General features: G+C 69.2%; 48 protein-coding genes and 5 pseudogenes (2 of these 53 only partly in view). 30 read left to right on the top strand and 23 right to left on the bottom strand.

From position 1 onward, the window contains the following. On the bottom strand, positions 1–119 hold the 5' end (the start) of the coding sequence (locus ACWDEN_RS22070; protein ID WP_351612982.1) for an Lrp/AsnC family transcriptional regulator. 337 nt of this gene lie to the left of the window's left edge; the window shows 119 of its 456 coding nt (coding positions 1–119); it begins with the start codon at positions 117–119; its stop codon lies off the left edge, out of view. A gap of 123 nt (positions 120–242) precedes the next feature. On the opposite strand from ACWDEN_RS22070, the gene ACWDEN_RS22065 reads away from it, so the two are divergent. Next, entirely contained in the window at positions 243–788 is a 546-nt protein-coding gene (locus tag ACWDEN_RS22065) for an RBBP9/YdeN family alpha/beta hydrolase (RefSeq protein WP_351612929.1), read from the top strand. Here ACWDEN_RS22065 and ACWDEN_RS22060 read toward each other — a convergent pair. Both ACWDEN_RS22060 and ACWDEN_RS22055 read right to left on the bottom strand, forming a co-directional pair. Further along, positions 717–1722, bottom strand: a pseudogene (locus ACWDEN_RS22060) (transposase); the annotation flags it as partial. The gene ACWDEN_RS22065 and the pseudogene ACWDEN_RS22060 sit on opposite strands and share 72 nt — an antisense overlap. A gap of 174 nt (positions 1723–1896) precedes the next feature. Continuing rightward, entirely contained in the window at positions 1897–2751 is an 855-nt protein-coding gene (locus ACWDEN_RS22055) for an alpha/beta hydrolase (protein WP_450859930.1), read from the bottom strand. Between the two features lie 136 nt (positions 2752–2887). Here ACWDEN_RS22055 and ACWDEN_RS22050 point away from each other — a divergent pair, with 136 nt between their 5' ends. From ACWDEN_RS22050 to ACWDEN_RS22040, 3 genes are all read left to right on the top strand, one after another. Further along, entirely contained in the window at positions 2888–3364 is a 477-nt protein-coding gene (locus ACWDEN_RS22050) for a MarR family winged helix-turn-helix transcriptional regulator (RefSeq protein WP_351612927.1), read from the top strand. A 1146-nt stretch (positions 3365–4510) separates the two neighbouring features. Next, positions 4511–4690: a hypothetical protein gene (locus ACWDEN_RS22045; RefSeq protein WP_450859940.1), complete on the top strand. Its 180-nt coding sequence runs from the start codon at positions 4511–4513 to the stop codon at positions 4688–4690. Beyond that, positions 4638–4979, top strand: coding sequence for a winged helix-turn-helix domain-containing protein (locus ACWDEN_RS22040; RefSeq protein ID WP_351612926.1), 342 nt, complete (start codon positions 4638–4640; stop codon positions 4977–4979). Before ACWDEN_RS22045 ends, ACWDEN_RS22040 begins: the two co-directional genes overlap by 53 nt. Before the next feature lie 115 nt (positions 4980–5094). Here ACWDEN_RS22040 and ACWDEN_RS22035 read toward each other — a convergent pair whose 3' ends face one another. Beyond that, positions 5095–5859 carry an MBL fold metallo-hydrolase gene (locus ACWDEN_RS22035; protein WP_351612923.1) on the bottom strand — a complete coding sequence of 255 codons (765 nt, stop codon included), beginning with the start codon at positions 5857–5859 and terminating at the stop codon, positions 5095–5097. Positions 5860–6488: 629 nt separating this feature from the next. Between ACWDEN_RS22035 and ACWDEN_RS22030 the strand changes: the two genes are divergently transcribed. Then, positions 6489–6887: a hypothetical protein gene (locus ACWDEN_RS22030; RefSeq protein WP_450859929.1), complete on the top strand. Its 399-nt coding sequence runs from the start codon at positions 6489–6491 to the stop codon at positions 6885–6887. Between the two features lie 16 nt (positions 6888–6903). On the opposite strand, the gene ACWDEN_RS22025 is transcribed toward ACWDEN_RS22030, so the two are convergent. Beyond that, positions 6904–7860, bottom strand: coding sequence for an alpha/beta fold hydrolase (locus tag ACWDEN_RS22025; RefSeq protein WP_351612917.1), 957 nt, complete (start codon positions 7858–7860; stop codon positions 6904–6906). Positions 7861–8103: 243 nt separating this feature from the next. On the opposite strand from ACWDEN_RS22025, the gene ACWDEN_RS22020 reads away from it, so the two are divergent. Beyond that, positions 8104–8499 carry a nuclear transport factor 2 family protein gene (locus tag ACWDEN_RS22020; protein WP_351612914.1) on the top strand — a complete coding sequence of 132 codons (396 nt, stop codon included), beginning with the start codon at positions 8104–8106 and terminating at the stop codon, positions 8497–8499. 68 nt (positions 8500–8567) lie between these two features. On the opposite strand, the gene ACWDEN_RS22015 is transcribed toward ACWDEN_RS22020, so the two are convergent. Then, positions 8568–8906, bottom strand: coding sequence for a Mu transposase domain-containing protein (locus ACWDEN_RS22015; RefSeq protein WP_450859938.1), 339 nt, complete (start codon positions 8904–8906; stop codon positions 8568–8570). A 149-nt stretch (positions 8907–9055) separates the two neighbouring features. Between ACWDEN_RS22015 and ACWDEN_RS22010 the strand changes: the two genes are divergently transcribed. Further along, positions 9056–9298, top strand: coding sequence for a hypothetical protein (locus ACWDEN_RS22010; RefSeq protein WP_351612912.1), 243 nt, complete (start codon positions 9056–9058; stop codon positions 9296–9298). A gap of 113 nt (positions 9299–9411) precedes the next feature. Further along, positions 9412–9721, top strand: a pseudogene (locus tag ACWDEN_RS22005) (IS5/IS1182 family transposase); the annotation flags it as partial. A 105-nt stretch (positions 9722–9826) separates the two neighbouring features. Here ACWDEN_RS22005 and ACWDEN_RS22000 read toward each other — a convergent pair. The 4 genes from ACWDEN_RS22000 to ACWDEN_RS21985 form a co-directional block, all read right to left on the bottom strand. After that, on the bottom strand, positions 9827–10600 hold the full coding sequence (locus tag ACWDEN_RS22000; RefSeq protein ID WP_450859928.1) for a class I SAM-dependent methyltransferase: 774 nt from the start codon (positions 10598–10600) through the stop codon (positions 9827–9829). A gap of 591 nt (positions 10601–11191) precedes the next feature. Then, complete coding sequence (locus tag ACWDEN_RS21995) at positions 11192–11560, bottom strand: VOC family protein (protein WP_351612906.1); 369 nt, start codon at positions 11558–11560, stop codon at positions 11192–11194. 2126 nt (positions 11561–13686) lie between these two features. Continuing rightward, on the bottom strand, positions 13687–13896 hold the full coding sequence (locus tag ACWDEN_RS21990; protein WP_450859927.1) for a hypothetical protein: 210 nt from the start codon (positions 13894–13896) through the stop codon (positions 13687–13689). 403 nt (positions 13897–14299) lie between these two features. Then, positions 14300–15046, bottom strand: a complete 747-nt coding sequence (locus ACWDEN_RS21985; RefSeq protein ID WP_450859926.1) for a hypothetical protein — start codon at positions 15044–15046, stop codon at positions 14300–14302. Between the two features lie 272 nt (positions 15047–15318). On the opposite strand from ACWDEN_RS21985, the gene ACWDEN_RS21980 reads away from it, so the two are divergent. Together ACWDEN_RS21980 and ACWDEN_RS21975 are read left to right on the top strand one after the other, a co-directional pair. Next, entirely contained in the window at positions 15319–15885 is a 567-nt protein-coding gene (locus ACWDEN_RS21980; protein WP_450859925.1) for a GNAT family N-acetyltransferase, read from the top strand. Positions 15886–16339: 454 nt separating this feature from the next. Next, the gene (locus ACWDEN_RS21975) at positions 16340–17542 is read left to right on the top strand and encodes a serine hydrolase domain-containing protein (protein WP_450859924.1); all 1203 of its coding nucleotides are present in this window, start codon (positions 16340–16342) and stop codon (positions 17540–17542) included. A gap of 364 nt (positions 17543–17906) precedes the next feature. Here the strand turns inward: ACWDEN_RS21975 and ACWDEN_RS21970 are convergent, their stop codons facing one another. The 3 genes and pseudogenes from ACWDEN_RS21970 to ACWDEN_RS21960 all read right to left on the bottom strand — a co-directional run bounded on the left by ACWDEN_RS21970 (position 17907) and on the right by ACWDEN_RS21960 (position 20672). Beyond that, entirely contained in the window at positions 17907–19409 is a 1503-nt protein-coding gene (locus tag ACWDEN_RS21970; protein ID WP_351612894.1) for an ArnT family glycosyltransferase, read from the bottom strand. Positions 19410–19984: 575 nt separating this feature from the next. Then, a pseudogene (locus ACWDEN_RS21965) lies at positions 19985–20080 on the bottom strand (IS5/IS1182 family transposase); the annotation flags it as partial. A gap of 214 nt (positions 20081–20294) precedes the next feature. Beyond that, positions 20295–20672 (bottom strand): winged helix-turn-helix transcriptional regulator, encoded by a 378-nt coding sequence (locus ACWDEN_RS21960; RefSeq protein ID WP_450859923.1) that lies wholly within the window; start codon positions 20670–20672, stop codon positions 20295–20297. Positions 20673–20755: 83 nt separating this feature from the next. On the opposite strand from ACWDEN_RS21960, the gene ACWDEN_RS21955 reads away from it, so the two are divergent. Together ACWDEN_RS21955 and ACWDEN_RS21950 are read left to right on the top strand one after the other, a co-directional pair. After that, positions 20756–21412 (top strand): nitroreductase family protein, encoded by a 657-nt coding sequence (locus ACWDEN_RS21955; protein ID WP_450859922.1) that lies wholly within the window; start codon positions 20756–20758, stop codon positions 21410–21412. An 877-nt stretch (positions 21413–22289) separates the two neighbouring features. Continuing rightward, positions 22290–22403, top strand: a pseudogene (locus ACWDEN_RS21950) (IS21-like element helper ATPase IstB); the annotation flags it as partial. 102 nt (positions 22404–22505) lie between these two features. Here ACWDEN_RS21950 and ACWDEN_RS21945 read toward each other — a convergent pair. Then, positions 22506–23282 carry a class I SAM-dependent methyltransferase gene (locus ACWDEN_RS21945; RefSeq protein WP_351612888.1) on the bottom strand — a complete coding sequence of 259 codons (777 nt, stop codon included), beginning with the start codon at positions 23280–23282 and terminating at the stop codon, positions 22506–22508. 1514 nt (positions 23283–24796) lie between these two features. On the opposite strand from ACWDEN_RS21945, the gene ACWDEN_RS21940 reads away from it, so the two are divergent. Then, positions 24797–25261 (top strand): lamin tail domain-containing protein, encoded by a 465-nt coding sequence (locus ACWDEN_RS21940; protein ID WP_351612885.1) that lies wholly within the window; start codon positions 24797–24799, stop codon positions 25259–25261. Between the two features lie 94 nt (positions 25262–25355). Here ACWDEN_RS21940 and ACWDEN_RS21935 read toward each other — a convergent pair whose 3' ends face one another. Further along, on the bottom strand, positions 25356–25910 hold the full coding sequence (locus ACWDEN_RS21935) for a hypothetical protein (RefSeq protein WP_351612882.1): 555 nt from the start codon (positions 25908–25910) through the stop codon (positions 25356–25358). Positions 25911–26031: 121 nt separating this feature from the next. Here ACWDEN_RS21935 and ACWDEN_RS21930 point away from each other — a divergent pair, with 121 nt between their 5' ends. From ACWDEN_RS21930 to ACWDEN_RS21920, 3 genes and pseudogenes are all read left to right on the top strand, one after another. Next, complete coding sequence (locus ACWDEN_RS21930; protein WP_450859921.1) at positions 26032–26346, top strand: hypothetical protein; 315 nt, start codon at positions 26032–26034, stop codon at positions 26344–26346. A gap of 4 nt (positions 26347–26350) precedes the next feature. Further along, a pseudogene (locus ACWDEN_RS21925) lies at positions 26351–26747 on the top strand (transposase); the annotation flags it as partial. A 290-nt stretch (positions 26748–27037) separates the two neighbouring features. Next, entirely contained in the window at positions 27038–30334 is a 3297-nt protein-coding gene (locus tag ACWDEN_RS21920; protein ID WP_450859920.1) for a tetratricopeptide repeat protein, read from the top strand. Positions 30335–30350: 16 nt separating this feature from the next. On the opposite strand, the gene ACWDEN_RS21915 is transcribed toward ACWDEN_RS21920, so the two are convergent. Further along, on the bottom strand, positions 30351–30635 hold the full coding sequence (locus ACWDEN_RS21915; protein WP_351621289.1) for a hypothetical protein: 285 nt from the start codon (positions 30633–30635) through the stop codon (positions 30351–30353). A gap of 224 nt (positions 30636–30859) precedes the next feature. Between ACWDEN_RS21915 and ACWDEN_RS21910 the strand changes: the two genes are divergently transcribed. Continuing rightward, positions 30860–31528 (top strand): HAD family hydrolase, encoded by a 669-nt coding sequence (locus ACWDEN_RS21910; protein WP_450859919.1) that lies wholly within the window; start codon positions 30860–30862, stop codon positions 31526–31528. Positions 31529–31958: 430 nt separating this feature from the next. Here the strand turns inward: ACWDEN_RS21910 and ACWDEN_RS21905 are convergent, their stop codons facing one another. Further along, entirely contained in the window at positions 31959–33128 is a 1170-nt protein-coding gene (locus ACWDEN_RS21905) for an alpha/beta hydrolase family protein (RefSeq protein WP_450859918.1), read from the bottom strand. Between the two features lie 173 nt (positions 33129–33301). Then, complete coding sequence (locus tag ACWDEN_RS21900) at positions 33302–33493, bottom strand: hypothetical protein (RefSeq protein WP_450859917.1); 192 nt, start codon at positions 33491–33493, stop codon at positions 33302–33304. 925 nt (positions 33494–34418) lie between these two features. On the opposite strand from ACWDEN_RS21900, the gene ACWDEN_RS21895 reads away from it, so the two are divergent. The 3 genes from ACWDEN_RS21895 to ACWDEN_RS21885 all read left to right on the top strand — a co-directional run bounded on the left by ACWDEN_RS21895 (position 34419) and on the right by ACWDEN_RS21885 (position 36970). Further along, the gene (locus ACWDEN_RS21895) at positions 34419–34997 is read left to right on the top strand and encodes a hypothetical protein (RefSeq protein WP_351621301.1); all 579 of its coding nucleotides are present in this window, start codon (positions 34419–34421) and stop codon (positions 34995–34997) included. 133 nt (positions 34998–35130) lie between these two features. Further along, entirely contained in the window at positions 35131–36171 is a 1041-nt protein-coding gene (locus tag ACWDEN_RS21890; RefSeq protein ID WP_450859916.1) for a glycosyl hydrolase family 18 protein, read from the top strand. Between the two features lie 595 nt (positions 36172–36766). Beyond that, positions 36767–36970, top strand: coding sequence for a cold-shock protein (locus ACWDEN_RS21885; protein ID WP_055492756.1), 204 nt, complete (start codon positions 36767–36769; stop codon positions 36968–36970). Between the two features lie 758 nt (positions 36971–37728). Here the strand turns inward: ACWDEN_RS21885 and ACWDEN_RS21880 are convergent. Together ACWDEN_RS21880 and ACWDEN_RS21875 are read right to left on the bottom strand one after the other, a co-directional pair. Continuing rightward, a complete protein-coding gene (locus tag ACWDEN_RS21880; protein WP_351621307.1) occupies positions 37729–38562 on the bottom strand; it encodes a PIG-L family deacetylase in 834 nt (277 codons plus the stop codon). Between the two features lie 688 nt (positions 38563–39250). Further along, entirely contained in the window at positions 39251–39493 is a 243-nt protein-coding gene (locus tag ACWDEN_RS21875; protein WP_351621310.1) for a DUF3761 domain-containing protein, read from the bottom strand. A gap of 719 nt (positions 39494–40212) precedes the next feature. On the opposite strand from ACWDEN_RS21875, the gene ACWDEN_RS21870 reads away from it, so the two are divergent. From ACWDEN_RS21870 to ACWDEN_RS21845, 6 genes are all read left to right on the top strand, one after another. Continuing rightward, positions 40213–42147: a GTPase gene (locus ACWDEN_RS21870; RefSeq protein WP_351621313.1), complete on the top strand. Its 1935-nt coding sequence runs from the start codon at positions 40213–40215 to the stop codon at positions 42145–42147. Positions 42148–42450: 303 nt separating this feature from the next. After that, entirely contained in the window at positions 42451–43038 is a 588-nt protein-coding gene (locus tag ACWDEN_RS21865) for a hypothetical protein (protein WP_351621316.1), read from the top strand. Continuing rightward, entirely contained in the window at positions 43035–43412 is a 378-nt protein-coding gene (locus ACWDEN_RS21860; RefSeq protein ID WP_351621319.1) for a CATRA system-associated protein, read from the top strand. Before ACWDEN_RS21865 ends, ACWDEN_RS21860 begins: the two co-directional genes overlap by 4 nt. 13 nt (positions 43413–43425) lie before the next feature. Next, a complete protein-coding gene (locus tag ACWDEN_RS21855; RefSeq protein ID WP_450859937.1) occupies positions 43426–45078 on the top strand; it encodes a CATRA conflict system CASPASE/TPR repeat-associated protein in 1653 nt (550 codons plus the stop codon). Positions 45079–45094: 16 nt separating this feature from the next. Further along, positions 45095–47557, top strand: a complete 2463-nt coding sequence (locus ACWDEN_RS21850) for a CHAT domain-containing protein (RefSeq protein ID WP_450859915.1) — start codon at positions 45095–45097, stop codon at positions 47555–47557. A 635-nt stretch (positions 47558–48192) separates the two neighbouring features. Further along, on the top strand, positions 48193–50292 hold the full coding sequence (locus ACWDEN_RS21845; RefSeq protein ID WP_450859914.1) for a trypsin-like serine peptidase: 2100 nt from the start codon (positions 48193–48195) through the stop codon (positions 50290–50292). 199 nt (positions 50293–50491) lie between these two features. Here the strand turns inward: ACWDEN_RS21845 and ACWDEN_RS21840 are convergent, their stop codons facing one another. Both ACWDEN_RS21840 and ACWDEN_RS21835 read right to left on the bottom strand, forming a co-directional pair. Further along, positions 50492–50938: a hypothetical protein gene (locus tag ACWDEN_RS21840; RefSeq protein ID WP_351620490.1), complete on the bottom strand. Its 447-nt coding sequence runs from the start codon at positions 50936–50938 to the stop codon at positions 50492–50494. A 771-nt stretch (positions 50939–51709) separates the two neighbouring features. Then, on the bottom strand, positions 51710–52369 hold the full coding sequence (locus ACWDEN_RS21835; protein WP_351620488.1) for an MSMEG_1061 family FMN-dependent PPOX-type flavoprotein: 660 nt from the start codon (positions 52367–52369) through the stop codon (positions 51710–51712). An 834-nt stretch (positions 52370–53203) separates the two neighbouring features. Here ACWDEN_RS21835 and ACWDEN_RS21830 point away from each other — a divergent pair. Next, positions 53204–53476, top strand: coding sequence for an nSTAND1 domain-containing NTPase (locus ACWDEN_RS21830; RefSeq protein ID WP_351620486.1), 273 nt, complete (start codon positions 53204–53206; stop codon positions 53474–53476). Between the two features lie 390 nt (positions 53477–53866). Further along, positions 53867–54481, top strand: a complete 615-nt coding sequence (locus ACWDEN_RS21825; protein ID WP_351620480.1) for a class I SAM-dependent methyltransferase — start codon at positions 53867–53869, stop codon at positions 54479–54481. Between the two features lie 402 nt (positions 54482–54883). Here ACWDEN_RS21825 and ACWDEN_RS21820 read toward each other — a convergent pair whose 3' ends face one another. Next, complete coding sequence (locus tag ACWDEN_RS21820; RefSeq protein ID WP_351620478.1) at positions 54884–55018, bottom strand: hypothetical protein; 135 nt, start codon at positions 55016–55018, stop codon at positions 54884–54886. 682 nt (positions 55019–55700) lie between these two features. Here ACWDEN_RS21820 and ACWDEN_RS21815 point away from each other — a divergent pair. Next, the gene (locus ACWDEN_RS21815) at positions 55701–55826 is read left to right on the top strand and encodes a hypothetical protein (protein ID WP_351620475.1); all 126 of its coding nucleotides are present in this window, start codon (positions 55701–55703) and stop codon (positions 55824–55826) included. A gap of 119 nt (positions 55827–55945) precedes the next feature. Next, positions 55946–57671 carry the 5' portion of an ABC transporter ATP-binding protein gene (locus ACWDEN_RS21810; RefSeq protein ID WP_351620472.1) on the top strand. Its footprint extends 89 nt past the window's final position, so only the first 1726 of its 1815 coding nucleotides appear in the window; it begins with the start codon at positions 55946–55948; the stop codon falls past the right edge of the window.

Below are 57671 nucleotides of genomic sequence, written 5' to 3'. Positions count from 1 at the left end.
CGGGCGCTGGCTGCCGGCTGGGACAGCCCGACCCGCCGTCCGACCTCGGCGCCCGTAAGCCGGCCGTCCGTCTGGAGCAGTTCCAGGATGGCACGGTCGATCTCGTCGAGTGATTCCATCGTTGTCACGCCCGCTTTCTTTGAGATCACTTGCTGAGCCGCAACGCTGCCGCTGATTCATAGACAATCCCTCCAGGGCGAGCCCACGAAGTGTGGGGACCACGACTGGAAAGGCGGTCAGCGATGGTCGCGTACGTCATCATCCCTGGGATCGACGGTTCGGACGACAAGCACTGGCAGAGCCTGTGGGAGAAGCAGTGGGGAGAATCCGCGGTCCGGATCGCACCAGCATCGTGGAGCATGCCGGACCTGCAGGACTGGGTTGCCGCCGTCCAGGCCGCCTACGAGGTCGCTTCCCGACGTGACAGCCAGGTCGCGCTGGTGGCTCACAGCCTCGGCTGCTGGGCGGCCGCTCAGTGGCTGGACCGGGCGCGCCCCGAGGGGATTGCGGCGTTCCTGGTGGCCCCGCCCCATCCTCAGGGCCCGGCGTTCCCCCGTCAGGCCGCATCAACGTTCCTGGACCTGTCCGCTCGCCCCTTGCCGTGCCGGGGCCTGACGGTGGCCAGCGACAACGACCCCTACTGCGACCCGACGACGTCCGCCTCGTACGCGCACGATTGGCAAGCGCAATGGCATCTCATCGGAAGCCACGGCCACATCAATTCCGACAGCGGCCTCGGCGACTGGCAGGCCGGCCTGGAACTCCTTCACGCGCTCGTCGGCCACTGAGATGAGCGGTCCGACGCGGAGGCATTGCCCGGTGGCGATGCCTCGCCAGGCCTTGAGCTTGTTGATCAGGCGCTCGACGGTGTTCCGCTCCTTGTACCGGCCGGCGTCGAGGCTGACGGGCCGACCACCCCGGGAGCCCTTCTTCTTCCGGTTGGCGGCCTGGTCCTTCTTCTCCGGGATGACGGCCTTGATATGGCGTTTGCGCAGGTGGACCCAGTTACCGCGGTATGAGTGGGCCCTATCCCCGGCGATGGAGTCCGGCCGAATACGGGGGCGACCGAGGGGCCCGCGGACCCGTATCCGCTTGAGTACAGGAATGAACTGCGGGCTGTCCGCGGCCTGGCCTGTGGTCAGGACGAACACCAACGGGCGGCATTTCCGGTCGGCGGCGAGGTGGACCTTGCTCGTCTGCCCGCCCCCGGAGCGTCCGAGGAGCGCGGCCTTCAGACGGAGTTTCCGCCGCCGTCGGACGCGCGCCTCGCCCCTCTTCCCACTCGGATCCGGTCCCGGCATCCTGCCCATTTTGTCCTTCGGAGTCGCCCCCTTTTGCCTGGCCTTCTCCTCCTCGGCGGCATTCTCCAGTGCGGTGATGACGTCCTGGCCCAGGTGCATCCGGCAGCGTCATGGTGAGCGCGCGCGGTGGTGGAGCCGACACTGACCAGGTACAGGTCCACCTCACGCCGCTTCGCGGCCTCTGCGATCAGTCAGTCCAGCAGGGCTTCGAAGACGCCTGCGTCACGCCACTGCCGGAAGCGGTTGTGGACGGTCGACCGGGCGATGAACTAGGCCGGCATCTCTCGCCACTGCCCGCGCGTCTTGAACCGCCAGATCACGCCCTCGAACTGCTGTCGCAGCTGCTCGGGGTACGGGCCATATTCGCCGATCGGCCGGTGCACGGCTCGACGAACGCCCATTGGCTGTCGGTCAGTTGCACTCACGTCACGCAAGAAGATCTGACATGGCCGCGTGAGCCACCGCCCACGGAGAACGCACCCCCGGGGTCTTGAACGGCCCTCGAAGCAAGATGGGGCGCCGGTCGCCAGGAATAGCAACGGCGAGCCATGACCCGGGTTTCGGACCGTGGTCCGTCTGCGGCCGTCTGCGGGCTTCAACCTGCCGACGTGTGTGCCGTGCCCCTGGTGCGGATGTGCTGAGTGAGAAAGAGAGCGGCGCGCTCCAGTGCCTCGTCGGCTTCGTCCAGGACGCCGGCGAACGCCTGGAAGACATGTGGAACGTCAGCGGTGATGTCCAGGATGACGTCCACTCCGGCTTCCCTCGCGCGCGTGGCCATGCGTGTGGAGTCGTCCAGGAGCACTTCGTTGGTGCCCGCCTGCAGAAGTATCGGGGGGAAGCCGGTCAGGTCGGCGAGGATGGCGGGGCTGAGCATGGGCTGGTGCGGGTCCTGTCCCGCAAGGTACATGGTCCCGGTGTGTTCCAGGCCCTCACGCGTGAAGAACGGGTCGATGCCCGCCTTGGTGTCCATGCTCTCGCCTGTCCGGGTCATGTCGAGTCCGGGGGAGAACGCCACGATTGCGGCGGGCGTGGGCAGGCCCGCGTCGCGGGCGGCGAGGCAGGTGGTGACGGTGAGGCCGCCACCGGCGGAGTCCCCGGCGAATGCGATCGCCGAAGGGTCTTCGCCGCTGTCGAGAAGTGCGCGATAGGCGCTCAGCCCGTCCTCGATCGCGGCCGGGAACGGATACTGAGGGGCAAGCCGGTAATCCAACGAGAATGCTCTGAACCCTGTTTTGATCACCAGGTTCCCCGTCAGCGACATCGCCGTCTCTGGTGAACCGACCACGTAAGAGCCGCCGTGAAAGTAGAGGATCGTCCCGGCCTTCGGAGTGCCGGCCGGCTCGACGAGCACCGCGGGCCGATCGCCGAGCGTTGCAGTCCGGGTGCGGATCCCGGCCGGGACGATCATTTCCCCCATCATCGCCCTGAATCCGGCGCGGAGCTCCTCCACCGACCGAGGGCCCTCCGGCTGAGGCCGTCGGACCATCGCGTCGATCTCCGCGCGCTGTTGCCTGCTCATTTTCGCCTCCATCGCAAGTGCATGCCGAGGAACTATATGCCTTGGCATGTAGGTTAAGATATATGCCATGGCATCCAAGTCAAGCGGTGGCCGGGTCGACCTCCCGGGCTTCTTCGCCGACCTCGTCCGCTGCGAGACGCGCCTCTACAACGCGCTGAACGACCGTCTTCGCGAGCGGCACGGGATCGTCACCTCGCAGTTCGAGTTCCTGCGCTTCCTGCGCGACCACCCCGGGTCCCGGGTGGCGGACCTCGCCGCTGAGTTCGCCATCGGGATCGGTGCGACCAGTAAGGGCATCGACCGCCTGGAGAAGCAGGCATGGGTCATCCGGCGAACCAATCCATCGGATCGCCGCTCTTCACTGCTGGACCTGACCGATGACGGCCGGCAACTCGTCGAGGCGGCGGAGGCGACCTTCACCGAAACGCTGGCCGAGCTGACCGCAGACACCCTCGGCGGCCCCTCAGGACTGGCCGCCGTGCAGATCCTCTCGGAGCTCCGCTCCCTCCTCGAACGCGACCAGATCGGCCTGCCTACAGGCTGACCGGCATGCGCATTCAGTGCGACTGTCCGTTGGCCGCGTGATCAGCGTTTGTTACGAGGGTGAATCCCCTGGATTCATCGCGACTCGATACGCACCCTAGCTCTGTCCCGACATGAGCAGACGGTAGCCGCAGTCCATGGACGCCCGGTCCAGTAGGTCAGCGTGGCTGCGGCCCCAGGTTCCCGAGCTGAGGTCTGCGCGCAGTCTGGCGATCGCTGGTTCGACCACGGACGGCGGAAGTTGGGCGAAGGTGGAGCCGGCTCGGCGGATGACGGGGTCGAGGTAGCACCCCGGGCGGCGCCAGTAGGCGATCTGGAAGCCGTCGGTGAAGTCGTGGGGATGGCGAAGGGCAGTACGGTGTGCGGAAGGTACTTCTCGATCAACCACAGCTCGGGCCGGTGCTGGGGATCCCACGTGAAGACGACTTGGGGCCGGGAGACGCGGCGCAGTTCGGCGAGGCCACGCTTGAGGGCGGGTCAGTGTTGAACCGTCATCACCGTCATCACCACCATCGCCGCGTCGAACCCGCCGTCCCGGAAAGGCAGTTGTTCGGCCAGTATCTTCCGCCGACCCGGGTGCTGCTCCAGCATGACCCAGGAGCAGGCCCACCGCGGTGGCCTCCGCGTCGGCCAGCTCATACGAGCCGGTGCCGGCGCCGACGTTGACGACCGTGTGTGCCCCCTGCCGGGGCTGACGGATCAGCGCGGCCAGGTGCGGGTCGGGCCGACGGATGTGCCGATGTGCCGATATCCGATGCCGATGCGGTCGTACGTCGCGGTCGGCACGTTTCCCCGGAAGCAGAAGCAGTCATCACCGAATCAGACCAGGGTGATCGCCGGTGAGGCGAGAGATTTGGGGTGAGCCGAATGTTGCTGCCCGGCTCAATGTGGGTGACCTGGGCTCGGTCCGGTTCGCCTGTTCGCCCCTGCCAGAGACCGTCCAGTGCCTGCGGGCATGGCGCAGTCCGGCCCGATACGCCGTGCACCAGTCGTTGATACGGCAGTCCGCCCCGCTGCTCCGGCAACTCGAACGGCCTCTGCCGCAAGCACTCGTCGGCCCGAACCGGTTCATTCCCCACTTCCTCACTCCTCCCCGCCGACGCCGAGCACCGACTGGCTCCTGGTGATCGCCCCGCACTGGCCCCGCATGTATGCCGTGCTGCGCGCCGACTTCCTTCACCGTGCACGCCGCCTCGCCGATGGAGGAGCGGCCGGCCCGTTCGACGACATCGACCCCGGCCTGGAGCGGCAGCCAGGTGCGGGCTTCCTGACCGTTGACGTGTTCCCGGCGAGCGCCACGACAAGGCCGTCGACGGAAGTGGGCTGACGTTCACGCCCCCCTGGTTTGCGACCACGCCGTCACGGTCGTCGACCTCACTCTGCCGCCGCGGATCTGGTATCCGGCCCGAGGTCTCGCCACGGTCTGGCACACCGACGCAACCGCTCCGCCGTCAGCGCTGGCCGACCTGATCGGTCGCACCCGCGCCCGCATCCTCACTCTGGTCAAGGAACCGGCGAACACCGCTGAGCTGGCTCACCAGCTGGACGCCGGCCCCGGCACGGTCAGCCAGCACCCCAGGGTCCTGAACCGGGCCGGACTGGTCACCCGGGCCTGACGGGCACCTGGTGCTGTACCTGCGCAACCCACTCGGCGACCAGCTCATGGCCTGAACCGGCCGGACGCTCGCCAGCCGGCAAACCCGTACCGGATTTCGCGCCGCGGCGGCGGGCCTATGCGCCGGAGGCGCCGAGATAGGTGTGTGCCAGTTCCCGCAGGCGGTGCCCGTCGAAGCTGCGTCCGTGGCCCGGGTGGGCGATGGAGATGTCCAGGTCCGCCAGGAGCGCCAGGCTGCGCCGATAGGTCGGCGGGTCGGATTCGGGGAGATCGTCGATGAGGTGGCCGTTGTAGATGACGTCGCCGGTGAACAGCGCGCCCGTGTGTTCCTCGAGGAGGCAGATGCAGCCGGGGGTGTGTCCGGGAAGATGCAGGACTGTCAGGGAGCGCCCGCCCACGTCGATGACGTCCCGGTCGTGGAGTGCGCGCTGCACCGTGAGCGGCTCCACGCGGTAGGCGCGAGGGTCGTAGCCGGTGTGAGGCAGAGCGTCGACGAGCAATCCAGGCAGGTCTTCTCCGGCCGGGTCCATGCCGAGTTCCGCGTAGAGCTCGGGGCCGTACAGGCTGGCGGGCACGCCCTGTGCCACGGACTCTGCGGCTGCTTTGTGGGCGGCCCGTTCGCGGAACTCGTGTGCTCCGCCGACGTGGTCCAGGTGTGCATGGGTGAGGACGACCAGCGGATCTCGCTCGAACATACGGGGGATGTGTCGACGCAGGCCCGCGACGCCCAGGCCCGCGTCCACGACGAGGTCGCGGTCCGTTCCGCGCAGCCACCACAGGTTGGCCCGCACCAGCTTGTCGACGTGCGGCTCGGTGATGCGGACGATGCCGTTGTCCAGTTCCTCCGTCTGGTACCAGTCGCGGGCCTGCGCCAGGCTCATCGGTCGGCCCCGCTCGCGACGACATGCCGATCGCCGAAGTCCACGTCCTGCCAGGAACGCACAGCAGTCACCTTTCTGATGACGAGAATCGGTCCTTCCCCCGCTAACGGGGGCGGTGGAGCCGTGCCACCGGCCCATGCTCTTTTTGCCGGCTGGCGGGCGAACAAGCCACCGGGGATTGGGGCGCGGCGGTCTGGCGCCGAGCGCGCGGGCCAGTTTCGGCAGCCTGACGTGTACCGGTTCCGGCTCGTCGTCCGCGACGTGGTGAATCCCGGGCTTGCCGCGTTCGACGGCCGCGACGCTTGCCGAGGCGGCATCGGCGATGTGCACCTGCGACCACCCCCCGCCATCGCCGCCGACGATTCGCGGACTTCCGCTTGCGGATCTGCCCGGCCATGGTGGCATCAGACTCGGAGCTCATGCCGGTCCGCGGGCCGTAAAAGCCGCCGTAGCGCAGCGCGATTTCCCGTCCCGGCTGATGCCGAGTCACCGGTCCTCCAAGTGGAGCGGCGCGGCCACTGCCTCCGCGCCGTCCGCGGGCGGGTTCGGCTCGATCCCCGGCCGCTCTCGTCGGTGACTGGGGCACTGGGGGCGTTCGATCCATATCGCGTGCTCTGCACCACGGACCCGTGGACGCCGATGGAGCATACGGCGGCGACCGGACGGTCGGTGCCTTCGGGGCGCAGCCGGTTGGTGGCGGCCGTCATCCGCTTCACGCACTTCACATCTGCGGGTTGGCTCAGTGCGGTGAGCTGATGGAGGATCACCTCGGGCTCGGCCTTGGTCACCGCGGCGGGCGCCGAGTCGGCATCGCGCGCATCGACGATGACCGGTTCTGCACCGAGCGCGCGCAAGGAACCGGTCTTGGCGGCCGAGTGCCTCGTGCCGACGATCTCCTGGCCGCGCGCCACGAGTTGGGCTACGAGCCGTCCGCCGATGTCGCGGGTCGCGTCGGCATCGAAGATCTTCATCGCATCTCCGTTCCTCATGCTGAGCCGCAACAGACGGGACACTCCGGCATCCCGTGATCTGCTGTGACGCGGTTCACCAGGCGGCCCGGCGCTCCGCGACCGCATCGTGCAGGAATTCCTGGATGATCGCGGTGGTCTCGTCGGGGCGCTCGTAGTGCGGCAGGTGTCCCACACCCTCGAGCGGGCGCAGGTCCGCGCGAGAGAAGACGGTGCGCAGGACCTCGTCCGGTGGCATCGGGGTGATGGGGTCCTGGCGTCCCCACACCACCTGGACGGGGACGTCGCACGCGTCCAGGAACCGGTACAGGTATTCCGCGCCGTGGATCGGGACGTTGCGGAGCGCGGAGAGCAGGCTGCGCTTGAAGCCCCGGTAGCGCAGTTCCGGCAGCAGACCCGCCTCGACGCGGGCGAGTACGCGCGGGTCGTGGGAGTAGCCGGGCAGGCGGGACTTCAACGCCCGGTTTCCGGTCAGCCGGAAGAACGGCCGACCGATCCCGGGCAGCATGGACAGTCGCAGTCCGAGGTCGAGCGGGGTTGCGAACCCGTCGGGGGAGATCAGGCAGACGCCGGCGACCCGTTCGGGATGGTGCACGGCGAACTCGGCCGCGACCGGGCCGCCGAACGCCAGCGCGACGAGCGTCACAGGGCGGTCGACGCCGAGCGCCTCCAGCAGGTCGATCATCTGTTCCTCGAACAGCGCCTGGTTGTAGTCGATGTCGGGACGGTCGCTGAAGCCGACGCCGTACCGGTCGAAACGGATGGTCCGGTACCCGGCCCGGGCCAGCCGTTCGAACAGTCCGTCCCACACCCACAGCGACAGGGTCGCTCCGTGGACGAACAGAATCGGCTCACCTGATTCGGGGCCGTCCAGCATGATGTGCGTCGTGCCGCGGGAGAGCCGGACGAAGGATCCGGGGGCATTCCGCCTGGCCCGGGCGTCCATGGGGATCGTCTCGCCATGGTGGCGGATCAACAGGACGGGCAGGGCGATCGCCGTAGCCGCGAGTGCGAGTCCAGAGCGCGGGCTCATGGGGTGTCACTCCTTGGTCGAGTTTTCCGTTCGCCCCCTAGGACAAGACAGCACCCCCTGCCGTGACATACCCCATCCCAGGAGGCATGGCCTCGCCACGGCCGATGTGCGCTGTGGTGTTCCTTGACCGACGGCGTCCAGCGGTACGGGTAGTGCGAGCACCAGGCTGCCGGCGCGTGCTGCGGCGGTGAACCATTTAGGGTCGATGGGGAATGCACGACAGTCGGTGACGAGGGGGAGGACATGTCCAAGAACAGCGTCGGCTCGACGGTCGCCGAACGTTTCCTTGCCGCGTTCCAAGCCCGGGACTGGGAGAGGCTGCGCGGCCTGCTGGCGGACGACGTCACCTGGACCATGCCGGGATCCGGCTCCATCTCGGGCACCATCCGTGGCAAGGAGGCGGTCGTGGGCAGAGCTCGGCACATCGCGGGGCAGGGACTGCACACCGAGTTGTTGCACGTGCTCGTCGGCGCACACGGCGCCGCCCTTTCGCTGCGCAACACGGCGACTGCCCCCGACGGACGCAGGCTCGACGAACACCTCGCGACCGTCCTGACCACCCAACACGGCCGCATCACGGCCATCGACAGCTACCTGTCGGACGTCGACGGCATGAGCGCCTTCTTCACCGCGCCCTGAGCCCGTCGACCCCCATCGCCCGCTCCTTGCTGGGTGACCGAGTTGTGGTTCGTACAGCATGCTCACTTTCAGCAGCTGGTCGACGACATCGCGGCACGCGTCGCCGTCCTCGGACGCCTGACTGTGGCAGCAGACCGGCATGCGTATCTGGAAGGCGATTTTCTGCGGCGGTAGTCGCTCTTGTCGGTGCGTTTGCCCTGGCCGAGGGCGGTGTGGGGCGTGACGGGCCGACCGTCGTGGAGGATCTGGACCACGGTGGCGGTGGAGCGGACGTCGAGATTGTGTTCGATCGGCCTCCACGGAACCGAGTAGAGGGTGCGGTCGACCTTGACAGGGGATGTCCGGGCCGACCGTGGCCCTCGGCCATCGGGCCGGCATTCCCTCGTCCGGCGACCTGCTGGTTCCAGGCCCTGGCTTCGGCCTGCCGGGTGCTCGATCGAGCTGAACTCTTGACCTCGCCAGAACGAGTCGCGGACCTAGGTCGGGCTGGTCGGCGGCTGCTCCGTATGCTGCGCTCGAGGTGACATGTCTTGCGAGGGTGTGCACGGTATTCCCCATGTACACGCATATGGACCGGTCGAAGAACGTCATTTTGCAAACAGGCACAGTTGGTGCTGCCGTGGCCTTTGCTCTTGCGGTAGGCGTGGCGACGGCCGCGTCCGCTGGGGCCGTGCCGCTCACCGCTCACGTCACCCCAGAGGCAGCGGTTGCTCGGACCGGCCCGACCGGCATTCACAGAGACAACGAGAACTGCCTCCTGACCGTCCAGGTACCGTTCTGCCTGGGCATTGGCGAATAGGGAACCGGGCCGCGTCGTGTCGGTGCGGCCAGCAACAGCTGATGCACGTCCCGCGCAGATACCCTGCGCCTCCGTCGCTGGACCGCCTGCACCACTCGGCGGGGCACCCCCCCGGACGCTTACGGGACGGCGGCCTGAGCAGCCAGATCCATCTCGTCGGTGAGGGCGGCTTCCGCCCGCTGGTCCTGCTGGTCGCTCCAGGCCGGTGGGGCGATGCCCCGCGACTCGTTCCGTCATGAAACGCATCCGCGTCGGCCGGCGGGCGGCGGACACCCGCGCACCCGGCCCGGCCATCTCGGCGGCGACAAGGCGTACTCCTCCCGCCGCAACCCTCGCTGCCTGCGACGCCGCGGGATCCAGCACACCATCCGCGAGCCGGGGAGTCAGCGGGCCGACCGGCGTGCCCGGGGTAGCACGGGCGGCTGTGGTTCGACGAACGCGCCCGCATTTTCCAGGCACCGGCACCGGCACCGGCACCGTCACCATCGTCTCGATCCGACTCTGGCTCCGCTCGTGATCCGCGACCGGCTAGTCGTCCGAGCCGGTCCCCGACGGTGGTACCTCGACGACGAAGAACAGGAAGCAGGTTTTGGTCGAAAGGTCATGGAAGTCGTCGGGGAACAGCTCACGGGCGGCCGGGTCGGGCTGCGGCTCGCTGATGACGGAAAGACGGAAGCCGGCCGTGGTGAAGGCATCGGTCATCGCGTGCAACGGCTTGCGCCAGAACCTCATCGGGACGGACTGCCCGTTGAACGTCCAGTCGAAGGTATAGCTGGTGGTCGCGAAATAGTCGGGCCGGGGATCCTGGATCGTGTAGGCCACGAAAGGGTGGTCCACCGACGCGATCAGCCGGCCGCCGGGCCTGAGCACTCGCCGCAACTCGGCCAGCGTCGGCCCCCAGTCCTCCAGGTAGTGCAGCACCAGCGACGCGACCACATCGTCGAACGCACCGTCGGCGAACGGTAGTCGGTCGCTCAGGTCGACCCTGTGCAGGGCCACGTCGTCACCCAGCCGCCGTCTGGCCAATGCCAGCATCGCGGCGCTGGCGTCGATGCCGGTGACGATCGCACCGCGGTCGCGCAGTGCAGCGGACAGGGGGCCCGAGCCGCAGCCGGCGTCCAGGATCCGACGGCCGGCCACGTCTCCGGCGAGGGCCAGCATCGCGGGCCGCGCGTAGTACGCGTTCACGAGGTTGTTCTCGGTCTCCGCCGAGTACGCCTCGGCGAAACTGTCGTAGTCATTCACCCGGGCCGGATCTGCAGACTGGGCGAGACTCTCGGGCACATCGGTTACGCGGTCCATCGTCGCAGCCTAGTAGTCACATGATCTACGGCACAGGCCCCGGATCCACCGGACAGGCCCCGGTTCTACCGCACAGGCCCCGGTGGAGTCGCGCTTCCCTCGCCTCGGTGCCGTACCCGGGGTGCAGCAGCGGTTGCCGGCGGTCGACGCGGACGAAGTCCCCAGGACCCCGCCCCACCTCACTGTGTCTTCCCCGGTCACAGATCGGGATGCCGGCCGTGAGGTCAGCGAGCTCCGCGGCGAGAGCGCGTCCAGAGAGATCCCACGGTGGAATGTCCCGAGTTTGGCCCTCGTGTGCTGTCAGAATCGCGTGGGGTTCCTGGCGGGTGAACTCGCCGGCCAGGGCAAGACCAGCCTCGCGGCCGAGGCGGGGCGATTCATCTGGTGCTCAGGTCTGGAACCCGATGATGCCGGAGCCGGGCTGCCGCGCCGCCGTCACCTCCAGTCCACACAGTCGGACAGGGCGCTTTCCACCTCTGGTTGCAGCGGGTGATGCCGGGGCCGCCGTGGTCAACCGCCTGGAACCGCTCCAGCACTGTAAGGCACTCCTCGTGCGTTCATTGAAGCTGCGCCATCTTGACCGGAACAGCGTCACCGGGCCGGGATCGGCTGAGTGAGGTTCACCGGGTTGCCGTCGGGATCCTGGATGTGGGCGACGCGCTGTCCCCACGGCATGTCGTTGGGGCCGCTGCGGACCGAGCCGCCCAGCGCCGCCACCCGGCCGAGCGTCTCGTCGACGTCGTCGACACCGATGCTGAGCAGGATCCGCGACGCCGCCGCAGTGCCCGGGTTCGCCTTGGCCACCAGCCCGAGGTCGGTGTCGCCGATGCGCAAGCCGAGGTAGAAGGGCGGGCCTTCCGCCGGTACCCGGAAGATCTCCTCAGCGCCGAACAACTTCGTATAGAAACCGAGCAGAACGTCAAGGTCGGCAGTCACGATCACTGGCTGGATGGTGGACATGGCACTCCTGTCGAGAACGGTCGTGTCGCTGGGTAGACCGTTCGAGGATGGTGAACTCATCGGCAGAACCACCCCGCCGGACGATCTACAACACAGACTGCCGCCCACGACCGGCACGAGCACCCCGAAACGAGGTCACGCCACCCTGCTGACCAGCCATTTCAAGATTTCAAGATGGCGGAGCTTCATTGCCCCCAGCCCGGACAGTCTGACCACGGCAGCCCGCCAGGCGTCCCCTCTGACATGCCGAAGTCCCGGACCGACACAGCCGTGACCTGCAGGGCCTTCAGCACGTCGTCCACCGCCTGCAGCCAGCCGGCTGCGCTCGCAAAACAGGGGACACCGACCAGAACGGTATTCCTGTCACCGAACGGGGTCAGGGGCATCAGCAGGGGAGGGGCGGCACGGCCGGGAAGACCGGCGGTTGGCTTGGGCTGTGACCCACGGAGATTCGGATCCCACGGGTATGAAGAAGAGACAGAGGATCGGCACCCAGCAGCCCTCCCTGCCGTCGCGAAGACTGATCGTGACGCTGTTCGCCACATCGCTCACGTCCTTCGGCGCCTTCCTGGTCTTCTTCCTCCCCGCGCACCCGCTCGTCAGCGACCTGCGCTCCCGGAAGAGTGTCCAGTTGGGCAGAGTCCACGTCCTGACGGAGGGACAAGTTCGGCAGTACGGGCAACATCAGGGTCCGGTTCAACGCCCCCAAGGGCGAGGTCGACACAGCGCTCAGCGCCTGGGGTGGCAGGCGCCCTGACGGTCTCGTTCCCGGCATGACCGTGTCCGTGACCTACGATCCGCATGATCCGACCCGAGTGCTGACGACGGCCTGGGCGCATGCGGCATCTGCCGACTGTGACACCACCGATGCTCGTGTCACTGGTGATGGGTGTGCTCCTGCTGGCCGAAGCGATGCTCGTGACGATACGGCGTGGGGCCCCGCACATGGCGGGAGTGCAGCCGGAAGCAGCGCGCAGCACGGCATTGTTCACGAGTTACGGTTCTGGCTCAACTTCCGTGGTGCACGAAAAAACGCCGAGTGACAGACGCGGGGTAGAAGACGACTTCTCCCGTGCGGCATTCCGACCGTCAGCGGCTCTTCCGCTCTTGTCTTGCTCAGGAGTTGCTTCGCGGCCTCGACCGCTTCCCTGTTGGGTTCGTCGACGGCGACGCCCCAGGACTCCTCAGTTGGAGCAGGGCACTCTCGCACGCACGCCCTTCCTGTCGCCAGCGAGTTCCGCTGCGTCCGTCGGACGACCAGGACTTGAGGGGACTCCCTTGCGCTGGAGGGCGAAGCCGGCTCGGCCGAACATCTCGCGCTTGAGCATCTTGATCTGGCTCAGGTGCCCTTCGACAGGCGCTGAGTTCCTCGGCAGGGTGAGGCCGGAAATGGCGGCACTGTGGTTGCGGTCGATGCCCGCCGCGAGGGTGTGGAGGCTGGGCAAGGCGTCTTGCCGGACGGCGTCGAGCCAGTCGGGCGGCGCTCGCCCCGGCGCTCGGGAGGCTGGGCGGTCACGGGCCGCGGCGAGGTGCGCTTCTTGTGCAGATGGGCCCGGACGCGCTGGTAACTGCCCTTGTATCCGAGCAGGACGCCTCCTCCCAGGGCTTCCAGGCGTTGGTGGAGCCCTCGCTTCAGCGGTCGTCCAGGTAGGTCGTGTACTCGTTCGTCCAGGACAGAAGACCGGTTCTGCCATTGACCGGTGAAGAGATCTTCGGGGGTGGCAGCGTCGGCGTACTTCTTGACGGTGTGACTGTCCATGCGGAGTTGCCGCTCGATCGCGCGGCAGCTCTGCCTCGCCTTCAGCCACGCGTGGACGGTGGCCTGTGTAGTCCGGGTGCGGTCGGCGAACCGGTGGCAGGCCGGCCATGGCGAGCCGGACGCCTCTTCGTCGGGATTTTGTCGGGGCTCGGACTCAGGCACTTCGGGGACCAGGACCCTCAGGCACCGGCGGTGATGTGCGACGGTTCGTTCGGCGGTCTCGGTCGGGCTGTGCCACAAGTGCTATCGGTTCGCGACCTGGACCGCCTGCGGCGCCCCGCCTGCGGCGCCCGGGCGGCGGCGCCCCGGCGGCGGCGCCTTCCGCGAAGAACGGGGCGCGGTCACGGCAGACGACTTCGACACCGGGTCACTGGGCCAGCCACGCGGCCAGCGTCGGTGCCTCCCGGCAGGTCAGCAGATCGACAGGTCGGCGGGTCGCCAAGTCGATGAGGACGGTGCCGTGGTGACGGCCTTTGCGGGTTGCGTACTCATCGACCCCGATCAACCGCGCCGAGGGCACTACCGGCTCAGGAAGGGCGTCGACCAGGCGCAAGATCGTGCTGCGGCCGACGGTCACCCCGAAGACGTCGGCCGCATGGGCGCCGACCCGGCCTGCCGGGGCGAGACCGACGGCGGCCCAGTGGCACGCATCTGCTCGGTCCGCCGGCCATGCCTTCGGGGCAGGCCGGATATCTGCTCGACGAAGGTGCGTCGCGCGCAGGCCGAGTTCTCGCAGGCGAACCGGCGGACACATAACCGCGGCACGACAGTGCGTCCGGCGCTCGGTACATCGGCGGGAAACCGCAGGCAGGACCCGTGAACACGACTGGATCATGTCGCGCATCCGGTGGCTTCGCCGGTGAGGCGGCAAGCCGTGAAGCCGGTCATGGCGAGGCGGACCATGGCTTCGGGGCGTCCGGAGACGGTTTCGGAGTCGCGGGCCAGCCGGCGGTGGGGCATCAGCCGGCCATGTCGAACTTTCAGTGTTCGGCGGCGGCCCGGAATTCCTGGGTCAGGGAAGCGATCTGCTGGACATCGAGGCCATCAGTCACGTTGCTTACGAGTCCGCCGACGGTCCCGGAGTCGGCCCAGGCACAGAGCAGTTCGACGTTGTTCCGTCCGCATCGCATCTTCCCGCCGACCGAACCAGGATTGACGACTGTGGCGTCGGTGATGCGCGCTCCGGCCATGAGATTTATGTCCTCGTAGTCAGCCGAGTACTGGGCGAGCTCCTGTGCGAGCTGCGGATCGGTGGTGCTGGTTTCGCTGAAGGCCTCTACCACGGGCTGAGTAGGCTTGCTTGCGGTGGTGTAGAAGACGGCGGCGTAGTGCTTGGGAAGCTTCCCGGCTATTTGAGCGTTGAGCCGGTCTGCTTGCGTGCCGGTCATCAGCCTGTACCTGCCGAGGGTGGTCGGCGGGGTGATGGTCAGATTCGTCGGCCCCTCGGATGCAGCGCTGCCGAAGTCGTTGGACCGGTGCATGTAGGGCACGGCCATCGCCACGGCCGCCACAACGATGGCCACAGTGCCGATGACGACTCGACGGGTTCGCTCCCGCGCGAGCTTGGCCGTGGTCTCCAGATCCTCGGGGATCGTTACCGGTTTGGGCTGACGCCACTTACGGGTCGCCGTCCAGAGGATGACGATGGCGATGGCGGCCAGGATGAACGGAGCCAGGACCTGTCCTGCCTGGTAGGCATCCGAATGTGTGTCGACAGCGGCAGACATGGAGAGAGACTAGGAGGCCTGAATGAGCATGTCCATGCCGTCACGTTTCGATCCGCTATCGATCATGTTCCAGAGTGAGGCACACCGGTCTTCCACGACCCGAAGTGTTCGGGTATATCGCGTCACGGCATTCCGGACGAGGAACTTCAAGGGTTGTGAATGAGGAGGGTCGTTCGTCGGCTGGCGAATGAGTCGCGCGTCCGGATGCCGCAGCGGGTAGGGGCTGCGGACCATCGGCGTCGGGACAGAACGTGGCGGCATATGATCGGCCGATGAAGGACACCGTCTTACCACGTGTGAGTGCATTGCCGTCCGCTCCCGCCCTCGTTCTTCGTCCCTGGTCCATGGAGGACGTTGCCGCACTGGTCGAGGCGTGCCAGGATCCCGCACTGCGTCACTGGACGAACTCTGCCGTGGAGAACGAGGCTGACGCGATGCGCTGGGTCCAGGACCAAAAGCGGAGATGGGCGGCGGGGACCCGGTTCGGCTTCGCCGTGCTGGAAACGCAATCCGATTCAAACCACGGACAGTTGGTCGGCAATGTGGCCGTCAAGGACGTAGCAGTCGGCAAACCTTCGGCTGAAGTGGGCTACTGGACCGCGGCGCACGCCCGCGGTCGGGGTGTGGCGCCCCGCGCTCTGGAGATTCTCACCGACTGGGCTTTCGACACCTTCGGGGCCGGCGGACTGGAGCGTCTCGAACTCCTGCATCAGGTGGACAACCCGGCCTCATGCCGGGTGGCACAGAAGAGCCGGTACGACTTCGACAGAGTGCTGCCCGCAGCGCCGCCGTCCTTCCCGCTCGATGGTCACCTGCACACACGGTGCAGGGACGCCTGAATTCCGTTCGCTTTCTTCGGATCGGGTGAGGCTGCTCATGCAGCGAGGGTCTCGGGGCCTTTCGATGAGGAGGCCGGGTTCGACGCGCATTCCGGTACCGACGAATGCGACGAGGTAGGCGCATTCACGGCCCGGCCTGGGCGGACTCGGCGAGCTTGAAGACGATGGCCAGCCCGGCCGCGCGGCTGCGACGCCCTTCGTAGCGCAGGAGAAGGAGCAGGCCCGCAAGGCCGTCGCCGCCTTCGCCGACAGCACGGCGCCAGCGAGGACTACCCCAAAGCCATCAAGAAGGGTACGGACGACGAGGACGAGCTGCTGGCATTCTTCATCCCGGCTGATTTGCGGGGGCCAGCCCCACCTGGCGCCCGGGTGGCTGCTCTATCGATCGTAAGGGCGTGGGCGGGTTGACTGGCAGAAGCCAGGACAGAGTTGGGTCGAGTAGCGAGGTGTCAGCGTGGTGGGAAAACGTACGGCAGCCGTGGCCTGCATGGCGGCACTCATGGCGTGCGGGGTGGGCGAGATGCCGGCCGGGGCGCGCTCGGCGGGCGGCGGCTACCCGGTGGGGGAGCTGCCGCGGGATCTGGCGGCGGTACGGACTGCCGCCGGCGGCGACGTGAACGTGGTGGCCCGGGTCGATGGGCCAGGCGGTGCTGTGCTGCGGGCGCGGTACGGGACTGCGGGCGTGGGCTCGACCGCGCCCGTGCCGTGGGACCCGGAGTTCCGGGTGGCGAGCACCAGCAAGACGTTCACGGCGGTGGTGGTGCTCCAACTGGCCGCGGAGGAGCGGCTTTCGCTGGACGACACAGTGGAACGATGGCTGCCGGGGGTGGTCCACGGACACGGTAACGACGGCTCGCGGATCACCGTACGCGACTTGCTCCAGCACACCAGCGGCATCTACGACTACATCACCGATCCCGCCATACAGGACAAGCTGCTGAACCATTTCGACGAGAGCCGGTACGACGCCACCCCGCCCTCCCAGCTTGTCGCGATCGCAATGCGACATGCCCCGCTCTTCACCCCGCCGTCGAAGGGTTCGCCACGCCGGTGGGCGTACTCGAACACCAACTACCTGCTGGCAGCGATGATCGCGGAGAGGGCGGGCGGCATGGGCTGGCGGGAGCTGGTCGAGAACCGGATCATCGCCCCGCTTGGCCTGCGGCACACCTATGTCCCCGGTGAGAACCCGTATCTGACAGGCCCCCACGAGCGGGTGACCATCGACGGCCCCGGGGGCGTACCGGTGGACCTCACCGAGGAGAGCTATCAGCACACCGCGGACTCCGGAGTGGTGAGTACCCCGTCGGACCTCGACACGTTCTTCCGCGCACTGGCCGCCGGTCGGCTCCTGCCCGCCACGCAGTGGGCGCTGATGCGACAGACGGTCCCCTACGACGACCTGCCGGTACCGCCCGAGGGCAAGCGGGGCGGATACGGACTCGGGTTGCGGGTCGTGCCCCTGACCTGTGGGGGCGCCTACTACATGCACGAGGGCGATGGCTTCGGGGTGTACGGACGGCCGGCGGTCAGCGCGGACGGTCGGCGGGCGGTGACCGTTTCGGTGACGTCCACCACCGCGCTCGTCAACGAGGACCGGCTCAACAAGGCCGTGCAGACCCTCACCGACCATGCACTGTGCGCGGTCCGGCGCTGAAGCGTGTCTCGGGCGCCGTGGTGGCCCCGGCACAGTCGACGGCGTCAGGCGCGAAGCACGGCTGGACCACTCTTCGCGCGGTCTGTATGGAGTACTTCGACGTCGCGCATGGCGACGAGGGTCTTCCCGGAGCGGGTCGCCATGACCACCTGGGTCCGCAGTCCTTGTGCGGGCAGGGGCGGTGCTGCAGGCAGCCGGAGCGCCCTCAGCACCGCGTCAACGGCTTCCGTCGGCGGACGGAGTTCCTGGACGAGCAGAGGCAGGGGCGTTTGGGAGTCCCGGTGATCGAGTGAGCCTGCAGGTGTTCGCTTATGTGTAGGAGTACACAGCCACATACGGTGAACGTGCTGCGGAACGTGGCTGCTCAGTATCGGCGCAGCCGCGGCCAGAGCACGGGCCATGGCTGGTCCGGCCCTGCGCAGAGCACCACGGCCGCGTGCTGCTCCTGGTTCGCGGTGCCGTGCCCGTTGTCGACGCGCGCCACCGTGTGGCAGGCGTGGAAGTGCTGTTGCAACTCGGGATAGTCCGCCGGGTGGACGAGCAGCACCGGTCCGGTGGCGGTGGCCGAGGGCGGGCCCCAGGCGTGCAGGCCCATGTGGCCGGAGTACGGTGCGGGCAGGCCGAGGGCGGGCCCGTACCGTGCGATGGCCCCGGCCTCGCCGTAGTTCGCGGTCAGCAACACGGCGGTGGCCCGCTGGTCGGCGGGGATCGCCTCCCAGCCGGTGGCGGTGGCGCTTACGAGCTGGGGCCAGCCGACCTCCTCGCCGAGGTCGGGGTCGACGGCCATCGGCACGCTCAGCTCCGATGCGGGCAGCACTGGCAGGGCGGCCAGCGCGCTGGTGAGCAGGGCCGCGAGCATTCCGCCTGCCAGCTTGGCGCGGTGCTCGCGGATCCAGTGGGCGTAGGGCTCGCAGCCGGCGGCACTGATCGCGTACAGCAGCGGAATCGGGTAGTACCCCTTGCCACCGCCGGCCAGCACCAGCAGGCACAGCAGCACCCAGGCCACCGCGATCGGTCGGGCCCAGCGCAGCTCCGGTCGGCGCGACAGCCGGCTCAGCCCGGTCAGCCACAGGGGTGCCAGCACCGGCGAGAACTGGAGCAGTTGCATCGGCAGGGCGAGCAGGCGCCCGCCGATCCCGACATCGGCGCTGATTCCGTGAGCTACCGTCAGCTCGGGCCAACCGCGCACGGCCTGCCACCACAGGGTCGGGATTGCGAAGGGCAGCGCGGCGAGGACGGCGGTCAGCGGGCCCAGCAAGGCGCGTGGACGTGGTACGAAGAAGCCGCGCGGTCCGGCCGTCAGCGCGCCCAGCGCCAGGGCCGGCAACAGCCCCAGCACCAGCAGCTTGTTCAGCAGCGCGATCCCGACCAGCGCTCCCAGCGAGGGCCAGTAGCGGAATTCGCCCGTGCGCAGGAGTCGGAGCGTCAGCAGAATGATCGCCAGCCAGACCGTCAGGTCGAAGGTCGCGGTGGAGAGCAGGTGGCCGATTCCGAGGGTGTAGCCCGAGCAGGCCGCGGCTCCTGCCGCGAGTACCTGCCCGCCGCGTCCGGCGCCCAGCTCCCGGGCGATCAGCGCGGTGAGCGTGATCGTGACCGCGGTGAGCAGGGCGGGCAGGATCCGCACGCCGGTCGGGGTGGAGCCGAAGAGCTCAGCGCCGAGCCTGGCCAGCAGCGGGGTGAGTGGTGGCTGGTCCGGGTAGCCCCAGGCCGGGTGCCGGCCGGCGAGCAGGAAGTACAGCTCGTCGCGGTGGAAGCCGTAGCGGCCCGACAGCGCGATCAGCAGCGTCGCGGCCGCAGCCGCGATCCCCCCGACCGGCCCCGCTGCGAACCTCCGCAGGCACGGCTGCGCATCCCCCCGCATGTGCATGTCGGCATTCTGACAGTCCGGACGGGGTCGGAGAAGGTCCCAGAAGACGGACGATGGATCGCTCTCTGCTGGTGAACGTTGAACCGCCCCGGGTCTGATGGAGGCTCCGGACTGTCCCGAGTTGGGTGGAGTCATCCTCGGTGCCGAGTTTCTGGCCGATACCGGCGGCGACATGACCGGTTTTGGCACCTCCCGACCTGCTCGCTGGCTCCGGTGGCGCCGCCCCGTCCCGCGCGACCCCGGCACGATCAGTGGCAACCTGCTCCGCCCACGGCGGTACAGCCGTCGGTTCCAGCGCGTCTTCTGCACCTCCGCACTGTTCAGCATCCGAAGGCGCGACGACCCCCGCCGCTTCTACGACCGCAAACGCGCCGAGGGCACACGCCGCACCCAAGGCGTCCCCGCTCTCGCACGCCGCCGCGTCAACGTCCTCTGGGCCCTTCTGCGGGACGGACGATGCTACGAACCCAAGCCGCCCGCAGCCTGCGCGGAGTCTCGGTGAACACCGGCCGTCCTCACGATGGTGGCTGCGTTCAGCGCGGCCGGGCAAGGCGATCACCACCCCGCCGGTCGGATGCGGCTCGGACGAGCGGGTCCCCATACGTGCGTCGGCCTCCGCCTTGGGGTCGCACCGGAGCGGCCGGGATCACCCGCTGGAACAACTCCCCCACCCGTCCGGAACCGGCCGCTCACCATCGCAATCAGGACAGCCGGCCTAGTGATCAAGCCAGTTGAGACGCCGCCTGAATGTCTGAGGGCACTCCAGTTCTGTCGGCGATGACCAACTCGTACTTGTGTCGTGCCTGGCCCCGGTGGGCGCGAACGTTGCCTACTGACGGGGAAGGTTGGCCAGGTTCGGTGGGGGAGACGGGCGAGCGTGGCGGGTCAGGCGTTGTGTCGGCTCCGGGCTTGTTCGATCTCGTTGATGTGGGTTTCCGCCCACTGCCGGAGCGCGGTGATGGGCTCGGCCAAGCTGCGGCCGAGGGACGTGAGGTCGTAGTCGACCCGGGGCGGGATGGTGGGGTGGACGGTGCGGGTGACGAACCCGTCGGCTTCGAGACTGCGCAGGGTCTGGGTGAGCATCTTCTGCGAGACACCCTCGATGCGTCGGCTCAGGTCGGTGTAGCGCATGGTGCCCTCGAGGAGGGCGTCCACGATGAGGACCGTCCACTTGCCTGCGATGTGGTCGAGCACCTGACGGGTCGGGCACTTCGCCGAGAAGGCGTCGGCCGGTAGCCCGGAGGACTCCACGAAGGTCTTCATGAAGGGAGAGTAACGCACCAATTAGTGCCCTCTTCCGCATGGAGAGTCACTCTCCAATAGTGAGTGTCATGACACCTCACACCATGTCTGTCGCCGAAGCCATCCGCACCCGCCGCACGGTCCGCCACTACCGCCCCGATCCGATCCCCGCGGCCGCCCTCGACACACTCCTTGCTCTCGCCATCGAGGGACCCACCAGTTGGAACCTCCAGGACCGGTCCATCGTCGCCGTCGCCAGCGACGAAGGTCGTCAGGGCCTGGCCTGGGCCACCGGCGGACAGCCTCAACCACAGGAAGCGCCGCTCATGCTGGTCTTCGTAGCCGAGCCGCTGGCCTGGCGCGACGACCACAGCGACGTTTACGACCAGGCTCGCCGCAGGGGAGCGTGGAGCGAGGAGTTCGTCACGATGTTCTCCGCAGCGTCGCAGGCGTTCCAGACAGATCTCCAGGAGCGTGGCCTGCTGCGGGAGTACGCGGTCAAGGACGCGATGATCGCGGCCAGTTACGTGATGCTCGCCGCCACGGAGATGGGACTTGCCACCTCGCCGATGAATGGCTGGGACGAGACCAAGGTGAAGAAGGCGATCGGCATCGGCGATCGCGGCGACCTGGCAATCGCGCTGCTCATGTCCGTCGGCTATCCGGCAGAGGAACGACGCCACCCCGGTCGTCGGGCCCAGGAATGCAACGTCTTCCACGAGTTCTACGGATCGCCCAGGAATGCCACTCGCGCTGAGTAGGAATCGGCCGGGCATGGCATCCACCGGCCCCGTCCCGCGCACGTCCTGGCCGCAGCCCGCGTCCGCCATTCCGAGGCGCGTTCTGGTGTGTCGCTGCTGTACGGTCACCCTCCTGCTGACACTCAGGGCCTGCGCACGCGCGACGGCAAGTGGGGGCGATGCACCCCCCCCGCATGGTTGATCCGGTCCTGCTGTCCCTTCGCCGGGGCGACTCAAGTGACTCAAGGAGTGGGCCGACTGACTCAAGGAGCTGACCGACGCCATCCGGCTGCGAGCGGTGCTGTACCGGGCTCCCAAGCCGCCACCGGCCCGGTGCCATTCGCGGCAGTACCCGCGGTGGGCGGCGGTGTCGGTGCGGTTCTCGCGTCCGCTCCGACGCCGCGCCCGGTGAGCGCGGCGCGCTTCTGCCTGCGTGCTTCGGCGGTCAGGCCGTCCCGCTTTGCGGCCACCGTTCCCTGGTGAGCAGGTCTGAGGGGCCGTACCGTGCAGGCTCGGCTCCGCCGGGTGCGTCCAGGGACTGGCGTACCGCCGTTAGCTGTTGGGCAAGGTCGGGGTGAGCGCGGCGCAGCCTGCCGAGGTCGGCTCTTGGCTGGGAGAGCTCGCCCCGGAGGATGCCCTCCGCAGCCCTGTGGGCCGGGCCATGACCGGACGCCGTCGCTCTGGAGGCCCGCAAGGCAGCCCAGGCCGAGACCGAACCCGGCCCCGGAGCAGGCCAGCTGGCTCCGGCAAGCCGCCGACGACGCTGCCCTCCTTGCACGAGTGGCGCCTTGCTCATCTTCCGCCGGACACCATGCCGCTGCCCTCGGTGCCCCCCCATGACCAGTTGCTGCGACGCGCGCCGCGGAAGCGGCGGTGACCACCGTGACGTAGAAGCGCAATGACCCTGCCCCGCCGGCGAGGATTGACTGATCAGGCCGCCGACGCCGCCGTCGACAGTGCCTGCCGCATGCTGCGGCTTCCGTCGAGCCGCAAGGAGTTCCCCGACATCGCCACCGGCACCGACTCCTACCGCCTTGCCGGCACCCGGGCTCGGGCCGAGGAACGCGCCAAGGCCGGCTGACACCTGCCATCCCACGCCGGGCGGTGGAATGACCTACTCGCCGGCGCGGGCCACAAGCAGCGGCTGGAAGAAGCCCGTCTCGCGCGGCATCCGCCACTCAGGGTCGACAAACCCGGCCTCGGCTGCGAAACCGGCCAGCCGGTCTTGGCCGAGCGCCCAGTAGGTGGTCCGGCGGACCTGGACGCGCCATTCTCCGCCTGCCGGAAGGAGCTGGAAGTGCTCCAAGTCGTAGTGCTCGCCGTTGTCGTGCCAGTGCCAGAGCTGGAAGGTGACCGTTCGCTCCCCGCCGTCGGTGCATTCGTCGATCCAGTGGACTTGCGGAGGCATCGAAGTCGGGCGGTCGCGCAGCAGGTCGTCATAGGGACGTGTGCTGACCAGCAGCAGGCCAGCGGGTCGCAGCACGCGGCGCATCTCGGCCAGTGCGACGCGCACATCCTGCTCCGTCAGCAGGTGAGGCAGCGAGTTGTCGGCGCAGACGACGGCGTCGAACCGGCCACCGGGAAACGGGAGGCGCCGCATGTCGGCAGCGGCCGCGCGCAGGCTCAGGCTCCGGAGGGCGGCCTCACGGGCAGCGCGGGCGGCGGCACGAGGGCTGAGGTCGGTCCCGGTGACCCGGTGCCCGCGCAGGGCCAGGCCGATCGCCTGCGTGCCGATGCCGCAGGAACAGTCAAGCACCGCCACACGATCCCGACCGATCAGGGCGTCCAAGGCGTCCCCCTGCCGACGGATGCTCGCGTCCCAGTCGGGGTAGATCAGGTGGTAGTCATCGGCCAGTTCGTCGTAGAAGCGCGCCACTGACGTCTCGGGCATGGCCCGAGATTACCGTGCCGATTCCCCGGAGGTGCTGGTCGCCCCGTGATCGGCGCGAACCTCGTCACCGACGACAGTGCCGCCATATTTCCCGTGAACTTCCGCCAGCGCGCTGATCGCCAACTGCTGTCGACACTCATCGACAAACGCTGCCGCTGAACGTGAACGAAGCCAATCAGGCCGGTACGGGGTACCACTCCCGAACGTCGGGTCATCGTAGGCGGCCGACAGGGGGCGGAGGATCGACCATGAGTCGGCGGACGCCTTCTACGCCCAGCTCGAAAGCTCGACTCGGACAGTGCCGACGGGGGTTGGTCGACCGACGGTCTGACCGGTGATTTCAGCCCGCTCGGTATCGGGCTGACAGGCATGGCCGGGGCCATGGACGCATGGGTCGAGCTGCCGCGCGCCCGCTTCGCGAGGGATGCGTACGACGGCAGTCCGCCCTACGTGGTGCGGCTGTCCTATCGGCCCCGGGCCTCCACTCCGCCGGCGGAGGACGCTGGCGAGAACGTACGGCTCGCGACGGCGAAGGCTGCCGTTCTCTCGCCAACCGGGCGGCCTCATCACTCGATTGCAAGGCGGGGCTTCCTCAGCCGAGCTGCCGCATGACGCTCAGTCGACGTCGCAGCCGTTCCCCCGCGGGCGGCGATGTGGCCTGCCAACGTCGGCGCTGCCGCCGAACGCGGATGTGGAGCAGGAGTCAGGGCGACCGGACAGCCCGTCAGCGTCTGTACCCTGCACGGGGGTGGGGGCGACCTCGACGTCATCACCATCTCCGACGACCTGGGACTGGCCCAGTCCAGACCGTCGCAGGCTTGCCCGCACGCTCCGATCCGGGCGGCTGCTCACACCGCGGTACGACGGGTACGACGGGTGCGCCGGGTGCGCGGGGTCATGACGGGACAACGCGTCCGGCGCCGATGACGCTCCATGACCTCCCCATACCGTCGATCATGGGGGCGGGGTGTACCCGGCCCCGTGTCAGGAGGTTCTCGGGTCATCCGCAGCTGTGCTGGGGCCCTTCTCTCCTCCTGGGGCAGCCTGACTGGGGCGGCCGTGGCCGGTCTCCGGGCCGGTCGCAGCCCGTTCATCGCGGCAGAGCGGTCGCCGGCGGGCCATGCTCGGCCAGGGGAGTCCGAGGGATCGGAGGAGGGGCTCGTTACTCACTTTCGGGTGAACGCTGTCGTCGTGGTGGGATGACGGGCCCGGCCAGACGGTTGCCTCAGGCCTGTATGTGCAAGGCGCCTGAGCCTGACATGGATTCAATTCGGTACATACAGGACTTAGATGGTTGTTACAGGTGTAAGTAACGGGAATTTGCAGGATTGGTAACGCCCTACGCATTTCCCTCACAGTGTGGGGGAGTCGGGTGCAGGGTGTGGCTGTGCGGCCGACCGGCTGCACACCAGCACAACACATCCAGCTGGCCTGCGGTTTTACTGCCGCTTCCGGCCCGGGTGTGGGCACCCTTGAAGGGGGACCTCGTGTCCGTTTCTTCTTCTGTCCGTCGCGTGACCGCCGTCGCCACTGTCGCGGCTGCTGTCGTGGGCGCGGTGGCGCTGCCGGCCGCGGCCGCCGACCACCGCACCGGCTACCCGCGTCACACGGTGGTGTACATCAGCGGTGTGCGCTACGACTCCCCGGGCCGCGACGACCGCTCCAACCGCGCACTCAACAAGGAGTGGGTGGACATCACCAACTCGACCCGCCGAGCGGTGAACCTGGAGGGCTGGACCCTCTCCGACGAGGACGGCCGCACCTACACCTTCCACCACGTCTGGCTGGACGGCCGTGCCACGGTCCGGGTCCACACCGGCTATGGCCGCGACACCCGTACGGACGTGTATCAGGACCGGCGGCGCGAAATGTGGGAGAACGACGGCGACACCGCCACCCTGCGCAACGAACGCGGCCGCATCGTCGACGCCGTCTCCTGGGGCCGCGACGACGACCACCGTGGCGGACACCGTCACTGACCTGAGGGTGGGTGACGCCGGCTCATAGCCGCCTCCACAGCGCGCAGGTCGCCTTCTCCGGGTGCGGAGGAGGCGACCTGTGGTGTGTGGCGGGCTATGTGAACCAGTAGCGGACGCCGTGGTGGTGGGGGCAGGTGCCCTGCCCGTGCCGCGAGTAAGACAGCGAGGCGTCCACGCACGTCGCGGTCTCGTACATGTCCTTGGGCTTTTGGTGGTGCGTCCGGCCGCACACGCCGGTGGTGTCGGGGATGCAGCGGTGGGCGGTGTTGTCCCGGTGAACGTGCTCGGTAAGCCAGTCGAGGATGATGGCGGGGTGTTGGCCAAAATAGAGGCAGTGCAGCCCGGCCCATCGAGGCCCAGAGCTGTCCGAGTGCGCTCGGCGGTAGGCACCGTGGTGGTGCTCTGGCAGGGGGCTCTTGAGGCCGTAGGGCGAGAACACCTTGTCGAGTGGACAGTGGATGAGGACATCGCATGGGCAAGGAACGCCTGGCCAAGTGCCTCCGGTTTCCCTGAGTTGCGGGAAGACGGTGACCGCATTGTCTTTCGTGGCCGGCTGAGCCTCACTGAAGACGGCGGGGGTGTCCTGGAAGTGGACGGCGCACTGATCCAGTTCGATCTTGCCGACCCGCCCCCGCCCGAAGCTGTCCACGGGTCGTGGGTCGAGGTCCGTGTCGCACAGGACTTCGTCACCGTCTGGCCCTACTAGGGGCCTGCCTGACAAATGATCACTGAGCGGGTCTCTTGTGTCTGGTGCTGTTTGACTTGCTGCGATGGCATCGGCCAGCGATTCTGGGCCGGTGCCAGGACAGCGGAAAAGGAAGCGGCAGCAAGAGGCCGCGAGGCGGCAGCTTGCCGCGTGCGACGCGGTGGGCGCGGGGCTGTGGAAAGTGATCTTCGAGACCCAGGACGAGGCGGAGTGGCGGGCTTATGTGCGCCGTCTGCGCGCTGGGGAGATACGGATCGACGGATCGGTGCTCAGGGTCGACACGCTGTGCGGCCGTCTGGTGCAGCCGACCACTTATCGGCTGAGTCTGTTCGTGACGGACCCTGCCTGCGAGCCCGGTGTTGGAGACCGCGACCATTGATCTCGTGGTGGGTCGCGGGGAGTTGGCGGATGCGGCGTGGGAGCGGATGGCTCCGTTCATACCGCAAATGGGCGGGGCCGCGGCCGTGGCCGGGTCACCGGCAGGGGGTGAACCAGGTGCTGTGGCGGTTGCGGACCGGGGTTCCCTGGCGTGATCTTCCCGAGCGCTGGGGTCCCTGGTGGACCGTGTATGAGCGGTTCGCCCGCTGGGAGTTCGCCTGCTGGCAGGCGGACGGAACCTTGGCGAGTCTGCTGGAGCATGTCCAGGCTCGAGATGACGCGGTCGGCGCCGTGGAGTGGACGGTGTCGGTGGACTCCACGATCAACCGGGCCCACCAGCAGGCCGCCGGAGCCCGCAAAAGAGGGAAACGGGCCGGGACGAACCCTGCGAGCGCGGGGGCGTTGGTCATGGCGAGGTGGGTCAGACGCAGCAGCACGAGGGGCCAAGATGCCGCCCGGCCCTGCCCCCCTGAAGATCCCGCAACGAGCAGCGACCCGGCCAGACATCGGCCCTCAAGGCTGCCCCCTGCACGGATGATGTGTCGGCATCCGCAGTGTCACGCTGTCACACGACATCCGTGGTGGGGCGGGGTTCACGACCCGTCCGATCGAACGAAGTACACCCATCTGCCCTGTCCGTTACAGTCGTTTGCTGTCGCTGCGGTTCGGGTCGTCGCTGCCTAGGGGGCGCCGTGGGTCAGTCGGGGCGTTTGGGGCTGGTGGTCAGCGCGCGCTGGCTCGCCTACCAAGACGATCAGGCGTACATGCACGAGGCCGCGGAGGTTATCGCGGCTGCCCTGTACGACCCGGTCCTGGGGGCGTGCGAACCCGCGGTTGCGGGGCTGCGGGTGCTGCGGGATCCGCCGAAGAAGGTCCTGGAGGAGCGGATCCAGGAAGCCTTCGAGAACGCGTCCAGCACGGGGTCCACACTGGTGCTGTACCTGATCGGTCATGGTTCCTCCGACTTCGACGACGACCTGTACCACTTCATCCCGGCCGATCACCCTGTCAGTTTGGATGCGCTGCCGGCCCGCGGATACCCGCTGGGGGCGCGTCTGCGTACCCTCCACGGCGAGTTCCCCGGCTCGGACGGGGTGATCCTGATCATCGACACGTGCGAATCGGGGCGGCTGGCCGGCGAGCGACGGTGGTCGATGCCGATGAAGCGGATCTCGGTGTCCACCGCCACGAGCTACGAGTCGGGCTGGCAGGCGCGCTTCAGCCGGGTGGTCGGCGAGCACCTGGAGGCCGGCATCGACGACGCCGGCCGGTACCTGAGGGCCTCGGACTTCCAGCGCCACATCCCGCGGTGGCAGGACCAGTTCCCGCACCATTTCATCCACGACGAGAGCGACGACGCAGGTCTGTGGATCAGCGCGAACCGCGCGAGCCGCAAGGGCCTGGTGGAAGATCTGGTCGCCCGGGTCACCCGCCGGCAAGGCGGACTGCACGAGATACACCGTCGCTATCAGCGCCCCGAAGGCCATGACCCGGTGGCGCAGTCCGTGCGAGAGCACCGGAGGGTGGCAGTGCTGGGGCCGAGCGGCTCCGGGAAGAGCGCCACGCTGCAGATGACGGCGATCGACCGCATCGACCCGGGCCGGGCGGGCCCGAACCGGGATCCGTCGCTACCCGGCCAGGCGGTGGCGTTCTTTCCCATCGCAGCCGACACCACGCCGGAGGAGTTCGCCAGGCAGATCAACGATCAGCTGTACATGTCGGCCCGCGACGCCTTCGCCGAAGCGGAGGAAGCCTTCCTGCGGACCATGCCGCAGGAGGAGGTGGAAGCGCTACCGGCGACCGAGCGCTGGCTGACCGGGCCGCTGCGGCATCTGCCGGGCGATGTCGAGGTCCTCCTGGTCATCGACGCGCTGGACCAGCTTCCCGCCGAGGCCGAGACGGCCGTGACGGAATGTATCTCCGAACTCGGCGACGCGGACCGCTATGGCCACGTGAGCACCGTGGTATCGGTCCGTCACCGGCCCGAGTACGGCTACCCGGCCATCGTTCCGGTCGGCTTCGAGTGCGTCGCGGTGCCACCGTCCACCGTGCAACAGGTCCGCCGGTATGTGGAGCGCAGGAACGTCCCGGCCGAGCACGTCCCCGGCATCGTGCGGATCGCGGAGGGCAACTGGCTGATCGTCACCTTGCTGTGCAACGAGCTCAGCGGCCGCTCCGAACGCGACACCGACCGGGACACGGGCCTGCCCACCACGCGCGAGGACCTCTACGACCGGCTCCTCACCCGGGCCCTCGGCGAGTACGGCCGCGAGCAGCGCGAGAACACTGACAGGAACCTGGCCGCGATCCTGGCCGTGCTGGCCTACGGCGGCGAGAGCGTCCTGGTGCCCCTGGCAGTGCTGCGCGCCGCATCCGAAAGCCTGGAAGGCCCTTCGACCGTCGCCGGCGTGCGCACGGCTCTGGTCGCCCTGCACCACTTGGTGGAGCGCGTCGAACCCGGCACCGACCGCGAGCAGCTCACCGCCATCCACCCCACCTTCATCGACCACCTGCAACGCTCGCAGACTCTGACGCTTCCGAGCGCCGTCCGCACCCACTCGGCAATCGCCGATGCCCTGGCTAAGCTCGCTCCCATGGCCGATGGCAGGAACAGCGGCGACGATCCGGTGCGCGCCTACGCGGAGCGCAGCGAAGCCACCCACCGGTGGGAGGCAGGAGACCCCGACGGCGCCCTCGACGTGCTGATCGGCCGTCCCGCAGCACTCGCCGGCGAGAACAGACTCCGCTGGGAGCGCTGGACCCGCACCATCACCCACACCTTGGGCCCCGCGGACCTGCGCAGCCTGCGAGCCCGGCGCGAACTCGCCTCCTGGACCAGTCGCTGTGGCCTGTTCGCATCCGCCACCGAGCTCTACAGCCAGCTCCTGCCCGACGTCACGCACATCCTGGGCACCGACGACACCCTGTCCTTGCGTGTGGAACTGGACGCGGCACTCACCCGGGGCGTCTCCGGCCACGCCTCGGAAGCCCGCGACCTCCTCCAAGATCTGGTGCCGCGCATCCGCACGGCCCAGGGCCCGCACAGCGAACTCACGCTGGAGGCCCGGCACGCGCTCGGAAGTTGGACCGGGCTGGCCGGGTCCCCCCGGGCGGCGATGGACCAGATCCGCGAAGTCCTGCAGGAATGCCGCCAGTACCTGGGCGAAGAGCACTCCGAGACGCTCGCGTGCCGCAACAGCCTGGCCCGGTGGACCGGGGAATCCGGCTACGCTGCCCAAGCGGTAGAGGAGTTCAGCGCGCTCCTGCCCCTGCAGACCCGCCAGCTCGGTCCCCTGCACCGCGAGACCCTGCGCACCCGCTACAGCATCGCCTACTGGAACGGGGAAGCCGGACGGCCCGGACAGACCCTCGCGCTCCTACGCGACCTGGTACCCCAGCAGATCGAAGCACTCGGCGAGGACCACCCGGACACCTTGCGCACCCAGCACGGCGTCGGCCTGTGGAGCGGTGTCAACGGGGACCCGGCCGAAGCCATCCGTATCCTCACTGACCTCATGCCCGCCCGCATCCGCGTCCTGGGCCCCGACCACCCCGATACCCTGCGCACGCTGAACAACCTCGGCCGGTGGACCGGTGTCATGGGCCGCTACGACGAAGCCATCCGCATCCTCGAGGAAACACGCGAACGCCGCACCCGCAGCCTCGGCGCCTCCCACCCCGACACGATGCGCACCGTCAACAACATCATCGACTTCACCGGGGCGGCCGACGACTTCGCCCGTGCCCGCCAGCTCGCCGACGAACTCCTCCCGCTGCAGGAATCCGTCCTTGGCCCCCATCACCAGGACACCCTGCGCACCCGCTTCAACCAGGCAAAATGGCAAGCCGCGCAAGGAGACGCGGCAGGCGCCCTCGACAACCTGCGCCACCTGCTGCGCGACCAGCAAGACGCCATCGGGCCCGAGCACCCGAACACCCTGCGCACCGCCGAGGAGATCGCCGCCCTGGAGCAGCAGGCAGGCGCGTGAACCGCAGTCCCTCGCGTCACTCCTCTCCTGCCGCCGCATCGTCGTCGCCCTGCACATCCTGCAGTTCGCGCAGGGCGCGCACCACGTCATCGGCGTCGCCCCTCAGTACCGTCTCGCGCACCACACCGTCGGGACCGGTGACACGCACGGAGGTCTCCAGGGGGACCGAGGCGCCACTGGAGCGCGCCTCCCGCCGCGCCCGGATGACCATGAGTACGGCGTCCAGCGCCCCGGGGGCCATCTCCAGCGCGAACCGGAGCAAGTCACCGCCCTGGCGGCCGGGCACGGACGCGTCCGCCACCCGATCCACCCCGCCGGACACGGCCGGAAGGCCCGCCAGGTCCCCCCGGATGTCCTTCAAGGCCCCGCGAGCCGCCTGAACCGACTCATCCGAAACCACCAGCGAGGAGACCGCTACCTCAACCGACCAGGTGCCCATTGTTCCTCCGCACTCCGCACCGCGACCCCTCCGGTGTCGCCGAAGGCAACGATATTGGCCAACTCACCTCCATGGAGCGGCATTTCATGAGCCCCTCGATAGAACTCGTCATCTTCGACTGCGACGGCGTCCTGGTCGACAGCGAACGCCTCGCGGTACGCGTCGACTCCGCACTGATCACACAACTCGGCTGGGCCCTGACCCCACAGGACATCGCGCAGCGCTTCGTCGGCCACTCCAGGCAGTACATGCGCGAACAGATCGAGCAGCACCTCGGTCGCCGACTGCCGGACGACTGGCAGGTCCCGTTCGAGGAGGCCTACTGGGCCCTGGTGGAGGCGGAACTCACCGCTGTCGACGGCGTCAAGGACGTCATCGAGCAGCTCACCACCCCCTACTGCGTCGCCTCCAACGGCAGTCACCGCAAAATGACCCGGTCCCTGCGCCGCGCCGGTCTCCTGCACCTGTTCACCGGGCGACTCTTCAGCGCGGACGACGTGGCGCGTCCCAAACCCGCACCCGACCTCCACCTCTGGGCAGCAGCCCAGATGGGCGCCGCCCCCGAGCACTGCGTGGTCATTGAAGACAGCCCCTTCGGGCTTCGTGCCGCCCGCGCCGCCGGCATGCGCACCTTCGGCTTCACCGGCGGGGTGAACTCCGCCGAACAACTAGCCGGCCCAGGGACCACCCTTTTCCACGCAATGCATGAACTACCCGACCTGCTCGGAGCAGAAGCCACCGCCAAGTCCTGCTGACGAGTGCCTGGACCCGAGAGCAGGATGCGGCCGGCGAGCTGCCGCCGCCTGCGCCACCTGAGGCCGTGGCCGAGCTGGAGGCCGCCGTGGGGGCATCCGATGCCGCCCCGCCTCAAGCGGATCTGTCTCGAAGTCGCCGACGGGAGCTCGGCCGCTGGGGGAGGCTTTGTCCCTCACCGATACGACGTACAGCTTCAGCGACAGTCGTCGGCTGCTGGAGGGGTACGTGGGCCGGCGCGGAACAACACGGACATGCTCTGTTCCCCGAAGACCTCACACCGGCCGAACGTCTCTGCGGGCGGCTGGACGGACACTCGGACTTTCCGATGGCGCCCGCTGGTCCGGTCCGTACACTGCCGGGGGCGGGGAGGAGGACACCGAGAGAGATCGTCCCCATACCCTCGACACGACCTGCAGGCCAGCTGCCCGGTCAGCCGAGCAGCAGGGTGTCGAGCCAGTCGAACGTGCGCTGGTGGAACAGGAACATCGCACCCTCGTGGCAATGCTCGCCTGCGCCTTCGTCCTCACGGAAGCAGATCAGCTCCTTCTGGCAGGTCAACTCGCCGAACAGACGCTGCGGCTGCCCCTTGAAGAACTGGTCGTTCTCGGCTTCGAGTACGAGTGTCGGGCAGGTGATGCGGTCGGCGATACCCGCCATGGTGTACGCCTCGGTTGCCTTGACCAGCTCGTCGATGTCGGACACTCCGAAGGTCCACCGGCCGTTGCGCACCACCCATCGCACCATGGTGTCCTGCGCCATCAGCGCTTCCATGCCGCCGGGGACAGAAGCGGCACGGGCTGCGGTTGCGGCGATGACTTCGTGGAAGTCGTAGACGCCGTCGTACAGCACGCATGCGGCGAGGCGGTGCTCGAAGGCGGCCGCCCTCGCAGCGAGATAGCCGCCGAGGCTCATGCCGATCAGCACGAGTCGCTCGGCGTCCACCTCGGGCAGCGTGAGCGCGAAATCGACGGCCGGGGTGATCACGGCCTCCCAGTCCGGCCGGAAGTGCAGGCCCTGCTCGCGGACGGTGCTGCCCTGGCCGGGGCCGTCGAACGCGATGACGTTGTAGCCGCGCCGCAGCGCGCCTGCGGCCAGCGCAAAGTAGTCCTCCTCGAGGGTGGAGTCGTACCCGCCGTGGAAGAGCACGGTCGGGCGCGGGGTGCCCGAATCGTCGGCGAGGAACAGATAGCCGGGAAGCGTGGTGTCCTCGTACGGGATGCGCAGGGCGCGGGCCGGGGTGTCGAGCAGGGCGGCCGCGTCGGCGAACGTCTGCTGCGAGGCCTTGGCGAGCCGCGCCGACTCGGCGTCGGCGGCGGGATCCTCGCGGCGGTAGAAGTCGGCGGTCCGGTAGTAGTTGGACGCGCGCAGCAGCGCCTCTCGGGCACTGACTCGGTGACCAGCGGCCAGCGCGTCCCGGCCGATGCGCTCGATGCGCGCCGCCGTCGCGGCCCACTGGGACGACCAGGCCTCCTCGTCTCCCTCTGGGATCTGCCGGCAGGTGACGAGGACCTCGCCTAGGTCGGCGCCGCCATAGGCGGCATAGCCCGCGGCACGCAGTGCCTCGAAGGAGAAGGACTCGTCGTCATAGAGGAATTTCATCATCGACTCCTTTCCATCTACGGAACGCAACCGCAGCGTTCCGTCACGCTCAAAGCAACCGAAACAGCGAGGATAGCCAACGGGTTCGGAAGACGTTCGTGATCGCGCCATGGCCGAGTGGCATGAAAAGCCTTCATCCGGCACACCGCGAAGCTGCGGGTGTCCACGGCGGACTACTCTCCCCTTGGTGTCGGGTGGCTACGGAAGACGGCGGTGGCCGCAGCCGAGGCCCGGGCGAACTCGGTGGTGTACGGGGCGAAGTGGCCGCCGGGAAGCATCACCAGCTGCTTCGGTTCCAGCGCCCGGTCGTAGGCGGCGAGCCCGGTGTCGGTGAGGGTGACGGTGTCCTGCTCACCGACGATCACGAGCAGCGGTGTCGGGAGACGCGGTGGATGAGGACACCCGGTTGGTACATGCGCGCGTTGCGGGTGGAGCGGACGGTGACGGTGTTGTCCCAGCGCGTTCCTAGCACGCCGCCAGTCCGTGATCTGCTTCGAGAAAGGTCGACAAGCGATGGAAACCTGTCGACCAGCACACCTCAGCCAGTCGGGCATCCAACCGCCAAGACCGCAGACACGGCGAACCTGTGCGGCACGGCACCAGGCGTCGCGAGAGGGAACGCGGGCTGCGAGTTCGGCGGCGAAGTGGGCGGTCTGGGTGCGCCTCCGAAAGCGTGAACAGCGGCAGGCGCGGCCCGTACAGTTCTGGCATACCGAATGCGGGATCGAGCAGTGCGACCACGCGGGGTGCAACGCACACCAGCCGTGCCGGTTACGTCCGCGGCCAGCCCCTGATCCTGCCTCCACCGCCGCAGAACCTCAGGCTGAAACCGTCGGTTATCCGTGCCTTAAGCGGTGTGTAACGGAGCCTTAGAACCCCAACTTCTTTGCGAATCAATCGCGTTACCGAAAGTAACACGTTGTACAACAGTGCGGCGGGTTTCCAAAAGCGACCCGTGTCACCATGACCGATCCGCCGAGAGGACTCGCATGCCGATAAGGCACGGACGACAAAGAAGCCCGTAGCCGGAGCCGCCCGGCGAACTCCTGACGGCTGCGGTCACGTACAGACGCACAGTGACCGTGATGACCAAGGGCCGCGGTCCGTGCACAGGTTCGGCACGCCGCCGTATAGACCTGTCCGCCGGTGCCGTCAGCGCTCTCGGGGAGCACCTTGTGGTGGACCCCGAATGTCTCAGCGCGTGCTCCGGTTTCTGGGTGCCCTGCTTGGCCGCACACCGGAGCGGTCCGCCCACTGACGTCCGCATTCCCCATCCGAGAGGAAGACACCATGCGCTCACACCTGAAGTTATCAATCGCCGTCACCGCGGCGACACTCGCCACAGCCCTCGCTGCCCCTGTTGCCTCGGCACACACCGCCTCCACCCCTTCCCAGCGTTCGGGCAACCATGGAAGCCGGCCGTCGGACAGCCAGAACATCAACGTCCACGTGACGTCCTACGGCTACAACGACAACGACGACGGCAATGGCCACTACGGTACTGCGCAGATCGCCTACCCCCAGATACACAACGAGGCGACCGAAGACCTGGGCACCTACGACCACCCCGCCACCTTCGCCACCGACCCCGGCGAATTCGCCCCCGGTACTCGCATCTACGTCCCGTACCTCCAGAAGTACTTCATCATGGAGGACGGTTGTGCGGAGTGCAGTTCGGACTGGCACAACGGCGTGTACCACGTCGACCTGTGGATGGGCCCCGCCAGCACGCAGCCGGAGCCCGCTCTCGGCAATTGCGAAGGATCGGTCACCCAGGACTCCGGCATCATCGTCAACCCTGATCCCGGCCTGCCGGTCGACACCACCCCGATGTTCTCCAACGGACTGTGCACGGTCGTCCACCACTGAGCCGTCCCTGAGCGGCCGGGCTCGTCGGCGTCCGGTCGCCGTCGGCAGCCGACGAACGCACACGCCCTCGCATCCGCACACCAGGTCAGGCACACCGTGCCGGAGCACACCGCCCCAGGCTCAAGTCATGCCCGTGGAGGGCGGCCCCATTCCTTTCGAATCCCAGTCCGACGAGGCAACCATGAACACTCGCATCCCCAGACCCGCTCTTGCCGCGCTTCTGCCACTCACCGCCACCGCCATGCTGGTCGCGAACGAACAGCCGGCCAATGCCACGGCGGCGACGCCGGCGTGGCCCGCGCACTTCGCGGCCCCCTACCTCCAGATCGGCCCCGGCACCGCCGGTGACATGGCCGACGACATGGCCACCACCGGTCTGAGGCATTACACGCTGGCTTTCCTCATCCCCCAGGATGGCTGCACGGCCAAATGGGAATTCAACGGTGACCCCGTCGGCGCCTTCAGTTCGGAAATCAACGCACTCAAGGCCAACGGCGGAGACGTCATCATCTCCTTCGGCGGAGCCGCCGGCGGCGAACTCGCCCAGACCTGCACCTCCGTCTCCGACCTGACCGCCGCCTACGCCAACATCGTCAACACGTATGGCGTCACCCGGCTCGACTTCGACATCGAAGGCGCGACCCTCGACGACACCGCAGCCAACACCCGCCGCAACCAGGCGCTCGCCGGGCTTCAGGCACAAAACCCCTCGGTCCAGGTGGACTACACGCTCGCGGTCGCCCCCGACGGCCTGCCCTCCGCACAGACCCAACTCCTCCAGGACGCCAAGAACAACGGGGTCAACGTCAGCACCGTCAACCTCATGACCATGGACTTCGGCGACGGGCACAACGCGCTCGCCGACGCCGAATCGGCCGCACAGGCAACCGCCCAGCAACTCGCCAATATCTACGGCGTTTCCAACTCACAGGCGTACCAGATGATGGGCCTGACGCCGATCGCCGGCAAGAACGACGACGACGAAATCTTCTCCCAGTCCGACGCGGTTGCGCTGGAGAACTTCGCCGCCTCCAACGGAGTCCAGGAACTGTCCTTCTGGGAAGTCGACGGATACGACAAGCCCACCGGCTACGCCTACTCCAACACCTTCAACCAGATCAGCACCGCCCAGGGACCCAATGTGGGCGCACGGACACCACGCACAGCACACTGACACCGGCTGAACAAGGAGGAGAAGGTCTTCCGAGACCTCCTGAGCCGGCGCATTGCACCGGCTCAGGCATCCACCCCGAACTGGCGCGAAAATTGCCATGGGCGCGGATGCCGGAGGCGGCCTCGCTGAGCGGGTAGGCGCACCCGCTCCCGCTTCTCCTGCTCCCTGGGCGTCCGTCCGCCCCCCCACGCGTGGACCGCATGACCACGTCGTACCGCGATGATCAAGAACCGTCACGGCCTGGGGGGTCTCCACGAGTTCAACCTGAGTATCCGACCACGGGCGGCTGCGCACCACCGGCGGCCTCGTATGTCGGGCACCCCGAGGGCAGCGGCGCGTGTGCTCCTGACGTCGCCGACCTCGGGATGTGAGTGGTGACGAACGCAGCCCGCAAGGTCAACTCCGTGTTGCAGTAGCCGAGTCTCACCAGCCGGTGTAGCGTCGTGATCAGCAGTCGTGGTTCCGAAGTGCCGTTCGCCCGTGATCGCAGTCACGGGCGTTTCTGCTGTTCAACGCCTCTCCGGACCAGGGCGATCACCTCCGGATCCCGCACGGTGCGGGGCCCGATACGAGTCCTCTCGAAGGAGACAGGCACATGGCTACAGGCACTGTGAAGTGGTTCAACGCGGAAAAGGGCTTCGGCTTCATCGAGCAGGACGGTGGTGGCCCGGACGTCTTCGCCCACTACTCGAACATCGACGCCCAGGGTTTCCGGGAGCTGCAGGAAGGCCAGAAGGTGACGTTCGACATCACGCAGGGCCAGAAGGGCCCCCAGGCGGAGCACATCCGGCCCGCCTGACGACGCACGAAGAAGCCCCGGCCGGTGCGTCCACCGGCGGGGTATGTGTCGGCCGCCGCCCCGCCTCCAGACCTGCGTGATCCGGACGGTGGGGCGTCGCTCCGTACGGGCCGGCTACTTTCTTGCTGTCCCGCCGAGAGCGTGCTCGAGACCACCGGGGCCTCTGCTCGGCCCCGGTAGCCTCTGACGCGGCTTCGCGGTCAGCGCACCCTGACCGTCTCGGCGGGCGAGATCATCTGCAGGTGGAGCTTGTTCGAGTTCCCGGTCCGTCGCGTGGAGCGCCCTGCGGAACCGCAGCGTGCCACGGTGCTTCGCCCGCACCGACGTGGCGACCACGCCGCCGTGGAACACCGCACCGCGAGCGCACTTCACCGTGCGCCGGCATCCGGTGGCCTCTCGCTGCTGGACACAGAACTTCGCAAAGAGGCCGTCGTCGTTCGAGACGCACCTCTTTACGTGGGTGGACGCGCGCGCCGACCTTCATGGTGTGCGGGCTCACCTTGAAGTCATGACTGATCTTCGCCGAGCCGCCACGGCGCTCACGCGCGGCGGTCCGGGACGCCGCTGTCTCGCCAGCCGCCGCGCGTCCGGCGGCGCGCCACCGGCGTGACCGCCACCGCCTCCGCGGCCGCGCTCGAGGACGCCCGGTTGCAGCAGAACCGCGACCGCGACCGCGAGGGCCAGGCAGACGACGAACGCGGCTTCGCCGAGGTCGCAGCGTGGGAGCGCAAGTCGCATGCCCTGGGTAGGCGCGCGGATCAGCGCAGTCCGGCGAAGAGGTCGTTCTCGGGTACGGCCGCGCCGGTGGTGTCCTGGACACGTACGAAGGTCTCCACGCCCATCAACTCGGTGAACCTCTTCTGGCCCATTTTGAGGAAGAAGATGTTCTCGCCCTGGCTGGCGTGCGCGGCCAGCGCATCGAACTTCTGAGCGCCGAACGCGGCGGTGTCCACCCAGGTGGTGATCTCCTCATCTGGAAGTCCGATCTCGGCCATCGCGGCGGCCTCAGCGGGATCCGGCTCCTGCCAGTCCCCACCGAACTCCCGCATGGTCTCCCCGAATCGCTGCATCATCGAGCGGGGCGCCGTCGTCCAGTACACCTTCGGTGTCAGCGCGGTCATCGTCAGCGCCGCCATCGTGATGCGGTTGGCCTGGATGTGGTCGGGGTGGCCGTAGAAGCCGTTCTCGTCGTAGGTCACGACCACATCGGGTTGGTAGCGCCGCAAGAGTTCCGCCAGGCGGGCAGCGCCCTCCTCGACGGGGGTCTTCCAGAAGGATCCGGGGGCGTCGTTGGCCGGCCAGCCCATCATCCCGGAGTCGGCGTAACCCAGCATCTCCAGATGACTGACCTTCAGGACGTCACAGCTCGCCTCGAGTTCTTGACGCCGCATCAAGGCGACGGCCGCCGGATCGTGCCCGGGATCGCCCGGCTTGACACCCCCCGGTCCGTCACCGCAACTGCCGTCTGTACATGTCACGAGCACCGTGCGGATGCCCTCCGCCGCGTACCGCGCGAGGACACCTCCCGTTCCGGTGGCCTCATCGTCGGGGTGGGCGTGCACCGCCATGAGCGTCAAGGGCCAGTCATTCATGAAACAGTCCTCCTGTGTGAAAACCTCGATCCGAGTCCGCGGCGGGCGTACCACGGACCCGGGGTCCCGGACAGCGTGCGGGCGGACGGCTTTTTGGTCTCCTGTTTCCCGCCCCGCGCGGCGCCGGTCCCTCGCCAGTGCAACAGTGCCGGCCCTACCGGCTGTTCCCGCCGCGCACGGGAACACCCCTGGGCCTTGGTGCTCGTTCCGGTGCATTTCGCGTCCGGACTTGCGACTGTGGGAACCCAGGCGCCGATGTTCAGCGGTGACCGCAAGAATCCACGCATGACCGACACCACTCAGGTCCCCGCAGAGGGGCGGACGACCTGGCCCGGCTCCTGGCGGCCGTGCGTCGTCTGAGGGCCCCGAGGGCGAAGGGTCTCTGCCAGATAGCGCACGGGCGAAGCCTAGAGGGCCGCTGGCGATATACGTGACTCTCATAACTGGGTGAGTCATAGCTGGGCAAGCATGCGGTCGGAGCTGTTCGAACGAGGCCCTGCCGTGCACGGCTCGCTTGAGCATTTTCAGCCGGTTCACATGCCCTTCGACCATCCCGGAGGGACCGTGACCCTCGTCGCGGCGACCGCCACTGACCTGAGGGAGGACGGCGCCGGCTCATAGGCCGCCTCGACAGCGCGCAGGTCGCCTCCTCCTGGTGCGGAGGAGGCGACCTGCGGTGTGTGGCGGGCTACTTGAACCAGTAGCGGACGCCGTGGTGGTGGGAGCAGGTGCCCTGCGAGTGCCGCGAGTAGGACAGTGAGGCGTCCACGCACTTGGCGGTCTCGTACTTGTCCTTGGGCTTTTGGTGGTGCGTCCAGCCGCACACGCCGGTGGTGTGCTGGATGCAGTGGTGAGCGGTGTTGGTCGACGGCAAGGTCGCCGCGAACGCGGCCGGTGCGCTGAAGAAGACACCGGCCAGGGCGACAGCCACGGCTGGGACGGCAAGACGAGCGCGCAAAGGAACCCCCCTTTGGAGTCGAGCAAGTGCAGCGGGACTCTATCCGGGTTTCAACCGTCTACGTAACGTTTTGGATTGTCGGACCCGGCGGCCGGCCGGTTGTTACTGACTTCTCCGTTCAGTCGCCGGGGTGGTTGACGGCCCGGTCTGGGCGAGGCCTCCCTCGATGAGGTATGGCTGACGTGGATGCGGGGCATGCCGCTGCGAACGGCCCTGACGAGGTGGTCATGGTCGGCGAAAACCACGTTGGCAGTGGACCGCGCGCACTGGTCCTGGTCATGCTCACCTCCGCCGTCCGAGGGGGCGGAGGATGCCGAAGGCCAGGAGGCGTGCATCGCGCCGTCGCTCCGGGCGCCTCGGCCGTACGGCGGGCAGAAAGCTGCCTACCAGCACGATCAGCGTCAGGGCGAGCAGTGCGGACCCCGCTTGCTCCGCCGCCGGACGCAGTCCGGCGGGGCGGGGGCGGCACGGCACGGCACGCTTGGCGCCCGGGAATCACGACCACGACATCGACGCGCAACCGTGTCGCCGCCACTGACCAATCCAGGCGCAACCTCAGAACCCGGGCGTGTCCTGCAGCTGGCGTATATGTCGGAAAAGCCTACTGAGAGGGTCGTTTTTCTGCCACGATTGCCCCGCGTTGCCCGGACTTCGGCAGGCCAACGGACGGGTACAGAGCGGGGGAGGCTCTGGTGGGGGCGGAAAATCTGGAACGCGCTGTCGCGGAGGCGATCGAACGGAGCCGTCCGGTCGCGGCGGATCTGCGACGCGAGATCAACGGGCTCGTCGGCGGGCTCATGCAGGGCGTCGGGCACGACCTGTCCGGCGGGTCGGCCGGGTCCGCGCCGCCCGCCTCCGGCGCGTCGTCCCCGCCCGGCGCCGATGGGCTCCGCGCGTACGCCGACGACGTAGTGCGGGCCGTCGTCCGCGAATTGGAGGAGCTGACGAAGCGCCGGCTCGGTGACGAACTCGGGACGTTCAACCTCGTCCTGTTCGGCCGCACCGGTACGGGCAAGAGCAGCCTGACCGAGGCGCTGACCCAGGGTTTCGGCTGCTCGATCTCTCCTGACGGCGCGTCCGACTGGACCACCGGCGTCGCTCCGGGCCAGTGGCGCGGCTGCCGCGTCGTCGACACCCCGGGCACCAACGGCTGGGGGCGGACGAAGTCGCGCTCGGAGCTGGAGGAGACCGCCCGGGAGACACTGGTCTCCGCGGATGTGGTGATCCTCTGCTTCGACAGCCAGAGCCAGCAGGAGGGGGAGTTCGCCAAGGTGGCCGACTGGGTCGCCGACTACGGCAAGCCGGTGGTCGCCTTCCTCAACAACCGCAGCTCGATGTGGCGCTTCCCCACCCGGGTGCCCCAGCAGGAGATCCGCCGCAGGCTCTCCCGCTCCGTCGCCGAGCACGCCGAGAACATCCGAGACGAACTCGCCCGTATCGGCCTGCACGACGTCCCGGTCGTGGCTCTCAACGCCAAGCGGGCGGTGTTCGCCCGCGCCTCCCTGCCCTACCAGGGGCCCGACGCCGACAGCCTGTCGAAGCACCGGGCCGAGGCGGGTTCCATCGACGTCCTCCTCGACTGGTCGAACCTGCCGGTCCTCGAATCCCTGCTCGCCACGGCCCTCGGCCGGGACGCGGTCGGTCTCCGGCTCGGCGCGCTGGTGTCCCAGATCGGCGGTGCCTGCCGGAATGCGGACGACAGGCTCCGGGTGCACGTCGAGGAGCCCGCCCTCCGGCTCGCCGAGCAGACGGAGATCCGCATCGAAGGCCTTGCCATCCGGCAGGTACGGGCCGCGCGCCTCACCGACCGGGTGGTCGAGTTCCTCGACCGCGGACTGGGGAGGGCACGGCGCAACGGCGACCCGGAGGAGCGCAAGGCGCTCGCCGAGCGCCTCGACCGATGGACGGAGGACCCGGGCCTGCAGGCGGTCGTCGAGCAGTGGTGGGCCGAGTCGGCCGACGAGATCACGGTCTGGTGGCGGCGCACCGCCCACTCCTTCCGCCGCCGCCTGGGATCCAAGGCGTTCGCCCGGACGGTCCCGGAGACCGGGGTCGTGGGGGACCTCCGCTTTCTGAACGGCCACCCGCGCCGCGAGCGCCGCAGGAAGGCAGCCCAGGGGTTCGGCCGGGTGGGGGCGCTGATCGGGAAGGCCGCCGACGGCCCGGTGATCGCCCGGGTGGCGACGTGGTTCGGCCGGAGCCTGGAGCCGGCCTCGCTCGCACGCGGGGCGGTGCTGATGGCGAGGACGGGAATGGTCCTGTCGGTGGCCGGCAGCGTCGTTGACGTCTACACCCTGGTCCGCAATGTGAAGGAGGACCAGGAACTGGCCCGGGGCCGGCTGGCGGTGTCGGTGACCCTGCGGGAGTCCGGCGCCCGGTGGGCCGAGGTGATCACGGACGGAACCGAGGACGAGCCCGGCCTGCTGTCCGGGCTCGACGACGACTGCGAGGAACTGAGCGCCCGCGTCAAGGAGACCGACGAGCGCGCGGCCGTGTACACCCGGACCACGGACGCGCTGCGGGACAGGATCGGCACCATCCGGGAAGTGATCGCCGACGCGCTCGCCCACCTGGGCCACGAGCCCGTCGGCCACTCGGCACGGCAGCACACGGAGGGGGAGCGATGAGCGAGACCGAGACCGAGAGCGGGACCCCGCCCGTCAACGGGGGGAAACCAGCGGCACCGGGGAGTGGATCGACCGGATCCGCGCCGCGGTGCGCACCGTCGCCGGGAAGGGCGTCACGGACGAGGTCACGGCCCTGTGGGACGAGTTCAGGGACACCACGGCCGTGAGGGTGACCGTCTACGGCCCCTACGACTCCGGCAAGTCGAGCCTGGTCAAGCGCCTGCTGGTGGAGGACGGGACGGCCGTGCCGGAGAGCACAGCCTCGACCTCGTCCTGCGCGACCTGCGCGGTCAGGTCCGCTGGGTGGTCCGCAGCCTGTACCAGGGCCACCTGGAGAAGAACTTGGGCATGTCGCTCGACCGGGCCGTGGCGGAACTGGGACAGGTGGAGAGGCTCGCCGGCCAGCGGCGCAAGCTCCGTTACTACTACCGCAGCGGCGTCGGGTTCGCCGACGCCAAGCACGTCGCGCAGGCGCGGGCCTCGCTCCAGCGGATGAAGATCTTCGACGCGGTGCTTCCTTCCGTGCTCGAACTCGGCACCCTCGTCTTCCGTGAGATCCAGGGCGCCCGCCTGGAGGCCCGGGAGGCGGAGCGGCGCAGCGAACTCCGCGGCAGGCTCGGCAAGACAGCCGACACGATCGTGGACCGCGTGCTCGGCGCCGACGAGGACCGCCCGGACTTCGGCTGGAGCACGGCGATCGCGGAGGTCCGGACCGGTCTCGAGGAACTGGCCCGGCCGCTGCGGTCGATGACGGACGTCCTCGACGCGCGCGGGAAGGAACTGGAGGCCGGAGCGGCCGATCTGAGCACCCTGCTGGAGCGGGCCCCGGCACGCGCGCACACGGCGTGGGACGGGCGGGTAGGACCGGAGGAGGAAGGGGGAGGCCGATGACACCGGGGGAAGCGGGACGGGACGGCCCGGAGGGATACGAGACCGCCTGGCGCGTGGTGCGCTCGCTGCGCCGGGTGCCGGAGTGGCGGCTCACCCCGGCGCAGTGGGAGGCGGTCGGCGCCGCGGTACGGGACATCGCCGGGCTCTGGCACAGGGAGGACCGGCGGGGCCTGCGGGCGGCGGTGGGCCGGCTGGAACTGGCCGGGCCCCGGATGGTGGTGACCAGACACCAGGACGAACCCCTGCGGCCCCCGCCGGTGGGGCTTCCGGAGGAGCTGAACGAACTGGTGACCTGCATCGTGGCGGAGGCCGGCGAGCCCAGCGGGACCGGTGTCGCGTCGCCGGGCGGCGGTGCGGAGACGGACGGACGGTGAACCGTTGACCGCCGTGGTGCTGCGCCAGGCCCTGCTCGACCACGAGTTCTTCCACGTCGGGCCACGCGGCCTGGAGGAACGGGCGGCCACCGGGGTGCGGGGAGCGTGGGACGAGTGCGGACGGTCGGGCATGGACCGGCCGGTGTCCGGCGTGCCGTCGACCGACATGGCGCCGCTGCCCGGCGGGCCCGCCGGCGGCTACCGGGTGCTGGCCGCCCGGCAACAGGAGGGCGACGGCATCCGGCAGGCGCTGCTGTACCAGACCCACGACGTGCTGGGCGCGGCCGTCCTGCTCGCGCCGGACGGTGACGGAACCCCCGGCGGCGAGCCCTCCTGGCGGCTGCTGGAGACCGCCCGTCCCCCGGCAGCCGCGCCCGGAGGCCTGGGCGCGGCCCGGGTGCTGCTCGGCATCACCGCGCACCCGCTGTCCACGGGGGACGACCTCGCCCGAGTGGGCGCGCTGCTGCCGGACCTGGTGGCCGGAGCGCGTCCGGGCCGGTGGCAGTACGACGGCCGACCCACCGGCCAGGGGTTCGCCGTCTGGGAGATACCGCAGAACGCCGATCCGGCCGCCGACGCCGCTGCGGCACCGCCGAGACGCCGTCTGGTGGTGCTCGCCCCCGTCGCCCTGGAACGGGAACTGGACGCCTGGGCCTGGCACAGCCGCGACCGGCTCGCCCCACTGACCCGGTACCTACTGCACGCGGCGAAACTCCGCTACCAGGCGGCGGTGTTCGACGCGAGCCGGCACCGCGAGCTGCGCCGCCGGGTGGAGGAGGCCACCGACCGGGCGCGGACCGCCTCCCGGCTGCTGCGAGGCAATCCCCGGACCGCGCTGCGGGAGGCGCTCGACACCCGCGCCGTGCTGGTCGGCCTGCGCACCGACACCGACGGGCTGATCACCGCCGCCGCCCGGCTGCGGGTGATGAGCCGCACGGTACGGATCGCCCGCGCCAATCTGGCCGCGGCCGTGGCGGGCGGGGCGGTCGTGCTCCTGCCGGGTGCCGGCGACGTCCGGGACACGGGCGGCGCGAGCCGCCCCGCCGGTGCCGAGGACATCGGGGACCTGGACAACCCGTTCGGCAACGACGAACGGCTGGGGCTGGGCCTGGAGCGGCAGCTCGACGACGACGCCGAGTACCTGGCCGCGACTCTCGACTCCTCGGCGGAGGTGGCCCGGGAGGCCGCCGCGCTCGTGGAGTCCCATCTCGCCGACCATCGGGCCCAGTTGGCGCTTCTGCAGAGTTCCCTGCTGGGAGCGCTGCTGATGAGCCTGACCGTGGTGCAGGCGTTCGGCTACCGGGTGCCGATACCCGGGCCGCTCCAGGCCCCGGTGATCGCCGTGCTCGCGGCCCTCGCGCTGCTCCTGCCGGTGGCCGCGGCCGGCTGGTCGCGCAGCACCGTGCGGCAGGGCCCGTTCCGGGCGCTGACCCACACCCTTCCGGCGACGGTCGGCGCCGCGGTCGGATGGCTCCTGGCGACCCTGGCCGCCGAGTGGGCGTACGGCACCGGGCAGCGGGCCGCCTGGTCCACTGGCGCCGCCGCGACGGGAGCGGTCGCCGCGGTGGCCGTCGGACTGCTCGCCGGCCGGCGCGTGCGCCGGTCGGAGGGGTCGCCCGTACCCGGAACCAGGCACCCCCGGATCCCGAACCACCGGAACGACTGATCGGCTGGAGGCCGGTATGGGCGCCGTCCGCTGTCTGAGGGCCCGCAGGAAGTACGAGGAGGGAGTGGCGGCCGGGCGGGCCGGCCGCTGGGAGGAGGCCCGGGCCGCCCTCACCGACTCCCTCGGCCTCTTCACCGCCGAGGGCATGACGCACCGTGTCCCCGTCGTGCTCGAACCCCTGGTCACCGCCTGCATGTTCGCCGGCCGGCTCGACGAGGCGCTGCGCCACGCCCAGGCGCTGCGCGATTTCGCGGACGGCAGCGACGATCCCATGGACCGCGGTACCTGGCTGGGCAAGTACGGCGAGGTGCTCAGCCAGATCGGCCGGTACCCCGAGGCGGCCGAGGTGCTGCGGCAGGCGGAGCGTGCCCTGGCCGGTACCGCCGACCGGGAGGCACGCCAACTGCGCTGGTCGTGCCTGAGCGACCTGGGCAGCGTCCTCGCGTACGCGGGGTGGTTCGGCGATGCGGAAACCGTACAGCGGCAGGCGTACCTGCTCGGGGAGGAACTGGGCAGCCGGACCAGGATGGCGTTGTCGGCGAGCCAGCTCGTCCTGGCGGTCAGCGGCGTCGGCCACCCCGAGCGGGCCCTGGAGTGGGCGGAGACCGCGGTCGACTGCCTGGACCCCGGGGAGGACAGCGCCGTGGTGGCCGAGGTACAGGGCAACCGGGCGCTTGCGCTCGCCGCCGCCGGGCACCACGACGAGGCGGAGGAGGCGATGCGCCGCGCCTTGGACGCGGCGGGCGACGTCCCGCTGCTGCGCTCCCAGGCCCTGCAGGTGCGCATGGAGACGACCCGCCGGGCCGGACGCCTCGACGAATCGGCCTCCATCGTCGACGAGTTGCTGGCCCGGCTCCCCGAGGACCAGTTCAGGCCGAGGGCCATGGCCCTCAACCACCGTGCCGTGATCCGCCTCCAGCAGGGCCGGCCCGCCGAAGCCGTTGCCGACCTCGAAGCCGGACTCCGCCTCAAGGAGCAAGTCTCCGACCAGCGCGGACTGGCCACCGGTCACCTCAATCTGGCCCACGCCCACCTCCGCGCCGGTGATCCCGCCGCCGCGCGCCGCCACACGGAACAGGCCGAGCCGCTCTGGGAGGCGCTACGGCGCGCGGGCGCCGACGAGTCGGGCGCGGTCGGCCTCTTCGAACAGCATTCCGTCGCCGTCTACCAGATCAAGCAGGAAATCGCCCTGGCCGAGGGCGATCCGGCCGGCGCCCTGGCCGCGGCAGAACAGGGCCGTTCAGGCCCGTTGAGCGCTCGCGTCCGGACAGCCCGCCCGGGCCGGGAGTCCGTCCCCGGAGACCCGCCCGGCCCGGACCGTATCCGGCGCCTCGCGGCCCGGACCGGCGCCACGGTGCTCCTCTACGCCACCCATTTCGACCTGGCCGACGCCGGCTTCCCCGCCGTCGTGCCGGGCGCCCTCCACCTGTGGGCGGTGCTCCCGGACGGCCGGATCCGCCACCACACGGCCCCGGACTTCGATCCCTCCGTGTCCGGGGGGCCCGAGCCGCGCGACGCCGCCGAGGCCGTACGGCTGCTGGAGCGGCAGGCGGGCGACGAGCGGGTTCGGGCCGAATGGGCCCGCGTCCTGCTGGAACCGGTGGCCGACCTGCTGCCACGCGGATCCGGCGCCCGGCTGGTGGTCGTACCGCAGCGGTCCCTGTGGTCGGTGCCCTTCGGGGCACTGCCGCTGCCCGGCGGGGAACCACTGATCGAACGGTGCTCCGTGACCCTCGTACCGTCGCTGCACGCCCTGGAGATGCTCACCGTCGAGGACGCCTGGGCCGCGGGCCCGCCGGGCGGCGCTCCGGAGGACGTGCTGGTGGTCGGCGGTGTCGAGGGCGGCGTGGCACCCGCGCCCCTCGACGGATCCCCGCAGCCGCTGCCCGTCGTCGCCCGCCACACCGCCGAAGCGGTCGCCGCCCTCCACGGGGCGAAGCCGATGACCGGCCGGGTCACCGTCCCCGCCGTCCTCGCCCGCCTCGGCACCGCCGACCTGCTCCACTTCTCCTGCCACGGCCTGGTCGACACCCGCCTCCGCCTCGACCAGCCCCCCGGCGCCCTCGCCCTCACCCCCGTCCACGACACCGGCGCCGCCGCCTCGCCCGAAGAGCAGGGGCAGCTCACCACGCCGCTCATCACGGCCACTCCGACCCGGGCCCGGCTGGCCGTTCTCGCCTGCTGTGCCACCGGGCAGGGCCTGATCACCATGGACGGTGTGCTCGGGCCGGTCCGTGCCTTCCTCGCCGCCGGCGTGCCCACCGTCGTCGGCACCCTGTGGGAGGTGCCCGAGGGGCCGACCCACGAGGTGATGGTCCGCTTCCACACCGAGCTCCGCGCCGGCGGCGACCCCGCCGAGGCCCTGCGGCGCGCCGTCCTCCAGGCCCGCAGGGACTGGGAACTCCCCGAGATCTGGGCGGCGTTCACCCTCGTCGGCTCCCCGGGTCCGGCCCGCCCGGTTCCTGCGCAGTCAAGCTGAACCGTGGTTCAACCGGGCCGGATGTCCTGAGGCCCGCGGTGGACTGGCAGATAGGTGCGCTGCTGCGGGAAACGATCACAATGAGCTACTTCAGAGTGGCCACCGATGGGGTGACGGGCGGCAGGGCGTGACAGGCGAGGCTCTCGGGCTGCTGAGCGAGATGTCTCACGTCCACCTGCTGGTGTGGCGTCGTGGTGGCTCGCTGGGCCCGGCGCATTCCCCTGTAGCGGCGGGCCCAGTTCTCGTCCTGGCTCTCCGCTCCCGCTGCGAACGGCACGCGGAACGGCCCGTGTTGCCGGGGGCGGACCATGCATGCGCACGGCGCGCCCACGGCCTCCGAGAAGAGCGCAAGGCCTGGAATCCACCGGCGATCGTGACACTCCTCGGCCTCCAGCAGCAGTCCTTCGCGCGCGGTGCCTCACCCCCCGAATCCGCTGTGGGTCCGGGAGCCGGCACCGGCCGCCGGTTCATCACCCAGTCACATTCGCCCTTTGGTTCGATCACCGAGCAACAGTGTCGTACCCTCTGCTAGTCCTATCGCCTGCGTGGCGGAGAGCCACGCCAAGTGGGGGGAATTCAGCCCAAAAGTGAGTAGAACTGCCGGGCATCGCGCGAGTCGGCGCGGTGCCCTTCTCGTGGCCGCCGTCGGCGCGATCACCGCGCTGGCCGGAACTCTCGTCGTCTCGGTCGATACGGCAGGCGCCACGAACGCCCCTCCGGCGTACACGTCCGCGATACCGGACACCGCCCCGCGTCCCCCAGCCGCCGCGCCGCACTGGACAGCCTTTGCGGCCAAGCAGTTCTGGACCGCGCAGCGCATGGCAGAAGCAAAGCCGCTTCCGGACGCCAAACCGCGGACCGCGGGCAAGGCCGCCCACCCCACGCTCCAGGGGCTCGTCAAGCCGCCGGTGTCCGGTGGCCCGAACGCCCAGGACCTGCGCGAGGTCCCGATGGACGTCACGCCGACCGACACCGCCGGCCCGACGGACACACCCACCGGCACCTCGACCCCGGATCCCTCCGCCACCGCTACGGACACCCCGACCGCCGCGCCGACGGGCACCCCGTCCGCCTCCCCGAGCACTTCCCCCAGCGCGTCGGGCTCAGCGACCCCCACCGCCTCGCCCAGCCCGTCCCCCACGAGTGCGGGCGCGACAGGTCCCGCCAGCTCGTACTTCGGCGGGCTGCCGATGGTCGGCCGGATGTACATGCAGACCGGCAGCGGCTCCTACTTCTGCACCGCGAGTGTCATCAACAGCCCGCACCACAACATCGTGCTCACCGCCGGGCACTGCATGGACGGGCGGGCCGGCGGCGGCTCGCTCGCGTTCGTCCTCCAGTGGACCGCGGCCAATCCCCAGCCGTACGGCATCTTCCCCGTCGCCACCGACTCCGAGGGCCGCAGCCGGGTCTGGATCGATCCTCGCTACTACGACCGCGGACACGTCCAGGGCGCCCCGTGGGACGTGGCGTTCGCCCAGGTCGGCGCGCGCAGCGACGGCAAGCAGGTGCAGGACGTGGTGGGCGGCAACAACCTGGCCACCGGCCGCGGCTACGTCTTCCCCAGCATTCGGCTGGTCGGCTACCCTGGCACCGCCTCGCAGCCCCTGACCTGCGACAACAACACCACGCAGTACACCCCGACCGACGGCACCCCCGGCTCGTACCTCCGGATCGCCTGCAACGGCTTCGCATCCGGCACCAGCGGCAGCCCGTTCCTGGAGAACTTCGACCCGACCACCGGCACCGGCGACGTGGTCGGCAGCATCGGCGGCTGGGACACCGGCGGACCGACCGACGACGTCTCCTACAGCTCCTCCTACGGCTCCGACGTGCAGAACCTGTACCAGGCGGCGGTCGCCGGCACCACCCCCGCACGTCCCAATGTGCTGCCCGGCGCCTCCACACTCACCCATGCCACCCTCGTCACCTCCGGCTCCTTCACGCCCTCGCCTTCGCCCGATCCGGACAAGAGCGACATGATCGTGCGTTGGTCGGACGGCGAGCTGACGCTGTACCGGGGTGGTGGCAACGGACGGTTCGACAAGGAAATACGGCTCGTCGCGGCCAACACCACCTGGACGAAGGCCGTGTCCATCACGGCCGGCGACTTCACGGGCGCCAACACCTACGACCTGCTGGTGCGCTGGAGCGACGGCAGCCTCACCCTCTTCCCCGACGTCGACGCGCGCGGCCTGCACAGCCAGATCACACTCGCCAAGCCGGGCACGCTGTGGCAGCACGAGGTCACCATGACCGCGGGCCGCTACACCACCGACGACCACTGGCCCGACGACCTGATCGTGCGCTGGTCCGACGGCGAGACCACTCTCTACAAGAACCTCAACTCCACCGGCATCCACAGCGAGGTCCGGCTCAACCCTCCCAACTCCACCTGGACGCACGCCACATCCCTCACCTCCGCCGACCTCGCCGGAACCAACGAGTCGGACCTCGTGGTCCGCTGGTCCGACGGCGAACTGACCCTGTACCCGGACATCAACCAGTACGGCTTCCACGGAGAGGTGCGACTGCGGGCCGCGAGCACGCTGTGGACCCACGCCACGCTCACCACGGCGGGCAACTTCACCAGCACCGACAGCCGGCTCAACGACTACCTCGTGCGCTGGTCCGACGGCCAGCTGTCCATGTACCAGGACAGCGGCAACAGCCTCGGCACGGAAGCCGTACTCGCGACCGCGTCCGGCTCGTCGCTGCCGTACTACCGGCGCTGACCACGAAGTCCCCTGGGCCATGGACCAGGGGACTCCTGGCGGTGCGTCACGAAAGGTGTTACCGGCTCCTTCGCGGACCGCGGCGGGGCACGCTCGGTTTCGGCTGATGGGAGCGGGGTCGGCGAAGATGTTTCTTCCTGGCCCCGCCGCCCGTCCGAACGCCGCTACGACCCAGCGTTGGACCCGCATCAGCTCACCGTCAGCTGACCTGAACGGTGACCGGCGAGGAGTGGAACGTGCCGGACTTGGTCGCCACCCGCACCTGCTCGGTACCCTTCTTGGTGAACGTCCGCTTGATCGTGTAGGTGCCGTTCTTGTTGACGGCCGCCGTGGTCTTCAGCGTGGTCCACTTGCCGTGGTGCTGGTGCTGGAGCACCAGCGTCGAACCGGCTTTGATGCCCCTGACCCGGCCGGTGAACACCACGGTGTTGCCCACCTTGACGGCCTTGTGGTTGGCCGAGACGGTGATCGAGCCCATGGCGGTCGGCGTCCGCGACGGCTTCACGCTCGGCATGCCGGTGATGGAGGGCTTGGGGGGCGGCGTCCCCGTCGCGGCGACGGCTCCGGCCGTACCGGTCGACAGCATGGCGGCGGACAGGGCACCGGCGGCGAGCGCACGGGCGCTTCGGCTTTGGGTGGAGCTCATTGATGGGTCTCCTGTTTCCTCGGAGTCCCCCCTGGTGGCGAGTCGGCCACTCGGGGCGGCTCGCGCATCCAGGCTGGCCCGAGGGCGGCTGAGCGGCATGTCGAAGCGGGCGCGCGAGCCGTTGAAACGTCTATCGATTTCGGCAAAGCCGCAGGCTGGGCAGGGGTCTCCAGCCAATCCCCTTTGCCCTTTCCTTGCAATTTGTCACTGAATCGGATGAATATCATCACAATGGGTGATGGCGGTGATGGCGGGTGACGCCGGGACTGGCATACCGAGGGCGGAAAGCTGCTGGGCCCGCTGGGGGAGACCCTGTTGCCCGGCGGCGGTGCAGTCGACCGCGGCCTCCCCGCCCCGCCGGCATCGGCGTCCCCGACCGCATCCGGTCGATTCCGGGTGCGGTCCCCGGTGAGGCCGCGCCCCCGGCACGCCCGCCTGTGCTGCCGCGCCCCCCAGCACCACAACGACCGGCTGCCCCGCCCCCGCCGCACGCCCCAACGCTGGTGGCCGTTCGGCCGCCGGCGCTGAACCGTGCACAGCCGACAGCCGGTCCCTGTGAACGCGCGGCGTCTGGGCGCCACCAGTCCGCCCCCGGTGCTGTGTCAGGTGCGTGATCTGGGCAGGCAGCTCGCCCGCCCAGGACTGCTTCGCCGATCTGGGCGGCATTTTGGATCACGCCCCCACAAACGGGATGTCCCGCTCTTGATTTCGGAGCGTGTTGGTCTTGGTGGTTCCGGCGGGCTGGCAGCTCGGGAATCGCTGGTCGGCCCGTCACTCGTACCGGTACTTCAGTGAATCCGCCTCCGCCTGCTCGATGTCAGCGATCGTCAGCTCAGGCATCCGCAGCTGAGCCAGCGTCACCTCTGCCGAGGACGGCTGGGCGTCCGTCGGCAGCCACTGCTCCGGCTTCCAGGCCCCGCTGCGCAGCAGCGACTTGGGGCAGTGCGGGTAGACCTCCTCGATCCCCAGCACCAGCGCGCTGGCCGGCGGTTTGCCCACCGCGGTCAGCTGCGACAGCAGCTCCGGGCGGGTGGAGACGCAGGCCCGGCCGTTCACCCTGAGCGTCGTGGTGCGCCCTGGGATGACGAACAGCAGCCCGGCCCGTCCGGTGGCGACGACGTTCTGCAGGGTGTCGAGGCGCTTGTTGCCGGTCGCGTCCGGTATCGCCACCGTCCGTGCGTCCAGGACGGCGACGAACCCGGCGGGGCCGCCGCGCGGGGAGACGTCACAGTTGCCCTCGGCGTCCGCGCTGGCGACCAGAACCAGCGATGAGCATCCGATCAACCGCCGGGTCTGTTCGGTGAGTTCGGTCATCTGCTTGCGTACGGCCGCGTCGTTGGGGAGTTCGTAGACCCGGCGCAACGCCTGCTGGTCGGACACGGCGTCGAGGCGGAGCGAGTCGAAGGCACTGCCGGCAAGGGGTGTTGTCATGACTCCGACCCTAAGGGGCCGACCTGCGATTGATCTTGGTCGGTGAGTGTGGGGACATAGAGACACGCCAACGCCGAAGTCCGGCAGTGGCGCCCGCTCCAGCGGTACACCGGCCGCCGCGAGACCTGCGATTCACCTCCCATCGCCGCTTTGGGTCTCCGACCGAACCGACAAGCGGTCCACCCGGCACAAACCCAGCACCGAATTGGTGCACGTGAGGGCGTCGGGCGAGGCCGACGGTACGTTCTTCCCGGGCACAGCCATCCTGCGGATCTTCGCGTCTCCGCCGGATTCGGACGTCGCGGCTGGTCCTCTGGGCCTGGGTTTCCTGGTCGACGACCGCCACGTGATCACCTGCGCGCATGTCGTTGTCGCGGCGCTCGGCTTGACGCAGGGAGTGGGCCACGGGAGAGTGCGCGCCTGTACGTGGACCTGCCGCTGCTGTCCGAGCCGCGCAGCCCGGCACCGGCGATTACGGCACGCGTAGTGCTGTGGGGCCCCTCGCGGGCCGAAGGCGGCTTGGATGTCGCGGTGTTGCGGCTGGGCAGCGTCGTGGCCGGTACCGGTCCGGCACGGCTCCTCGACAGCGAGCCGGAGGCGATGCGCGGACACGCCACCCGGATCGTCGGTTTTCCCGAAGGCCGTAGGCAGGGAGTCTGGCACGAGGGTGTCCTGCGCGGATCGCGTCTCCCGTGGCTTCAGCGGCAGCCCCGTATGGGACCAGGACCTTGGCGGGGCGATCGGGATGATGGCCAGGGCGGATCTCGGTGAGCCGGCCGCCGGCTTCATGATTCCCGTCGCTCAGCTGATCGCGGTCTGGCCCCGCTGGCCGATGTGGCACGGCCTCCCTCGCCGTTTCGCAGCCTCGAACCGTTCGAGGAGGCGCAGGCCGCGGCGTTCTTCGCCCGGGACGCCGACAACTACCGGCTCGCACAGGTCGTGGCGGAAGAGCAGCGGACCACGCTGGTGGGTCCATCCGGCTGCGGAAAGTCCTCGCTGCGGAGAAGTTCGCAGACAGCTCCGTGGTGGCAGACGAAGTCGCCCGCCATGGGATCCGACAGGTCGCCGCACGCATCTTGCACGTGCAGCACGCCAGGCAGCTGCTGATCGCCATCGACCAGTTCGAAGAACTGCTCGACGAGTAGGTCTTCGTGCCCGGCGACATCGACGCACTGGCCGAGGTGCTCGGCCCGACGTCGCCGCAGACGGTTTCCGTGCCGGCTGTCCTGCGCACGGACTTCCTCGGCCCCGTCATGAACCATCCTCGCCTCAATACTGGTCATCGAGCCTCTTCAGCGGTGACTCTCCAGGGTGAGGACCGCCTTGGTCGTTGACGTGAGGCGGTTGGGGCTGCAGCGGGCGCAATTCGCTACGATCTTCGATCTAACGTGATCAACTTCAAGTAGTTCCCCATCCCTGCGATCACGACTCCCCATGGGGACGGCGAATCCGTAGGTGTGCACTCGGCAGGCCATGACCGGCCTCTACGATGACCCGATGCGCCAGCCCGCCGCAGATCCGTACTGGAACACCAACGTCGCCCGGCACCCGGGCATCCTCCGGGCTGTTCCCGAGGGGTGCGGCGAGGCCCTGGACGTCGGCTGCGGGGACGGGCTGCTGGCACGGAAGCTTGCCGGGCGGGCGAAACACGTCACCGGGATCGACAAGTCGCCGGACATGATCGCCTGCGCACGCCAGTCCGCCGCTGGTCAACCGCAACTCACCTTCGTCGAGGGAGACTTCCTCACCGCGGAACTTCCCGGTGCTCAGTACGACTTCGTCTGCTCGGTGACCACGATCCATCACATGGACTTCGAGGCGGCCCTGGTCCGCATGCGCGAGCTGCTGCGGCCTGGCGGCACGCTGGTGGTGGTCGGTCTGGCCCGCGAGGCGAGCGTGACGGAGTGGGCCGCGTTGATCGCGGCTGCCCCGATCGTGCGGATCACGAAAACGCTGCGTCGCGCGCGTGGCCCGCAGGGCATGCCAGTCGCCGACCCGCAGATGAGCTATGGGCAGGTGCGGGCTGCTGCCCGGCGGCTGCTACCCGGCGTGCGCTACCGCCGGCATGTGCTGCGCCGGTACTCGCTGACCTGGGAGAAACCCGTCCGCTGATCTGGCATCGACAGGATCGTCCCCGTCCGCAAAAGCCGGCTTCACCGTCGCGCCCCGGCGCCGTTGCCTCCGCTGCCTCCGAGGCCTGCCGGGGGATGCGGTGCAGCGGTGCCGGCACTTCCCCGGTACCGTGCGGGGGGCGCTCATGCCCCGGCCGTGGCTCAGCCGGATGATCCAGCCATTCTGGCGGGCCGCCAGGTGGACATGTTCGTGCAGTGCTGTATCAGTGTTGCCCGGGTTCACGCGCCGTTGGCGTAGCGCACGGTGTGGAAGAGCGTGCCGCGGCCAGCGTCGGAGGCGAGGCGCGACCTGGCCGTTGGCCAGCACGACCATCTGCAGGCTGCCGCCGAATCCGGCCATGGCCACCCGGATCGGCATGCCTCAGTGGCGGGGAGTGCCGGTTCAGGCGACGAGGTCATCGCCGGTCGGTTTCCCTTCGTGGGCTTGGGCGAGCGCTTCTGCAGAGCGGTCTGCCCAGTCCGCGGCCAGGGCGGACAGGGCGGCGCCGGAGATCGTCAGGAAGGTGCGGCGCTCCATCGCTGTTCGCAGAGCCTCTCTGCCTCTCCCACGTCTCCATCCAGTCACTCAGCGCACAGGACTGCTGACTCCCTCGCGACGGCGGGACCCCTGCGGGACCCGCTCCAACCCGTCGGCGTACTCAAACAGTTGCGCCCATCGTCATGGTGTCGCGGCAGGCGGCGGCAGTCCCGCTCGAGACGGAAAGGGGAGGATCTCGCAACCCTGCGCCTATGCCGTCGAGCAGCGGCCTCGTTCAGTGCACCGCGATGCCGTTCAGCGGCCTCATGCCCGCCGTTCCGCCGCCCCCTCCGGTTCGCCCCCGGCCCAGGGATTGGTGGACAGGGTGTGCACCGCGCCAGCTCGGCAGCCTGTGGGTTCTGTGCCTGGATGAGGAGAGGATCGAGACGGTGAAGAGGCTCGCCAGACGGCGCCCCACCTCCCTCCCCGATACTTCGCCATCAGCTGGACGAAGTACTTGGTGGTTGATCGACACGGGTCGAGCTGCCCTCCTGAGCGACGGCCCCGGGGGGATCTGGCGAGTACTTCGCCGAGTTCCCGGACGTGGATCTGGTAAGGGAACATAGACCAACGCTCACCTTTCTTCTTGAGTGAGGCACCAGCCGCCTCCGTACTCACAGGTGCAACGCGAAGTCAGCGGCGACCAGAGCCGCTTGACGATCTGTCAGGAAGGGATATCACCATGTCCTTCGCCAAGATCATGCTGGCCAAGAAGGCCAAGAAGAAGGAGTGCGGCGCCGCCGGCGAGGCCAAGCACCACAAGAAGAAGCACCACCACCGCAAGCACAAGAAGGCCGCTGCCAAGTAGCACGGCGTCGCGGAACACGATCACACAGGCAGGCCGTGCCGGGATCCGTTCGTGCGGCACAGGCGCGCGACGGATCCCGGTACGCCTTCGCATCGGGTAGTGCCCAGGAAGCATCGGTCATGCACACTGCAGCACCCGCCACCATGCCCGTGGCCGGATCCGGGGCGGGACCCGCGGCCGGCGCCTCGTCCCGGATCCGGCACGCCCGTATCTCTCCCCTGGCCGCGTTCCGGACTTTCTGGCCGCTGGTCAGCGTCAACCGCGCGGCCATACTGGCGTCCGCCGTGCTGCTGCTGGTCTCCGCCGGGTGCGACGCGGGCGCGATCGGCATCGTCGGCGTCCTCACCGATGACGTCCTCACCCCCGGCGACCTCACCGCTTTCTGGGGGCCCGCCGCCCTCTGGCTGGGGCTCGCAGTGGCCGGCGCGGTCGCCTCCGCGGCGGGTGGCTATCTCGCCGGATGGACCAGCGAGCACTTCCTGCTCGGCCTGCGTGACCGGGTGTTCCAGCACCTGCAGCGGGTGCCGCCGGACGCCCTGGACCGCTTCGGCACCGGCGACCTGGTCTCCCGGCTGACCGGAGACATCGAGTCCGTCGAGTCACTGGTCGCCTCCGCGCCTGTCGAACTGATCACTTCCGCCGTCGGAGCGGTGGTGTTCGCTGTAGCGGCCTTCTGGACCAGCTGGCAGCTGGCCCTGATCACCCTGGCCGTCGCCCCGTTGATCTGGTTCGGCGCCCGGGCGTTCGGCACCCTGATGCGCTCCGCGACCCGCGCCGAACGCGACAGCAACGGCCGGCTGGCCTCCCTGCTGGAGGAGAGCCTGGCCAACATGCCCCTGGTGCAGGCTTACGGCCGGCAGCAGGCCGAGCACAGCAAGGTGCACCGCGAGGGGCGCAACTGGATGCGCGCCGGCCTGCGGCAGATCCGGCTGTCGTCGGTGTACGGGCCGATGGGTGAACTGGTCGAGACGCTCAGCGTGCTGGCGGTGATCGGCGCCGGCGCCTGGCAGATCTCCGAACACCACCTCAGCGTCGGCGGACTGCTCTCCTTCGCCGCCTTCCTCGGCTATCTCCACCCGAAACTCCAGGAACTCGGCGAGCTCGTCGTCAGCGCCTCCTCCGCCACCGCCGCCTGCGAACGGCTCATCGAGGTCCTGCGCACCGGACCCCTCCCCGAGGCCGCCCCCCGCGAGGACGTCCCGCCGCTCGCCGAACCGGTCCGCGGGGCTGTCACCTTCCAGGACGTCGGCTTCTCGTATGCCGGCGGCGGACACCCCGTCCTGGAACGCGTGCACCTGGACATCGCACCCGGCCTGCTCGTCGCGGTCACCGGACCCAGCGGCACCGGCAAGTCCACCCTCGGCAAGCTGTTGCTGCGATTCCACGAACCGTCCCGGGGCCGCATCCTTCTCGACGGCCGGGACATCGCCGAACTCCCCCTCGACGAGGTGCGCCGCCACATCACCCTGCTTCCGCAGGACAGCATGCTCTTCGACGGCACGGTCCGCGACAACATCTCCTACGGCCGCCCCGACGCCACCGAGGCCGACGTGCTCGCGGCCGCCGTCGCCGCGGATGCCCATGACTTCGTCAGTGCGCTGCCCGAGGGTTACGACACCCCGGTCGGCAAACGGGGCAACAACCTCTCCGGCGGCCAGCGCCGCAGGATCGCACTCGCCCGCGCCATGCTCCGCACCGCCCCCGTGCTGATCCTCGACGAGCCCACCGCCGGACTCGACGATGCCTCCACCGCGCGCATCATGGCACCGCTGCGCCGCCTCACCGCCGGTCGCACGACCTTTCTCATCACCCACGACCTGCGCCTGACGGCTCAGGCCGACCTCG

The organism is Streptomyces sp. NPDC001153, assembly GCF_053598315.1.
Note: the sequence above shows the minus strand (reverse complement) of the source record. Positions and strands in the feature narration are given on the sequence as shown.

What these genes read in the sequence shown, in the direction of transcription:
- ACWDEN_RS22065 (WP_351612929.1), top strand. Translation starts at nt 243, where the DNA reads ATGGTCGCGTACGTCATCATCCCTGGGATCGACGGTTCGGACGACAAG.
- ACWDEN_RS22050 (WP_351612927.1), top strand. Translation starts at nt 2,888, where the DNA reads ATGGCATCCAAGTCAAGCGGTGGCCGGGTCGACCTCCCGGGCTTCTTC.
- ACWDEN_RS22045 (WP_450859940.1), top strand. Translation starts at nt 4,511, where the DNA reads ATGTATGCCGTGCTGCGCGCCGACTTCCTTCACCGTGCACGCCGCCTC.
- ACWDEN_RS22035 (WP_351612923.1), bottom strand. Translation starts at nt 5,859, where the DNA reads ATGAGCCTGGCGCAGGCCCGCGACTGGTACCAGACGGAGGAACTGGAC.
- ACWDEN_RS22025 (WP_351612917.1), bottom strand. Translation starts at nt 7,860, where the DNA reads ATGAGCCCGCGCTCTGGACTCGCACTCGCGGCTACGGCGATCGCCCTG.
- ACWDEN_RS22020 (WP_351612914.1), top strand. Translation starts at nt 8,104, where the DNA reads ATGTCCAAGAACAGCGTCGGCTCGACGGTCGCCGAACGTTTCCTTGCC.
- ACWDEN_RS22010 (WP_351612912.1), top strand. Translation starts at nt 9,056, where the DNA reads ATGTACACGCATATGGACCGGTCGAAGAACGTCATTTTGCAAACAGGC.
- ACWDEN_RS22000 (WP_450859928.1), bottom strand. Translation starts at nt 10,600, where the DNA reads ATGGACCGCGTAACCGATGTGCCCGAGAGTCTCGCCCAGTCTGCAGAT.
- ACWDEN_RS21995 (WP_351612906.1), bottom strand. Translation starts at nt 11,560, where the DNA reads ATGTCCACCATCCAGCCAGTGATCGTGACTGCCGACCTTGACGTTCTG.
- ACWDEN_RS21985 (WP_450859926.1), bottom strand. Translation starts at nt 15,046, where the DNA reads ATGTCTGCCGCTGTCGACACACATTCGGATGCCTACCAGGCAGGACAG.
- ACWDEN_RS21980 (WP_450859925.1), top strand. Translation starts at nt 15,319, where the DNA reads ATGAAGGACACCGTCTTACCACGTGTGAGTGCATTGCCGTCCGCTCCC.
- ACWDEN_RS21970 (WP_351612894.1), bottom strand. Translation starts at nt 19,409, where the DNA reads ATGCACATGCGGGGGGATGCGCAGCCGTGCCTGCGGAGGTTCGCAGCG.
- ACWDEN_RS21960 (WP_450859923.1), bottom strand. Translation starts at nt 20,672, where the DNA reads ATGAAGACCTTCGTGGAGTCCTCCGGGCTACCGGCCGACGCCTTCTCG.
- ACWDEN_RS21955 (WP_450859922.1), top strand. Translation starts at nt 20,756, where the DNA reads ATGTCTGTCGCCGAAGCCATCCGCACCCGCCGCACGGTCCGCCACTAC.
- ACWDEN_RS21945 (WP_351612888.1), bottom strand. Translation starts at nt 23,282, where the DNA reads ATGCCCGAGACGTCAGTGGCGCGCTTCTACGACGAACTGGCCGATGAC.
- ACWDEN_RS21930 (WP_450859921.1), top strand. Translation starts at nt 26,032, where the DNA reads ATGGCATCGGCCAGCGATTCTGGGCCGGTGCCAGGACAGCGGAAAAGG.
- ACWDEN_RS21910 (WP_450859919.1), top strand. Translation starts at nt 30,860, where the DNA reads ATGAGCCCCTCGATAGAACTCGTCATCTTCGACTGCGACGGCGTCCTG.
- ACWDEN_RS21905 (WP_450859918.1), bottom strand. Translation starts at nt 33,128, where the DNA reads ATGAAATTCCTCTATGACGACGAGTCCTTCTCCTTCGAGGCACTGCGT.
- ACWDEN_RS21895 (WP_351621301.1), top strand. Translation starts at nt 34,419, where the DNA reads ATGCGCTCACACCTGAAGTTATCAATCGCCGTCACCGCGGCGACACTC.
- ACWDEN_RS21885 (WP_055492756.1), top strand. Translation starts at nt 36,767, where the DNA reads ATGGCTACAGGCACTGTGAAGTGGTTCAACGCGGAAAAGGGCTTCGGC.
- ACWDEN_RS21880 (WP_351621307.1), bottom strand. Translation starts at nt 38,562, where the DNA reads ATGAATGACTGGCCCTTGACGCTCATGGCGGTGCACGCCCACCCCGAC.
- ACWDEN_RS21860 (WP_351621319.1), top strand. Translation starts at nt 43,035, where the DNA reads ATGACACCGGGGGAAGCGGGACGGGACGGCCCGGAGGGATACGAGACC.
- ACWDEN_RS21850 (WP_450859915.1), top strand. Translation starts at nt 45,095, where the DNA reads ATGGGCGCCGTCCGCTGTCTGAGGGCCCGCAGGAAGTACGAGGAGGGA.
- ACWDEN_RS21840 (WP_351620490.1), bottom strand. Translation starts at nt 50,938, where the DNA reads ATGAGCTCCACCCAAAGCCGAAGCGCCCGTGCGCTCGCCGCCGGTGCC.
- ACWDEN_RS21835 (WP_351620488.1), bottom strand. Translation starts at nt 52,369, where the DNA reads ATGACAACACCCCTTGCCGGCAGTGCCTTCGACTCGCTCCGCCTCGAC.
- ACWDEN_RS21825 (WP_351620480.1), top strand. Translation starts at nt 53,867, where the DNA reads ATGCGCCAGCCCGCCGCAGATCCGTACTGGAACACCAACGTCGCCCGG.
- ACWDEN_RS21820 (WP_351620478.1), bottom strand. Translation starts at nt 55,018, where the DNA reads ATGGAGCGCCGCACCTTCCTGACGATCTCCGGCGCCGCCCTGTCCGCC.
- ACWDEN_RS21815 (WP_351620475.1), top strand. Translation starts at nt 55,701, where the DNA reads ATGTCCTTCGCCAAGATCATGCTGGCCAAGAAGGCCAAGAAGAAGGAG.